The sequence below is a fragment of the Chryseobacterium sp. 2TAF14 genome (assembly GCF_052115105.1).
Classification (GTDB): domain Bacteria; phylum Bacteroidota; class Bacteroidia; order Flavobacteriales; family Weeksellaceae; genus Chryseobacterium.
The window spans coordinates 1-57,671 of record NZ_JBFRGA010000006.1 but is presented as its reverse complement, the minus strand read 5'-3'; the positions used below and the strand labels follow the sequence as shown (position 1 = coordinate 57,671).

52 protein-coding genes and 2 pseudogenes (1 of these 54 running past the window's edge) are annotated in these 57,671 nt (G+C 33.7%); 29 read left to right on the top strand and 25 right to left on the bottom strand.

What is annotated here, in order from left to right; genetic code table 11:
- Positions 1-25, bottom strand: partial view of a C40 family peptidase gene (locus AB4Y90_RS01650; RefSeq protein WP_441555494.1) — the 5' end (the start) only. Its footprint begins 665 nt before the window's first position; 25 of the gene's 690 nt are visible here — the first part of the coding sequence; it begins with the start codon at positions 23-25; its stop codon lies beyond the left edge, outside the window.
- Positions 26-365: 340 nt separating this feature from the next.
- A complete protein-coding gene (locus AB4Y90_RS01645) occupies positions 366-2,561 on the bottom strand; it encodes a glutamine synthetase III family protein (protein WP_441555493.1) in 2,196 nt (731 codons plus the stop codon).
- 417 nt (positions 2,562-2,978) lie between these two features.
- Between AB4Y90_RS01645 and AB4Y90_RS01640 the strand changes: the two genes are divergently transcribed.
- The 10 genes from AB4Y90_RS01640 (at position 2,979) to AB4Y90_RS01595 (ending at position 13,772) form a co-directional block, all read left to right on the top strand.
- Positions 2,979-4,670, top strand: coding sequence for a DUF6909 family protein (locus tag AB4Y90_RS01640; RefSeq protein WP_441555492.1), 1,692 nt, complete (start codon positions 2,979-2,981; stop codon positions 4,668-4,670).
- 243 nt (positions 4,671-4,913) lie between these two features.
- The gene (locus tag AB4Y90_RS01635) at positions 4,914-5,378 is read left to right on the top strand and encodes a DUF1572 domain-containing protein (protein ID WP_441555491.1); all 465 of its coding nucleotides are present in this window, start codon (positions 4,914-4,916) and stop codon (positions 5,376-5,378) included.
- A gap of 232 nt (positions 5,379-5,610) precedes the next feature.
- Positions 5,611-7,452 carry a M1 family metallopeptidase gene (locus AB4Y90_RS01630; RefSeq protein ID WP_441555490.1) on the top strand — a complete coding sequence of 614 codons (1,842 nt, stop codon included), beginning with the start codon at positions 5,611-5,613 and terminating at the stop codon, positions 7,450-7,452.
- 499 nt (positions 7,453-7,951) lie between these two features.
- Positions 7,952-8,500, top strand: coding sequence for a hypothetical protein (locus tag AB4Y90_RS01625; protein WP_441555488.1), 549 nt, complete (start codon positions 7,952-7,954; stop codon positions 8,498-8,500).
- 9 nt (positions 8,501-8,509) lie between these two features.
- Positions 8,510-8,935, top strand: a complete 426-nt coding sequence (locus tag AB4Y90_RS01620; RefSeq protein WP_441555487.1) for a hypothetical protein — start codon at positions 8,510-8,512, stop codon at positions 8,933-8,935.
- An 86-nt stretch (positions 8,936-9,021) separates the two neighbouring features.
- Positions 9,022-10,485 (top strand): DUF5687 family protein, encoded by a 1,464-nt coding sequence (locus tag AB4Y90_RS01615; RefSeq protein WP_441555486.1) that lies wholly within the window; start codon positions 9,022-9,024, stop codon positions 10,483-10,485.
- Between the two features lie 89 nt (positions 10,486-10,574).
- Positions 10,575-11,318: an ABC transporter ATP-binding protein gene (locus tag AB4Y90_RS01610; protein WP_441555485.1), complete on the top strand. Its 744-nt coding sequence runs from the start codon at positions 10,575-10,577 to the stop codon at positions 11,316-11,318.
- Positions 11,319-11,543: 225 nt separating this feature from the next.
- Positions 11,544-12,104: an RNA polymerase sigma factor gene (locus tag AB4Y90_RS01605; RefSeq protein WP_441555483.1), complete on the top strand. Its 561-nt coding sequence runs from the start codon at positions 11,544-11,546 to the stop codon at positions 12,102-12,104.
- Positions 12,091-12,705 carry a hypothetical protein gene (locus tag AB4Y90_RS01600; protein WP_441555482.1) on the top strand — a complete coding sequence of 205 codons (615 nt, stop codon included), beginning with the start codon at positions 12,091-12,093 and terminating at the stop codon, positions 12,703-12,705. The genes AB4Y90_RS01605 and AB4Y90_RS01600 overlap by 14 nt, the downstream gene beginning before the upstream one ends.
- Before the next feature lie 29 nt (positions 12,706-12,734).
- Complete coding sequence (locus AB4Y90_RS01595) at positions 12,735-13,772, top strand: outer membrane beta-barrel protein (RefSeq protein ID WP_441555481.1); 1,038 nt, start codon at positions 12,735-12,737, stop codon at positions 13,770-13,772.
- 157 nt (positions 13,773-13,929) lie between these two features.
- On the opposite strand, the gene fumC is transcribed toward AB4Y90_RS01595, so the two are convergent.
- Complete coding sequence (fumC, locus tag AB4Y90_RS01590) at positions 13,930-15,324, bottom strand: class II fumarate hydratase (RefSeq protein ID WP_441555480.1); 1,395 nt, start codon at positions 15,322-15,324, stop codon at positions 13,930-13,932.
- A gap of 205 nt (positions 15,325-15,529) precedes the next feature.
- Here fumC and AB4Y90_RS01585 point away from each other — a divergent pair.
- Together AB4Y90_RS01585 and AB4Y90_RS01580 are read left to right on the top strand one after the other, a co-directional pair.
- Positions 15,530-16,858 (top strand): annotated as a pseudogene (locus AB4Y90_RS01585) (fumarate hydratase); the annotation flags it as partial.
- Between the two features lie 114 nt (positions 16,859-16,972).
- Positions 16,973-17,263 (top strand): hypothetical protein, encoded by a 291-nt coding sequence (locus AB4Y90_RS01580; protein ID WP_441555478.1) that lies wholly within the window; start codon positions 16,973-16,975, stop codon positions 17,261-17,263.
- 98 nt (positions 17,264-17,361) lie between these two features.
- On the opposite strand, the gene AB4Y90_RS01575 is transcribed toward AB4Y90_RS01580, so the two are convergent.
- Complete coding sequence (locus tag AB4Y90_RS01575) at positions 17,362-18,231, bottom strand: helix-turn-helix domain-containing protein (protein WP_441555477.1); 870 nt, start codon at positions 18,229-18,231, stop codon at positions 17,362-17,364.
- Positions 18,232-18,734: 503 nt separating this feature from the next.
- Between AB4Y90_RS01575 and AB4Y90_RS01570 the strand changes: the two genes are divergently transcribed.
- Complete coding sequence (locus AB4Y90_RS01570; RefSeq protein ID WP_441555476.1) at positions 18,735-20,813, top strand: T9SS type A sorting domain-containing protein; 2,079 nt, start codon at positions 18,735-18,737, stop codon at positions 20,811-20,813.
- A gap of 99 nt (positions 20,814-20,912) precedes the next feature.
- On the opposite strand, the gene AB4Y90_RS01565 is transcribed toward AB4Y90_RS01570, so the two are convergent.
- The 4 genes from AB4Y90_RS01565 to AB4Y90_RS01550 all read right to left on the bottom strand — a co-directional run bounded on the left by AB4Y90_RS01565 (position 20,913) and on the right by AB4Y90_RS01550 (position 23,762).
- A complete protein-coding gene (locus tag AB4Y90_RS01565; RefSeq protein ID WP_441555475.1) occupies positions 20,913-21,212 on the bottom strand; it encodes a thioredoxin family protein in 300 nt (99 codons plus the stop codon).
- A gap of 27 nt (positions 21,213-21,239) precedes the next feature.
- Positions 21,240-21,605, bottom strand: coding sequence for a rhodanese-like domain-containing protein (locus AB4Y90_RS01560; protein ID WP_441555474.1), 366 nt, complete (start codon positions 21,603-21,605; stop codon positions 21,240-21,242).
- Positions 21,606-23,015, bottom strand: a complete 1,410-nt coding sequence (locus AB4Y90_RS01555) for an MBL fold metallo-hydrolase (protein ID WP_441555473.1) — start codon at positions 23,013-23,015, stop codon at positions 21,606-21,608. It abuts the gene before it with no gap.
- Positions 23,016-23,255: 240 nt separating this feature from the next.
- Complete coding sequence (locus tag AB4Y90_RS01550; protein ID WP_441555472.1) at positions 23,256-23,762, bottom strand: hypothetical protein; 507 nt, start codon at positions 23,760-23,762, stop codon at positions 23,256-23,258.
- Positions 23,763-23,997: 235 nt separating this feature from the next.
- Here AB4Y90_RS01550 and AB4Y90_RS01545 point away from each other — a divergent pair, with 235 nt between their 5' ends.
- The 15 genes from AB4Y90_RS01545 (at position 23,998) to AB4Y90_RS01475 (ending at position 40,127) form a co-directional block, all read left to right on the top strand.
- Positions 23,998-25,524, top strand: coding sequence for a helicase HerA-like domain-containing protein (locus tag AB4Y90_RS01545; RefSeq protein ID WP_441555471.1), 1,527 nt, complete (start codon positions 23,998-24,000; stop codon positions 25,522-25,524).
- A 126-nt stretch (positions 25,525-25,650) separates the two neighbouring features.
- Complete coding sequence (locus AB4Y90_RS01540) at positions 25,651-26,874, top strand: 3'-5' exonuclease (protein ID WP_441555470.1); 1,224 nt, start codon at positions 25,651-25,653, stop codon at positions 26,872-26,874.
- 234 nt (positions 26,875-27,108) lie between these two features.
- Entirely contained in the window at positions 27,109-28,308 is a 1,200-nt protein-coding gene (gene lysA, locus AB4Y90_RS01535; RefSeq protein WP_441555469.1) for a diaminopimelate decarboxylase, read from the top strand.
- Between the two features lie 150 nt (positions 28,309-28,458).
- On the top strand, positions 28,459-28,941 hold the full coding sequence (locus tag AB4Y90_RS01530; RefSeq protein ID WP_441555468.1) for a hypothetical protein: 483 nt from the start codon (positions 28,459-28,461) through the stop codon (positions 28,939-28,941).
- Between the two features lie 3 nt (positions 28,942-28,944).
- Complete coding sequence (locus tag AB4Y90_RS01525; protein ID WP_441555466.1) at positions 28,945-29,352, top strand: hypothetical protein; 408 nt, start codon at positions 28,945-28,947, stop codon at positions 29,350-29,352.
- A 33-nt stretch (positions 29,353-29,385) separates the two neighbouring features.
- A complete protein-coding gene (locus AB4Y90_RS01520; protein ID WP_441555465.1) occupies positions 29,386-30,132 on the top strand; it encodes an energy transducer TonB in 747 nt (248 codons plus the stop codon).
- 249 nt (positions 30,133-30,381) lie between these two features.
- A complete protein-coding gene (gene miaB, locus AB4Y90_RS01515) occupies positions 30,382-31,821 on the top strand; it encodes a tRNA (N6-isopentenyl adenosine(37)-C2)-methylthiotransferase MiaB (RefSeq protein WP_441555463.1) in 1,440 nt (479 codons plus the stop codon).
- Positions 31,822-31,881: 60 nt separating this feature from the next.
- Positions 31,882-32,313, top strand: a complete 432-nt coding sequence (locus AB4Y90_RS01510) for a hypothetical protein (protein ID WP_441555461.1) — start codon at positions 31,882-31,884, stop codon at positions 32,311-32,313.
- A gap of 82 nt (positions 32,314-32,395) precedes the next feature.
- A complete protein-coding gene (locus AB4Y90_RS01505; RefSeq protein ID WP_441555459.1) occupies positions 32,396-33,688 on the top strand; it encodes a sigma-54 interaction domain-containing protein in 1,293 nt (430 codons plus the stop codon).
- Between the two features lie 14 nt (positions 33,689-33,702).
- Positions 33,703-34,410, top strand: coding sequence for a hypothetical protein (locus tag AB4Y90_RS01500; RefSeq protein ID WP_441555457.1), 708 nt, complete (start codon positions 33,703-33,705; stop codon positions 34,408-34,410).
- Positions 34,411-34,423: 13 nt separating this feature from the next.
- The gene (locus AB4Y90_RS01495) at positions 34,424-34,948 is read left to right on the top strand and encodes an LptE family protein (RefSeq protein WP_441555455.1); all 525 of its coding nucleotides are present in this window, start codon (positions 34,424-34,426) and stop codon (positions 34,946-34,948) included.
- Position 34,949: 1 nt separating this feature from the next.
- Entirely contained in the window at positions 34,950-37,310 is a 2,361-nt protein-coding gene (locus tag AB4Y90_RS01490; RefSeq protein WP_441555453.1) for a hypothetical protein, read from the top strand.
- Between the two features lie 117 nt (positions 37,311-37,427).
- Entirely contained in the window at positions 37,428-38,513 is a 1,086-nt protein-coding gene (gene prfA / locus AB4Y90_RS01485) for a peptide chain release factor 1 (RefSeq protein WP_441555452.1), read from the top strand.
- A gap of 97 nt (positions 38,514-38,610) precedes the next feature.
- Positions 38,611-39,168: an STM3941 family protein gene (locus tag AB4Y90_RS01480; RefSeq protein ID WP_441555450.1), complete on the top strand. Its 558-nt coding sequence runs from the start codon at positions 38,611-38,613 to the stop codon at positions 39,166-39,168.
- 200 nt (positions 39,169-39,368) lie between these two features.
- A complete protein-coding gene (locus tag AB4Y90_RS01475) occupies positions 39,369-40,127 on the top strand; it encodes a type III pantothenate kinase (RefSeq protein ID WP_441555448.1) in 759 nt (252 codons plus the stop codon).
- 207 nt (positions 40,128-40,334) lie between these two features.
- On the opposite strand, the gene AB4Y90_RS01470 is transcribed toward AB4Y90_RS01475, so the two are convergent.
- From AB4Y90_RS01470 to AB4Y90_RS01395, 16 genes are all read right to left on the bottom strand, one after another.
- A complete protein-coding gene (locus AB4Y90_RS01470) occupies positions 40,335-40,952 on the bottom strand; it encodes a DUF2306 domain-containing protein (RefSeq protein ID WP_441555591.1) in 618 nt (205 codons plus the stop codon).
- 70 nt (positions 40,953-41,022) lie between these two features.
- On the bottom strand, positions 41,023-41,454 hold the full coding sequence (locus AB4Y90_RS01465; protein WP_441555446.1) for a nucleoside deaminase: 432 nt from the start codon (positions 41,452-41,454) through the stop codon (positions 41,023-41,025).
- A gap of 55 nt (positions 41,455-41,509) precedes the next feature.
- A complete protein-coding gene (locus AB4Y90_RS01460; RefSeq protein WP_441555444.1) occupies positions 41,510-42,061 on the bottom strand; it encodes a DUF3575 domain-containing protein in 552 nt (183 codons plus the stop codon).
- A gap of 57 nt (positions 42,062-42,118) precedes the next feature.
- Positions 42,119-42,736 (bottom strand): energy transducer TonB, encoded by a 618-nt coding sequence (locus AB4Y90_RS01455; protein ID WP_441555442.1) that lies wholly within the window; start codon positions 42,734-42,736, stop codon positions 42,119-42,121.
- A gap of 43 nt (positions 42,737-42,779) precedes the next feature.
- Complete coding sequence (locus tag AB4Y90_RS01450) at positions 42,780-43,700, bottom strand: helix-turn-helix transcriptional regulator (RefSeq protein ID WP_441555440.1); 921 nt, start codon at positions 43,698-43,700, stop codon at positions 42,780-42,782.
- Positions 43,701-43,757: 57 nt separating this feature from the next.
- Complete coding sequence (locus tag AB4Y90_RS01445) at positions 43,758-44,129, bottom strand: helix-turn-helix domain-containing protein (RefSeq protein WP_441555438.1); 372 nt, start codon at positions 44,127-44,129, stop codon at positions 43,758-43,760.
- 676 nt (positions 44,130-44,805) lie between these two features.
- On the bottom strand, positions 44,806-44,958 hold the full coding sequence (locus AB4Y90_RS01440) for a hypothetical protein (RefSeq protein ID WP_441555436.1): 153 nt from the start codon (positions 44,956-44,958) through the stop codon (positions 44,806-44,808).
- A gap of 130 nt (positions 44,959-45,088) precedes the next feature.
- The gene (locus tag AB4Y90_RS01435) at positions 45,089-45,547 is read right to left on the bottom strand and encodes a hypothetical protein (protein WP_441555434.1); all 459 of its coding nucleotides are present in this window, start codon (positions 45,545-45,547) and stop codon (positions 45,089-45,091) included.
- A gap of 2 nt (positions 45,548-45,549) precedes the next feature.
- Complete coding sequence (locus tag AB4Y90_RS01430) at positions 45,550-45,732, bottom strand: hypothetical protein (RefSeq protein WP_441555433.1); 183 nt, start codon at positions 45,730-45,732, stop codon at positions 45,550-45,552.
- Positions 45,733-45,905: 173 nt separating this feature from the next.
- Positions 45,906-46,151, bottom strand: a complete 246-nt coding sequence (locus AB4Y90_RS01425) for a hypothetical protein (RefSeq protein WP_441555431.1) — start codon at positions 46,149-46,151, stop codon at positions 45,906-45,908.
- Between the two features lie 70 nt (positions 46,152-46,221).
- Complete coding sequence (locus AB4Y90_RS01420; protein WP_441555429.1) at positions 46,222-46,548, bottom strand: hypothetical protein; 327 nt, start codon at positions 46,546-46,548, stop codon at positions 46,222-46,224.
- 71 nt (positions 46,549-46,619) lie between these two features.
- Positions 46,620-46,946, bottom strand: coding sequence for a hypothetical protein (locus AB4Y90_RS01415; protein WP_441555427.1), 327 nt, complete (start codon positions 46,944-46,946; stop codon positions 46,620-46,622).
- A gap of 2 nt (positions 46,947-46,948) precedes the next feature.
- Positions 46,949-49,654 (bottom strand): hypothetical protein, encoded by a 2,706-nt coding sequence (locus AB4Y90_RS01410; RefSeq protein WP_441555425.1) that lies wholly within the window; start codon positions 49,652-49,654, stop codon positions 46,949-46,951.
- Positions 49,655-49,776: 122 nt separating this feature from the next.
- Positions 49,777-50,883: a hypothetical protein gene (locus tag AB4Y90_RS01405; protein ID WP_441555423.1), complete on the bottom strand. Its 1,107-nt coding sequence runs from the start codon at positions 50,881-50,883 to the stop codon at positions 49,777-49,779.
- Between the two features lie 241 nt (positions 50,884-51,124).
- Entirely contained in the window at positions 51,125-53,755 is a 2,631-nt protein-coding gene (locus AB4Y90_RS01400; protein ID WP_441555421.1) for a hypothetical protein, read from the bottom strand.
- A gap of 209 nt (positions 53,756-53,964) precedes the next feature.
- Positions 53,965-56,544, bottom strand: a complete 2,580-nt coding sequence (locus AB4Y90_RS01395) for a hypothetical protein (RefSeq protein WP_441555419.1) — start codon at positions 56,542-56,544, stop codon at positions 53,965-53,967.
- 291 nt (positions 56,545-56,835) lie between these two features.
- Here AB4Y90_RS01395 and AB4Y90_RS01390 point away from each other — a divergent pair, with 291 nt between their 5' ends.
- Positions 56,836-57,000 carry a hypothetical protein gene (locus AB4Y90_RS01390; protein ID WP_441555418.1) on the top strand — a complete coding sequence of 55 codons (165 nt, stop codon included), beginning with the start codon at positions 56,836-56,838 and terminating at the stop codon, positions 56,998-57,000.
- Positions 57,001-57,218: 218 nt separating this feature from the next.
- Here the strand turns inward: AB4Y90_RS01390 and AB4Y90_RS01385 are convergent.
- Positions 57,219-57,671 (bottom strand): annotated as a pseudogene (locus tag AB4Y90_RS01385) (patatin-like phospholipase family protein); the annotation flags it as partial.

Sequence of the window (57,671 nt, the reverse complement as noted above, 5' to 3'; positions counted from 1 at the left end):
AATAAAACAAAACTCTTTTCTTCATATAAATTTGATTATCCGTGTTAAAAAGGTATATTTATTTTTCTAAAGCAATACAAAAGTAGATATTCCTTATAAAAGGAGCCTGATATGATAATTGTCAGCTTCTTGATTTAACACATTTTAACATAATGCTTTGTTATGTTAAAGAAAAACAAACCGCTATCTCCCTTTTTTCGTGGAGTAGCGGTTTTTTTTATTAAGATTTTTTAACAAAATTGATCAACTTTCCTTTATTCATCGGATTTTATACATTTTAAAAACTCTTAAAAGGCTATTAACAAATTATAAAAAAAGTTCCCCGGAAACCAGGGAACCTTCACTAATATGGAACTTTACAGATGTTATCTAGTAAATAACATTTCTCTATATTTCGTCATTGGCCAAAGCTCATCATCCACCATCATTTCAAGATCGTCAGAAGCATCTCTGATTACGTCAAATAAAGGCTTTACTTTGTTGCAGTAGTCTTCTGCCTGCGTCTGACTTTCGGTTACAGCTTTTGCCGCTTCTCTTGCTGCGATAAGGTCTTCAACCCCAACTTTAATTGCTGAAACATTTTCAGAAATGCTTGCAATTAAGCTCATTTGCTCTTTCGCCAGTGTTTTAAATTCTTTATCTCCGAAGATTTCTTTAAGACCTTTTACGTTCTCAATTAATCTGTTCTGATATTTTAAAGCTGAAGGAATAATGTGGTTTCTTGCGATGTCACTCAAAACTCTTGCTTCGATATCAATAACCGTAGAGTATTTTTCTAATTTGATTTCGTTTCTCGCCTCAACTTCTCTGTGTGTGAAAACTCCGATTTCTTCGTAAAGATCCAAGAATTTCTGATCCATTTCTTGCTTAAGCGCTTCCGGAGTGGTTTTTAAATTATTTAAACCTCTCTTTTCAGCTTCTAAAGCCCAGTCTTCAGAATATCCGTCACCTTCAAACATGATGTTTTTACACTGCTTGATGTATTCTCTCAATACATTAAAGATGGCTTCGTCTTTTTTAAGACCTTTTTCAATTAAAGCATCAACTTCTTTTTTGAAATCGTTTAATTGTTTTGCAGCGATTGTATTCATTACTGTCATAGATTCAGCACAGTTTGCTGCAGAACCTACTGCTCTGATCTCGAATTTGTTTCCTGTAAATGCAAACGGAGAAGTTCTGTTTCTGTCGGTGTTATCCAACAAGATTTCAGGGATTTTTCCAACTACATTTAATTTAAGATCTGTTTTTTCGTCCGGTGAAAGTTTACCTTCCGTTACTTTTTCAAGCTCTTCCAAAACTCTGAATAACTGGCTTCCGATAAATACAGAAATAATTGCAGGTGGAGCTTCGTTTGCGCCTAATCTGTGGTCGTTACTTGCAGATGCGATACTTGCTCTTAAAAGATCTGCATATTCGTGAACTGCTTTAATGGTATTAACGAAGAATGTTAAGAACTGTAAGTTTTTCTTAGGATTTTTTCCCGGGCTTAGCAAGTTTTCACCTGTGTCAGTCGCTAAAGACCAGTTGTTGTGCTTTCCGCTCCCGTTTACTCCTGCGAATGGTTTTTCGTGGAATAAAATATGGAAATGGTGTCTGTGTGCAATTCTCGCCATTACGTCCATCAACAAAGAGTTGTGGTCAACAGCAACGTTTACTTCTTCAAACATCGGAGCAAGTTCAAATTGGTTTGGAGCTACTTCGTTGTGTCTTGTTGTTACAGGAATTCCCAGTTTCATACATTCAACTTCCAATTCTTTCATGAAGTTCATTACTCTTGTAGGAATTGAACCAAAATAATGGTCATCCAATTGCTGTCCTTTTGCAGGAGAGTGTCCTAATAAAGTTTTACCAGTTAAAACTAAATCCGGACGAGATTGATACAATGCTGAATCAACCAGGAAATATTCTTGCTCCCAACCTAAAGTAGGAGTTACTTTTGTTACATTTTTATCAAAATACTGCATTACGTTGGTTGCAGCTTCGTCTACAGCATTCAAAGCTCTTAATAAAGGAGCTTTGTAATCTAAAGTTTCTCCCGTGTAAGAAATAAAGATTGATGGAATACATAAAGTAGTTCCCATAATAAACGCCGGAGATGTAGGATCCCAAGCTGTGTAACCTCTCGCTTCGAAAGTATTTCTGATTCCTCCGTTCGGGAAAGAAGACGCATCCGGCTCCTGCTGAATCAATAAGTTTCCGCTGAATCTTTCGATGGCTCTTCCTCCTTCGATTGGAGTGAAGAAAGAATCGTGTTTTTCTGCAGTACTTCCTGTTAATGGCTGAAACCAGTGAGTATAGTGCGTTACACCTTTGCTCATTGCCCAGTCTTTCATCGCTACAGCTACCTGATCTGCAATGTGTCTTTGGATTTTAGTTCCTTTTTTCATCGCATCCAAAATGGATTGGAATGCCWCTTTCGTCAAATATTCTCTCATGGTTTCTTCAGAGAAAACATTTTGACAGAATAGTTCAGACAATTTCACAGGAACTTCGATAGAATTATCTTTTCTAAAGTCCTTAAATGGTAAAGTTTCTAACGCTTTGAATCTTAAAGTTGACATATTGGGTTTGATTTTACTCTGCAAATCTACAAAAAATATAGTTTAAAAATAAAATACCCCCTAATTTTTTATGATGGTATTTTGTAAAATTAATCTAATTTAAGATAATTGCTGTTTTTTTTTAGGGGGAGCTATCTTTTTTATGAATTTTTATTTGTCGCAGATCATTGTGTTTGAAAAAGTGTCAGGAAGTAGGAAAACGATATATCGAAAACGGTTACTTTATATGTTTATTTTAATATGAATAAAAATTATTCTTGATTTCTTTCTCTTTATCCCGATAAATAGTATTTTTAAAAAGCCTTGATCGGCTAACTAAATATTAAGGCGAAATATGTAAGTTTCTGAAAATAAATTAATTAAAAAATTAAAAATATTTTTCGTAACTTGCGAGACTTTTTATAAAAATTTTAATATATGACAAATTCTAGAGCAAGAGAAACCACCGAGGCAATTGAAAGACTATACATATCTATGAGACACCTGTTTTATAGAGGTTTTTTCAAGCCAAGCGGAGTTTCGGGAGAAAGCATTAGAAGTTTGTTGAAGACGATCAATCCGGAAATTTACGGTACCATGAGCATTCCAAGCAAATTGGAATTGGATGGTTTGATGTATGTTTTAGACAGGCTTCCAGAAGGTATTGAAGAATGTGCTTTCATTCATCTTACATCAGATGAAGGTTTTGATAAAGGAAGTTTTGAGCCGATCGTTCCTAAAAAGAGAAGAAGAAACTGTTACCGAATCGATGAACATCAAATGAATATTGAAGTTCTTTTGGGCCGTTCAGAAATCTATGATATTCTTACGCATTTAACGTTCTTATTTATAGAAGCTGATAAAATCAGAAACCTTGCATTTATCCAGGATGAAAACTGGAAGCCGACAAGAGCTTTCAAAATCATCGAAGAAGTTGTAAAAGGCGAGAAAAAATTCAGCAGAAGAGAAAAAGAAGTGGCTTTGATTCATCTTTCTTCTTTAATCGGAAGAACTTTTGATGAAACGTTAAACGCTTACAACACTTTTGGCGATGACGAAAATCCGGACAGATTATTTAAGATCATTTATCATTTAGGTAAAGTAAGTCTTGAAGATGCAAAGCAAAGCCGTGAAAGAGAAATTTATTTCTCTGCAATTCTTAAAGAAAGAGTAGGGCATCACTATTTTGGTGAAAAATGGGCAAACAAAGTGAAAGAAGTTTTATTTGAAAACGATCTTCACATGAGACCGCTTCATATTATTTCTGCCAATATGCATTCTGTAAAAAACATGCTTTTTGGAAATGATGCTTTAAAGAAAAAACAATCTAAAGAAGTAGATTATAAGCTTTACGAAGAGATCTCAAACAAAAAAGATCTTCGTGAAAAAGTCTTAAAATACTCACTGGAGCAAGGTTTAATTTATATCGACGATAAAAGCGGAAGTAATATTGATGTTCAGATTATCGATTTAAGTAAAATTGATTTAAAAAATACACCATTCAGCAATGCTAAATTTAATGGTGATGATGTTGTTTTGGTTTTCGATTACGCTTTCGGTGAGCAGGCTTTTGAAGTAATGGATGAACTTTTAAGACCATTCGAACAAAAAGGTGAGGTATATATGATGAAGGTAAAATCAGTTTCTATCATGGGTAAAGCCGGAATTCTTGAAGGCGGAAAAGGTGATATTATGATTCCTACGTCTCATATTTTTGAAGGAACTGCCGATAATTATCCGTTTGAAAATGCTTTGAAAAAAGAAGATTTCGTAGATGACGAATTGCAGGCTTTCGAAGGACCGATGATTACCGTTTTGGGAACATCACTTCAGAACCGAGATATTCTTCAGTATTTTATGAACACTTCATGGAAGGCAATCGGACTTGAAATGGAAGGAGCACATTACCAGAAAGCAATTCAGGTAGCTTCTAAAATCAGACATCATATTTCCCCGGATTTATTTGTAATGTACGCCTATTACGCTTCAGATAATCCTTTGGAAACAGGTTCTACACTTTCTTCAGGAGGTTTAGGATTAACCGGAGTAAAGCCAACCTATCTGATTACTTTAAAAATCTTAGAGAAAATTTTACAAAGCGGAGCGAAAGAAACTTCTGCTAAGAAATAATCGTATGATTTCAAATATATGAACCTCAATGTTTTTCATTTGAGGTTTTTTATTTTTAACCACAAATAGCACAAATATTTTTCACGAATAACACAAAGTAATAGTGCCTATTTGTGCTTTTTTATTTGTGAAATTTGTGTTTAAATATGCTCAATATTACAAAAATTCTATGCTCAATCATCTGCGAAAATCTGTGAACTCTGCGGGAAACCAAAAATAATTATCTTTAGAAAAAACAAAACAATGAGCACAACATCACAATTAGCCAAAAGATTCAGGGAAGTTTTGCTGGATGGAAAATGGATTGCCAATACCAATTTTAAAGACCAGCTTGCAGATGTGACTTGGGAACAGGCAACAACGAAGATCGGTTCTTTGAACACGATTGCTATGCTCACTTTTCATATTGATTATTATATTGCAGGATTGGTCAATGTTTTTGAAGGTGGTGATCTGGAAATCAGAGATCAGTTCAGCTTTGATCTTCCTCCGGTTGAATCTCAGCAGCAATGGGAACAATTAGTAAATAAACTTTGGAATGATGCCGAAAAATTCGCCTCTTTATTAGAACAAATGCCCGATTCTAAAATGAATGAAGTTTTTGTTGATGAAAAATACGGAACTTATTTAAGAAATATTGACGGAATGATTGAGCATTCTTATTATCATTTAGGACAAATTACTTTGATTAAAAAACTGTTGAATTAAACACAAATGACACAAATATTTTTTCACGAATGACACAAAATAATAGTGCTTATTTGCGCCTTTCATTAGTGAAATTTGTGTTTAAATATATACGCAATCATCCGCGAAAATCCGTGAAATCTGTGGGAACTTATTTAACCATCACATGAAAGCCATATCTAAACCTCAACAAAACTCCTTCTTTGAAGCTTTTTCAAAAATTACTTACCTTTAGACAAATAAAAAATTACCAATGAAAAAATCGTTAATCATCCTTTTTGCGTTTGTTATTTCGCAGTTTCAGGCTCAGCAAAAAGCCTATTATCAGCAGGCTGCACAATATAAAATGGATATCGACGTCAATGCAGAAGAATTTACTTACAAAGGAACTCAGACCTTAAAATACCAAAACAATTCACCCGATGAACTCGATGTGGTGTATTTCCATTTATATTGGAATGCTTTTAAACCAAATTCGATGATGGATCAAAGAGTGGCAAGTCAGGGGAAAAACGGGGATTCCAGATTACAGAAAGACGGAGTTTCAAGGCTGGCTTCCATTCCTAAAAATCAGGAAGGCGCACAGAATATTCACTGGATTAAGCAGGATGGAAAGAATCTTAAATTCGAAATTCAGGAAACCATCATGAAAGTATATCTTGATAAGCCCATCAAAGCCAATTCGGAAACAACTTTCACCATGGAATGGGATGCTGTAATTCCGCAACAAATCAGAAGATCCGGAAGAAACAACCGCGAAGGAGTAGATATGACAATGACACAGTGGTATCCTAAGATTGCAGAATACGATTACGACGGATGGGCAACTTTCGATTATGTAGGAAGAGAATTTCACGCACCGTTTGCAGATTTTGAGGTTAATATTAAAATTAATAAAGATTATATAGTAGGAGCAGGAGGAACGCTTTTAAATCCTTCTGATGTAAAAGGGTATGATGCTTCTGCAAAAATTAAGGCTGATAAAAATAAAGCCACCTGGAAATGGACTGCCAAAAACATGCTCGATTTTGCCTGGGCTGCAGATAGAGATTATTCGGTAGAAAGTTTTGATGTTCCACAAGGTCCGAAAGTATATTTTGTGTATCAGAAAAATGATAAAACAAAAGCTTGGGGCGAAGCAAAACCTTATGTCACTAAATATTTCCAGATCATGAATTCTAAATTCGGGAAATATGCTTATCCTTCTTACGCCTTCATTCAGGGCGGTGATGGCGGAATGGAATACGGAATGTGTACGATGATTTTGGGTGAAGCAAAAAACATTGAAGATTTGATGGGATTGATGGCTCATGAAGGTTCTCATTCATGGTATCAGCAGATGTTGGCAACCAACGAACCTTTAAGACCATGGATGGATGAAGGGTTTACAAGCTACGCCGAAAGTTTGGTAATGCATCAGTTATTCCCGCCGAAAGACAATAGACCGAATGCTTTCGTTGAAAAAATTGATGCCTACAGAAATATTGTAAAAAGAGGAATTGAAGAGCCTGCAGTCTGGCTGGGTGATCATCACGATAACGGAACAGCATATAGTTTTGCAAGCTATGTGAAAGGTGAATTGTATCTGGTACAGTTAGGATACATTGTAGGAGAAGAAAATCTGGCTAAGATCATGACCGAATATTTCAAAGAATGGAGCATGAAACATCCTTCTGACAGAGACTTCCTGCATATTGCACAAAAAGTTTCGGGGATGGATCTGAAATGGTTCCATCATTACTGGATCAATACGATAAAAACCATCGATTACGGAATAAAAGACGTGCAATACGGCGATAAATCTACAACGATAACTTTAGTTAACAACAGCCAGGTTCCGATGCCTATTGATTTCAGCATACTTACAAATGATAACAAAATAGTAAATTATCACATTCCGTTAAATATGACTCATACCTGGAAAACCAAAGATACATTCGGTGAGTTTACTACTTTAAAATACTGGCCTTGGACGCAGAAAGAATATACTTTAACTGTTCCATACAATAAATCTCAGCTAAAAGTTTTAGGAATAGATTTCAGCGAAAGAATGGCAGATGTAAATCCTGAAGATAATTTTGTTGAAGTGAAGTAAATTGATAATATTGAAACATCGTCACTTCGAGTAGATTTTTGCAAAAAATCGTATTGAGAAGTTATTCCTAAAAGGTTTCAATATATTTTTCTTCATTTCATTATGAAAAACATTCAAGCTGATACAAGGATATCAAATATTAGCTGTAGAATAAACAAAATCCCCAAAGAATTTTTATTTGGGGATTTTGTTTTAATGATAATTAATTGTTGTTATAATTATCAATTTAGTATATTTTTGAGTTGTTTTAATGCGAAATTATTGTTGTTTTGTTCCAAACAAATTGCGGGGAACAAAACGCAAATTACTTTTGTCTCCAACAGTTTGTTTGGAACCTCCGTTAACTGTGTTTTGTTGCAAACGGCTTGTTTGAAACAAAAGTAAAAGTTGTTTAGTTATAAACATTTTGTTGGTAACTTCCGGCAAAGTTGTTTGCTTACAAACATATATTTTGATGTTCAAAATTTTCTTTCATATTAGTATATTTAAAAAAATTAACATGATGAAAAATTTAATGTTATTGGGCTTAGTGTTTTTCTCAGTTCAAGTCTTCTCGCAGAAAATCGTTAAAGAAGATTGTGAAAGATATTTAAAACAAACCGGGTTAAAATATCTGGAATGTGTTCATATTTTTGAAAAAACAGATCCTAAAGATAAAATCTATCAATTCTATAAATGGTCTGCATTTGGAAAAATAATTTTTACCAATGTTGAAAAAAGAAAATCAGGATATTTTTTGATTTCTCATGAGATTGCTCAACCGATTTATAATGAAAAAACTAACGAATTAGATTATCCGATTACCGTATGTGTGAATAGAAGACTTACGGAAAAAGAATTTAATGATTTCGAGAATGTTTTAAATAAAAATAAGTTTTGGGAGAAAAAAACGTATGATTTAAAAGTATTATGCACAGACGGATTCGGAATTGTTTTTCAGGCGCTTCATAATGGGGATTACAGAAATTATTCTAATGGTAATTGCCCACCGGAAAATGAATACCTGAATGTTCTTTACACTGAAATTAAGAAGATTTTAAAACTATAAATTACAATCATGAATACTTTTACTTATTCTATTTGCCATCCGGATAAAGAAGAAATCGAATACAAAAAAGAAATAATCTCGCCGAAGAATGTTTTAGAAATAGCAAAAAATTATCCTTGGATAGAGCAGTTGAAATTTTCAGACAGCTTAGGTCAAGAGTCGATATATTACAATCCTTCGCTAGATTTTACATGCGTTCAAAATCAGAGATCTTTTTGCTTAACAGCCGATTATAATAAAGAAAAAGTGTTGGAATTTTCTTTATGGTATAACAGACCTAAAAATGTGAAAATCTTTTTCGGGCTTTTGGGAAGAAAACAAAAAGTGGTTCTTGATGAAATTTGGTCAATCGACTTTCAGATGTCATTAGAATATCTTCAGTATTTTGTAGATGGAGAATATGAAAAAATTGAAAATCTTTTCATTAAAAAATAATTAGAATTTGCTATTTATCCCCACATTCAGTGATAAATTCTGTAACATTTTAAGCATTATCTTTACTAATGAATAAAAAGTAAACTATGTTTAAAAGATTTTTGAAGCTGGAGTGGAAAAGTTTTTTTCGGGGATCTTCACTGGGTTTAAACCTTGCGATGAAGATTTTCAGAACCATCGGGGTTTGTTTCTTTATTTTGTGGCTTGCCATGATGTCTTTCATTGCCTATTATTATGTGCAGGAAGAAATGGAGCAGGATCCTCTGAAAGTTATTTCACGTTTTATGATCATCGGCTGGGTGATCGATCTTGTTTTTAAATATCTGATCCAGCAGATTCCGACGCAGAATATCAAGCCTTTTCTTACGCTTAATATTCCTAAAAAAGTGGTTGTCAATTATACGTTGATTAAAACATTCCTCACTCCGCTGAGTTGGTTTAATTCTATATTTATTGTAACCTTCTGCGGAATTTTAGCTTTTAATGGTTACGGTTTTCTCGGAATTTTTACATGGTTTATAGGCGTTTCTTCACTGTTTTATCTTAATAATTTCATCAATCTTTTATTTAATGATAAAGAAAATGTGGCAATCGGTGTAGGAATTGTTATCGCTGCTTTTTCTGCCTTAAATTATTACGAAATTGTTCCCGTTTTATCTTATTCGGAAACGTTTTTTTATAATCTTTACGAGCGACCCTATTTTGCGGTAGTTCCTGTCATGCTTTTTTCAAGTCTTTGGAAAATTACATTTAATTATATTCAAAAAGGGTTTTATCTCGATGAAGGTCTGGAAGCCAAAAAAGAGATCGGGAAAACGGAAAATATTGCCTTCTTAAACAAATACGGAGCAATCGGAAGCTTTATCAATAATGATATCAAAATGATGAAGCGTAATAAAGTTACCAAAGGTGTTCTTATCGGAAGTTTCATGTTCGTATTTTATGGTTTGTTGATGTTCACTAATGATATTTACAGAACGCCGACCATGATGATGTTTATGGGGCTTTTCGTAACGGGAGGCTTTCAGTTTATGTTCGGGCAGAGAGTTCCGGCTTTCGACAGCGCTTATTATCCGTTGATGATGACCCTGAATGTACCATACAAAGAATATCTGAAAGCAAAATGGTGGCTGATGAATATTGTTACTGCAATTTCTATCTTTATCGCCCTGTTTTACGCCTATTTTGGCTGGAATGTTTACTTCGCTTTTTTTGCTGCAGGATTGTATAATATCGGTGTAAATTCTCAGTTTACACTTTGGTCGGGAGCGTACAATAAAAATATGATCGATCTTAACTCAAGAGAAAAAAGAGTAGGGCAAAAAAATTCATTAAGCTTAAAAGCATTTATCCTGATGATCCCAAAAATGCTTTTACCAATGCTTGTTTATGGTGTTGTAGAGCATTTCTTCGGAATTTCTGTTGCCGTAATTTCTGTCGGAATTTTAGGTCTTCTCGGATTTATTTTCCGTGAAAAAATATTCGATATTATTATTAAAAAATATAAAACTGAAAAGTACAGTACGATTGAAGCTTTTAAGAAAGATTAATTTTTAAGAGCCAAGGCAAAAGTAAAAAGTAAAAGTGAATTGGCATGTCAAAATAAACATCCATCACCCAACATCAAACACCCAACAACATGATAACAATACAAAATTTAAAGAAAACTTACGGTAATGCAACCGTTCTTAATATAGAAAATTTAGAAATTACAAAAGGTGAAACCTTCGGTTTGGTAGGGAACAATGGAGCCGGGAAAACCACACTTTTCAGTTTAATACTCGATCTCATTCAGCCTACGACAGGTTTTGTAAGCGTTGAAGGAATTAAAGTAAACGAATCTGAAGCATGGAAAAACAAAGTTTCAGCATTTATCGACGAAACATTTTTGATAGGTTATCTTACTCCTGAAGAATATTTCTACTTCATCGGCGAACTGAGAGGTCAGAATAAAGCTTCTGTAGATGAATTTTTAAAGCAGTTTCACGATCTTTTTAATGGGGAGATTGTCAATTCCGGGAAGTACGTTCGCGACCTTTCAAAAGGAAACCAGAAAAAAGTAGGAATTGTGGGGGCATTGATCGGTAAACCCGATATTATCATTCTCGATGAGCCATTCGCAAACCTTGATCCTTCCACGCAGATTAAACTAAAAAATATGATCCGTGATTTTGCTAAAGAAAACGGCGTAACATTTTTAATTTCAAGTCACGATCTTTCACATACAACGGAAGTCTGCAACAGAATTGTCGTGGTAAACAAAGGCGTGGTTGTGCAGGATATTCAAACAACGCCTGAAACGTTACGTCAGCTTGAAAAATACTTTGAAGATCAGGTAAACTCAGGAAAAAAAGAAATCATTTCTGAAGAAACATCTTTATAAAGAAATTATTAAGCCTAAAATGAGGTACAAAGTGGCGACATAATAAAGTATCGGGTATAACCGATGTTATCGTTAAATAATATAAATTATAAAAAAATATAACATTCATTTTCAGTGTGTTATGGTAATTTGAACAAAAAAAAGAAAAATTTCTGTAACCATTTTAAACTTTCACTGTCTTTACTATAGAAATCGAAGATTCGACGAAGTCAAACAGAATAAACCATGAAGCTTTTGTTTAAAAATAAAAAAGAAGATTTGCTGAGCCGGCTGAAAAAGCAGGATCCGGCTGCGCAGAAAATCTTTTATGATCAGAGTGTGAAAAAATTTCTGAGTGTGGCAAAAAGCTACGTCAGCGATTTGTATCAGGCGGAAGATTGCGTGATTAAAGCATTTTGTAAAATTTTTAAACATATCGAAAGCTTTCGTGGCGAAGGAAACTTCGAAGGTTGGGCAAGAAAAATTGTGGTCAACGAATGTCTCAATTTTATTAAAAGCCGAAAGACGGTTTTCTACCTCGACGATGTTCACGCTTCTGTTTTAGAAGATTTACATGAAGAAGCAGTAGATTTTGATTTTAATGCACAGGAACTTCTCGATCAGCTTCCGGATGCGTACAGAATGGTTTTCAACCTTTATGTGATTGAAGAATATTCGCATCAGGAAATTGCAGATACGCTGAATATTTCTTTGGCAGTAAGCAAAACCCAACTCTTCAGAGCAAAAGAAAAATTGAGAAAGATCTACTTTCAACAACAAAAAAAACTGAAAAATGAACACGTTTAAAAATAATTTAGAATACCAGATCAAAAAGCAGATCGAAGAAAGAGAAGTAACTCCTTCCAGAGATTTGTGGTCGGAAATTCAGGCTCAAACCGAAAATTCTAGTTCAAAAAAATCAAATCTTAACTGGGTTTTATTGGCTGCTTGTTTTGTTTTGATATTTGGTTTGGGAGCAGTTTTATTTATTAATAATGATAATGAACCGAAAGTGCAAATCGCTGAAACAGAAAAAACACCTTCTTTTAGAGAAGAAAATGCAGTGGTACAGCCGGAAAAAACAAATTCACAGGAAATTATTGTAAAAAAGCAGCAGGAAAGATTTACACAAACTAAAAACTCGCCAGTTGAGTTGAAAATAGAGAAAGAAATTCCCCTTAAAAATGAACTTCCGTTAATAAAAGAAAATCCTTCCGTAATTGCTTCTCAGATTATTATTCAGAATCAGCCTGCGAAAATTATGGCAAAATCAGATTCTGCCAAAGTTCAGAAGAAAAAAAGATATGTTGATCCTTCAACCCTGCTTTTTTCGGTGGAGCATAAAGATGTCATCGAAAAATCTAAAGATGGAAGCAATGTTGCAACCATCGATCTGAACACAAAATAATTCATTTAAACTAAAAAAATAATAATACTATGATCAAGAAATTTATCATCACAGGAATGTTGTGTCTTGTTGCGACCTCAATGAATGCACAAAGAAAAGGATTAAGCTTAAATCTTCAGCCAAAAGAAGATACGACGGTAAGCCCGATTGTAAAGGAAAAAGTGGAAGAATATGCTGCGAAAATCAACGGTATTATTCAGGAAGAAAAAAATCTCATGGAAAGCGAGTTGAAAGTTCTTCAGGAAAAGAATTTAGATAAGGCTGAATTTGATAAGCAAAAAGCACAAATTGCAGATAATTATTCTCAAAAGATAGATACAAGAATTGAAGCTTTGGGATTTGATTTGGATCAGGTTATTCAGAAACAGGTAAGGTATTCGCTTTTAAATTCTGATGTCACTTCAAACGAAGAATTAAAAGAAAAACTCCTGAAAAAATTTCAGCCTAAAAAAAGTTTTGACGGATATTTTTCTTACGGAATTATGACATTGACGAATGATAAACCTGATAACGATTTAGACAGAAACTTAGGCTATGCCAATAATCTTGAATTTGGTTTAAAATTTAATTATCAGTTCGGCAGAACCAGTCCATGGGGATTGATTTCCGGTGTTGGTTTCTCATGGAGAACCGTTCGTCCCGATAATAATATGGTTTTTGCAAAACAAAACGGCGATGTTTTCCTGACGAAATATGAAGGAAGTCTTGATAAAGCAAAGCTGAGAACAGGTTACATCATGGTTCCGCTTGGTTTCCAGTATAATTTTTCTAAGCTGAAGAATGCAGGAATGGATGTTCAGTACAGACCTTATTCAGACGGTTTCAGGGTAGGAGCCAATGTTTATGGCGGAATTAAAATGTCAACGAATAATATTGTTAAAAGCGACAGTCAAAATTTCAGAGACCGTTCAAATTATCAGGTAAATCCTTTTGTTTACGGAGCGCAGGTTACGCTTTCTTATGACAATATTTCTCTTTTCGTGAAAAAAGATTTCAGCAATTTTTTTAAAGATTCTTACTTTGAAAACGATAAAGCGTTGGTTTTGGGAGTGGCTTTAGGATGGTAAAATTTAATTGAATAAATAATTGATAAAAAACATGACAAACTAACAGATATTTCAATTTGGTATAAGAATTGAATAATAAAAATCAACATTCACATTAACAAAACAAGAGACTCCGTAGAAAAATTCTGCGGAGTCTCTTGTTTTATAGAGTTGATTATTATTTCAAGCTTCCCACCATATCTTCCGGTTTTACCCATTCATCGAATTGTTCGGCAGTTAAAAGTCCAAGATTTACAGCTTCTTCTTTCAAGGTTGTTCCGTTTTTATGAGCGGTTTTTGCAATTTTTGCTGCATTTTCGTAACCGATGTGCGTGTTTAAAGCGGTTACCAACATCAAAGATTTATCAACTAATTCTTTAATTCTCTCATGATTCGGCTCGATTCCAACTGCGCAATGATCATTAAATGAAATACAGGCATCCGCAATTAATTGGGCAGACTGTAAGAAATTATACGCCATTACAGGTTTGAAAACATTCAGCTCGTAATTTCCCTGAGTTCCAGCAAAAGAAATAGTCGTATCATTTCCTAAAACCTGAGCGCAAACCATCGTCATCGCCTCGTTCTGTGTAGGATTTACTTTTCCCGGCATAATGGAAGATCCCGGCTCATTTTCTGGAATATGAATTTCCCCGATTCCGGAACGAGGCCCTGAAGCTAATAATCTTATATCCTGAGCAATTTTATATAAAGAAACCGCCAGTTGTTTCAAAGCTCCGTGAGATTCTACAATCGCATCGTGCGCTGCCAAAGCTTCAAATTTATTTTCTGCCGTTACAAACGGAAGATTGGTAAATTTTGCAATATATTCTGCAACTTTTACATCATACCCTTTTGGAGTGTTCAGTCCTGTTCCTACCGCAGTTCCTCCCAATGCCAATTCTGAAAGATGAGGTAACGTATTTTTTAATGCTTTAATTCCATAATTCAATTGTGCAACATATCCTGAAAATTCCTGTCCTAAAGTTAAAGGAGTTGCATCCATTAAATGCGTTCTTCCGATTTTTACAATGTCTTTAAAAGCAACTGCTTTTTCGTTCAACGTATTTTTTAGTTTCTCAACGGCAGGAATGGTTGTTTCCACCACTTTTTTATAAGCAGCGATGTGCATTGCTGTCGGATACGTATCGTTGGATGACTGAGATTTGTTTACATCATCATTCGGATGAACTTCCGTTTTGTCGCCTAAAGTTCCGCCTGCATTGAAGTGAGAACGGTTTGCAATAACCTCATTCACATTCATGTTCGATTGCGTTCCGGAACCTGTTTGCCAGATTACCAAAGGAAACTGGTCGTTTAATTTTCCTTCTAAAATCTCATCACAAACTTTTCCGATCATGTCTCTTTTTTCGGCAACAAGAACTCCTAAGTCGGTGTTGGTAAATGCAGCAGCTTTTTTTAAATAAGCAAAAGCTTCGATGATTTCGTGAGGCATAGAACCTTCCGGACCGATTTTGAAATTGTTTCTCGAACGCTCGGTTTGCGCTCCCCAAAATTTGTCTGCAGGAACCTGCACTTCACCCATGGTGTCTTTTTCTATTCTGTAATTCATTGTAAAATTGTTTTATTAAGGTTTTAGGCTAAGACTGAGGTTGGGTTTAAGATAAGTTTCAACCTTAATCTTAACCTCAAATGATAAAGTTAAACATTGCTTTAAAACCCTGCAATTTATAATCATTATAAATACGATGATAAGGCACTGATTTTATTCATGTTTTTTTTCGTAAGCCGTATTTTTGCACCGAAATAGAAAGTAAATGGATTTTAAATATCAAGATCCGTATCCGATTTTGAAAGATGATACGGTATATAAGAAGCTGACTTCAGAATATGTAAAAGTTGAAAAACTGGGAGATAGGGAGATTTTAACAGTAGATCCGAAAGGATTGGAATTGCTGGCTGAAGAGGCAATGGCAGACGTTTCTTTCATGCTTCGTTCTTCACATTTAGAAAGTTTAAGAAGAATTATTGATGATCCTGAAGCGACTGATAACGACAGATTCGTTGCTTATAATTTACTACAAAATGCTGCAGTTGCTGCAGAAGGAGCTTTACCTTCTTGCCAAGATACAGGAACGGCGATTGTGATGGGTAAAAAAGGAGAAAATGTTTACACAGGCGTTGATGACGGCGAATATTTAAGCAAAGGAATTTACAATACTTACCAAAAAAGAAACTTACGTTATTCTCAGGTGGTTCCTTTAACGATGTTTGATGAAAAAAATTCGGGATCAAATCTTCCGGCACAGATCGATATTTATGCTAAAAAAGGAGATTATTACGAGTTTTTATTCTTAACAAAAGGAGGAGGTTCTGCCAACAAAACTTTCCTGTATCAAAAGACAAAATCTTTGCTAAACGAAAAATCTTTAGAAGCTTTTGTAAAAGAGAGAATTTCAGATTTGGGAACAGCGGCTTGTCCGCCTTATCATTTGGCTTTGGTTATCGGTGGAACTTCTGCTGAAGCGAATTTGGCAGCGGTAAAGAAAGCATCAGCAAAATATTACGACAATCTTCCGACTGAAGGGAATGAAGCAGGACAGGCTTTCAGAGATCTGGAATGGGAAGCAAAAGTTCAGAAAATCTGTCAGGAAAGTGCAATCGGAGCTCAGTTTGGCGGAAAATATTTGACGCACGATGTAAGAGTAATCAGATTACCTCGTCACGCAGCTTCTTGTCCTGTCGGAATGGGAGTTTCCTGCTCTGCAGACAGAAATATCAAAGGGAAAATTACGAAAGACGGTATTTTCCTGGAGCAATTGGAACAGGATCCGAAAAGATTTTTACCGGATACTCCGCCACATTTGGAAGAAGCGGTTGAGATTGATTTGAATAAACCGATGCCTGAAATTTTGGCTGAACTTTCAAAATATCCAATCAAAACAAGACTAAAATTAAACGGCACTTTGATCGTTGCAAGAGATATTGCTCACGCAAAAATCAAAGAATTGTTGGATGCAGGTCAACCAATGCCTGAATATTTTAAAAATCACCCGATTTATTATGCAGGACCTGCGAAAACTCCGGAAGGAATGGCTTCAGGTAGTTTTGGTCCTACAACGGCGGGAAGAATGGATGTGTATGTAGTCTAATATCTGATTATTTAGTTTAAATTTAAAATAAATAGCAAAAATCAGCTTTTATCTTTTGTCTAAAAAAGAAAAATGTATTATTTTTGCCCTAATCTTTAAGAAAAAAAAATGATTTTATCAGCATTTTGGCCGTTTTACCAGTTCCTTTGGACAATCTATTTCGTTGTAATGTTCCTTGTAGGATTCTGGTGTATCTTTATGTTTTTTGGATTGGTAATTCCAATGTGGTTAACTGAAGGTTTAAAAGAGTATTTTGGTAAAGTAAAACCTTTTGACCCTGACCAAATCAAAAGTAAGCTTTTAACAGAGCAGGAAGGTGTTGAGGTTATTTACAGCGCTCCAAAAGGCCACGGTCCTTTCATTCACGATAGCCACGGTCACGATCACGGACATCATTAATTGATTGTCATTGCTTTCCCACATGAATTCCGGGAAAGTAATATCAAAGCAAAACAACATATATTAAGCCACTGAAATTTATTTTAGTGGCTTTTCTTTTATCCTAACCTCAGCTTTTCAGGCGAAACACCAAATTTTTTCTTGAATGCGCGGGTGAAATTCTGCACATATTCGTAACCGCATTCTATTGCAATTTCTTTAATCATAATACGATTATTATTAACAATCATTTTTTTAGCTTTAAGCATTCTCAGCTCCGAAACGTAATCTACAATGGTGGTCTGATAATGCTCTTTAAACTCTCTTCTGAGTTTATTCTGATTGATACCTATTATCTTAGAAATTTCTTCAATTTTTAAATTCTTATGATAGTTTTCATCTAAGAATTTCTTTATGGTTTCAGGTGTTTTAGATAAATCTTCTTCAATATCTTTTTCATTAAACTGTTCGAAAATCAGAATTAAAAGCTTAATTATTTTGGCTTCAATAAACAGTTTCTGCATCACTCCTTTTTTAGAATATCCCAAAATTTCTTTTAAGATCATATGCATTTCTACGGTCATATTTGGCGGGGTCTGCTTGTGTAGAAAAATAAAATTGTTATTCTTCATGTTTTCCAGAATTTCTGCGCTTTCTAAAGTAGAATGAGGATCAATTAAATCAAAAATATACTGATAATTGACTTCTATCTGAATGTATTTTAAAGTTTCCTGATTCTCTGTCCACAATTCTGCCCTGTTTTCAGAAGATGAATAATGAAGGATGTACTGGTTTTTTTTGAATTTAAATTGGGTTCCGCAATCTGAAGCCTGCAAATTGATGTTCGGGCTCAGCAAAAACAAAAGGTTAAAGCTAGATTCACCTTCAATAAAATGGGATTGTAAGTAATTTTCATTCGTTGCATCTTCATTAAAAATCACCTTAATATCCTCAGATTTAAACAGCAATCCTCTTTTCGTCTGTTTCATTTTACGAAGCGTTTTAGTTTCCATATACTCAAGTAAAGATCTGCATCCGATAAATAAAAGTTTGGAAATGATAACCAGAGATTAAAGTTGCAGATTACTTTTGCAAAATTAAATTAAATTTAGAATAAATAAAAAACAATATTTATTATGTTTAAAAATTTAGATCTTTGGTAGCAAAATTTTGCATAAGTGTTTTTGTTTCATCGATTGCAGAAAAATAATTTCGTAAAAGACAACGACAGAATCTATTAGAATAGTATTGAAACGACAAAAGTTTCTAAAAAGTAATTAAAAATTTACATTCATTTTAATATTTGACTTGCTTTAGACGGCAGTTTCTTTTTTTGAAATTGCCGTCTAATGCTTTTATATTCAGATTAATGATATTCATCATGATGGATATGATAACTAAAAGATGGGAAATGATAATGTGTTTCTTGTTTTCAGGATTAATTTTGCCGAAAATTTTAAAATAATTTAGAATAAATAAAAATAACTTATTTATGTTTAAAAATTTACAATCAAAAGTTAAACAAATTGGAGCAGGAATTGGCATCCTTTCGATAGCAATAAGCTCAGTAAATGCTCAGCAATGGGTAGATGTGGGCTCTACAGGAAGTATTTCTGCAGGCTTAAGCAGCTATAACAATCTTGCCATTGATGCACAGGGAAATTATTATGTATCTTACTATGATCTATCAGTTCAAAAAGCTTCGGTACAAAAGTTTAACGGTTCAGCTTGGTCTTATTTAGGGGGAACCCCGGGAATAACGCCTGGCTCGGCTACATTCAGTTCATTATGTCTGGACGTAGATGGAAATGTGTATTATACATCTCATGTACCTTATCCCGGAAATGGAATGGAAGTGCGAAAATTTGCCGGAAGCTGGTCACAATTACCAAATGTAATGTCAACTGCCGTAAGTTATCAGGCATCTGCTGTTTCTGACTCGAATATTCTTTTTACGTATGGAAATTATTATTCCGGAGTAGTGAAACGTTTTGTAAACGGAACATGGCAACAGGTAGGCGATGCAGGTTTTACAGGTTCGGCAAATTTTGCAGAAATGGTGTTGGGAAGCAACAATAAAATCTATGTGTCGTGCAATAACACAAGCGGTCTTAAAGTTTATGAAAACAGTACCACAGCAACGACTACAGATAATTGGACTTTGGTTGGCGGTAATGCGGTTGATGCTGCATCATCTACGGAGCAGTATACTTCAGATCTTGCAATTGATGCAAATAATAATTTATATGTAGCATATGTTTCCACTTCTTCAAATGGACAAAAATTGAATGTAAAAAAGTTTGACGGAACTTCTTGGAATCAAATAGGAACAGCTAATTTTTCAAGCGGGCGGGTGCAGCATGTTGCTATTGCCGTTACTCCTTCAGGAGAGCCTTATGTAGCTGCAAGCCGTTGGGAAAACGATAATATGCTTAGAAACACGGTTTACAGATTCAATACTACAGCACAATCATGGGAAACTTTTGGCGGAACTTTTATTTCTGATAACAGTGCAACTTACAATGATGTTGCAATAGATAAAGTAAACAATAATTTAGTACTAACTTACAGTGATAATGGTATAAGGGTAAAGAAAATTCAGTTGCCTAATACAACTCCTGCCTGTAATAATGCTGATCCCGGAACGAATCCGGGAGATACAGGTTGTGTAACCTTCACTTACAAAGGTCAACAGGTAACATACACAACGGTAAGAGGAGCAGATGGTAAAGTCTGGCTTCAGCAAAATTTAGGAAGTACACAAGTAGCAACCTCAATGGTAGATGCAGATTCTTACGGAGATCTTTTCCAGTGGGGAAGATGGGATGATGGCCATCAAAACAGAAATTCTGCAATTGCAAATATTCCATCTAATAATTCTCCAAACGGGCTTAATGGAACAGCTTCCTTTATCGTAGGATCACTTCCGAATGCATGGTGGAGTTCTAATGACTTAACAGATCAATGGTCTGCCTCTGATGTGTCTGCGGTTACATCTACAAAAGGCGCAGATCCTTGTAAAGTAATCGGTCAGCAATGGAAAATGCCATCTCAAGCAGAATGGGCGGCTGCAGTAAATGCTGAAGCAATCTCAAATCCTGCAACCGCATACAACAGCAAATTAAAATTACCGGCGGGAGGAAACAGGTCTTTCACAGATGGAGCATTTGTTTTTGTAGGACAAAGAGGGTACTTCTGGAGTTCTGATGCTTCAAGCTCGGGAGGTAAGTTTCTTTATGTAGGATCCACTATTGCAAATCCTTCATCGGGAGCTTCCAGAGGTCAGGGATCATCAGTGAGATGTATAAAAGATGTTACCACAGGTTTAGGAACTTCAGATATTAAAAGAAGTAGTATTGGAATTTATCCAAACCCGACCAACGGAATTTTAAATATTAAAACAGATTCTGATATCGATAAAGTAAACGTTACCAATGTTGTGGGACAAAAAATGAATGTACAGTTTTCAAATAATACAGTCAATATGCAGCAGCTTCAGAAAGGAGTTTATATTGTTGAATTACAATTGAAAAACGGACAAAAAATTTCGAAGAAAGTGATTAAAAATTAATGCTTTTTTGGATTTACATCGTTTCAAAGAGAAGGCTTAGATTATAAAAATCTAAGCCTTTTTTTAGCCAATATTCAGCCTTAATATTTTATTGAAATTTTACATAAACTGTTCCAAAAGTTGCGTTAAACGATTGACGTCGTGCACACCGCTTTCTTTATATAATAATTCTCCTTTTTTGAAAACCGCCAATGTAGGAACTCCTCTTACATTATATTGTGACGCAATTGCAGGATATTGGTCGACATCAATTTTTATAATTCTTGCCTTTTCACCCACGTTTTCTTTCACAGTATTCAGAACCGACGATTGCACTTTGCAAGGTTGACACCAAGTTGCAAAAAAATCGATAAGCACCGGTCTTTCAGAATATATTATTTCTTGGAATTTTTGAGACATCGTATTTGTTTTATTCTAAATTTACTTTTATTTTTCTTGCTGAATGGCTTTGACATTTTTCAGGGTCGTACCGTCATAAACCTCAACTCCGTTTTTCTGCAATATTTCTATAGCCTCATCGGCTTGTATGCCTTTGTTGCAAAACACCACCACTTTTTTTCCTTTCAGCGTATCAATATTATTTTGCAGCTCAGCCAACGGAATATTAACGGCGCCTTTTGCTGTTTCTTCAGCATATTGTTCCGGAATTCTTACATCTACCAGAATCGTTTCCGGGCTTTTTACAACCTCTCTGATATTGGTTTTAATCGTGTTCTCTGATGTCGATTTTGTTTTACAGCTATTTAATGCAAATAATGAAATCAAAACCAGTGTACCAATTTTTAATTTCATTTACAACGTTTTAGATTGGCAAACAAAATCTGAAACAGGAAATTTTTCCGTTTTTTTAATGCCGTTAAAGCCACCTTCAATTTCTGTAAAGTTCCTGATTCCGTGTGAGTTGAGAATGCTTGCTGCGATCATGCTTCTGTAGCCTCCTGCGCAATGCAGAAAGAAATGTTCAGAATCATCAATCGTAGAAACCCAGTCGCTGATCGTATCTAAAGGTCTGCTGTAAGCATTATCGATATGTTCGGCAGAATATTCTCCGATCTTTCTTACATCGATCACTTTTGAATTTTCATTAAATACTTCCGCAAATTCAGCAGGCGAAATTCTTTTTACTTCATCAATTTCTTTATTGGAGTTTTTCCATGCTTCAAATCCACCTTTTAAATATCCTAAAACATTGTCAAAACCCACTCTGCTTAATCTGGTAATCACTTCTTCTTCAGTTCCTTCGTCAGAAACAAGAAGCAACGGATGCTTAACATCTACAATAAGACTTCCTACCCAAGGCGCAAAATCGCCTTTTAAACCGATATTGATTGCATTCGGAATGTATCCTTTATGAAAATCTGCAGGTCCTCTTGTATCTAAAATTAAAGCTCCGGTTTCTTCGGCAAAATTTTCAAAATCTTCAACCGAAATTGGGTTTAAACCTCTGTCCATCACCGTATCTAAACTGTCGTAACCGCCTTTGTTCATGGCAACATTCATCCCGAAATATTTGGGTGGAGCAGTCAGTCCGTCTAAAACTTCTCTGATAAATGATTCTTTATCGGGCTGATTAAGAGCGTAATTCGTTCTTTTTTGATTTCCTAAAATATCTACAGTTTCTTTCTGCATATTTTTTCCGCAGGCAGAACCCGCTCCGTGAGCCGGATAAACCGTGATGCTGTCATCTAAAGGAAGAATTTTACTGTGTAAACTTTCGTATAAAATACCGGCTAAATCTTCCTGTGTAACGCTTCCTGCTTTCTGGGCAAGGTCAGGTCGTCCTACATCACCTAAAAACAAAGTATCTCCTGTGAAAATGGCAGTTTCTGTACCGTTTTCATCAATCAAAAGATAGGTTGTGCTTTCCATCGTGTGACCCGGAGTGTGAAGTACTTTTATTTTGATCTTCCCGATTTCAAAAATCTGGTTATCCTCAGCAATGATTGCTTCAAATTCCGGTTGTGCAGTTGGCCCGTAAACGATAGGAGCGTTGGTTTTTTTGCTTAAATCTAAATGTCCCGAGACAAAATCTGCATGAAAATGAGTTTCAAAAATATATTTTAGTGTTACATTGTCTTTTTCAAGACGGTCAAGATAAGGTTTTACTTCTCTTAACGGGTCTATGATTGCTGCTTCATTTTCTGATACGATGTAATAGGCACCTTGTGCTAAACAGCCTGTATATATTTGCTCAATTTTCATTGTTGGTTTGAGAATTTCTTGTTCTTTAATCTACAAAAATCGTGTTTTATTTTTAAAATAAGGTAAAATTAAAATATCTGTTCTAATAGAATAAATCTATAAAGTTTTATTTAGTCTAAATTGTAAAATAATTTGAAGTGAATTATTAAGTTTTTAGAGGTTTGATATAAATATTTTCCCAATTAGAAATACAATAAAAATCGTATACATATTTTCTCGGGATAGTCATTGTTAGTTGATTTAAAGCTTTACTTGTCTTTCCAAAATAATTTTTTGTTCTTTATTGTTTAAAATAATCCTATTTCCCTCAATTATTCCAGATGTTATATTTTTAATATACCAACTTTTTGAGTCAAGGGATTTAATAAATCGTTCCAGCTCAATTTTGTTTCCGTTTATTCTATATTTTCCGCCATAATAAATAGATTTTTTATTTCTATGAATAGAAAATTTTCCGAAATATAAAAATGACTCACTTTTAAAGAATCCATCATTATGAAAAATTATTATTCTAGGATTTTTTTTTTCAGTGCTATTATTATAACCATCTTCGAAAACCTGTTTATAGAAAGCGGTTGTATCAATTTTTTTTAAATCATCATTATTTAAAGTATACGTAAAAGAATACTGAGCTTTCTCGTTTAATAAAGGTTCTCCGTATTTATCTTTTTTAATTTTATAAAGCTTCTGTCCAAATATACTTATGAAGCTCATGAGAAAAAATGTTGAATATATATATTTTACCATGGCGGAAACATATTTAGTTTGATATTGAATAGATGCAATTAACTTTAAGTTTATCATTAGTAAGCTCTCCAAAAGAAGATTTCAAATGTACATAAACATCAGAATTTTATTTTTACACAGTAATCTGCGCTACCTGCTAAGTTAAATTTATTTTATGAAAAATGAATGTGATAAGTAACAGAGATTGTGCAAACTTTTTACAAAAAACTTTATCTTTAAATCATAAAAAAATCAAATGGCAGACAAAACAAAATTTATCGACGAACTTTCTACAAGATATACTCCAAAAGGAGAACATATAATTTTAGGAAAAGGAATGCTGAATGGTGAAGTGGTCACAGAAGTAAACGTTACGATTCCTCTAAAAACCATCAACCGTCATGGTCTGATTGCCGGAGCAACAGGAACCGGGAAAACAAAAACACTTCAGGTTTTCGCAGAGCAGCTTTCTCACGCCGGAATTCCGTCTTTGGTTTTAGATATTAAAGGTGATTTTTCGGGAATTGCTGAAGCCGGACAAATGAATTCCATCATTGAGGATCGATATGCAAAAACCCAGCTTCCGTACAATCCGCAGGCTTTTCCTGTAGAATTAATGAGCATTTCCGGCGGAAAAGGAGTAAAGTTGCGGGCAACAGTTACAGAATTTGGGCCTGTTTTGTTGAGCAAGATTTTAGAGCTTAATGATACGCAGCAAAGCATCATGTCGATTGTTTTTAAATATTGTGATGACAAAGGTTTGCCGTTAATTGATTTAAACGATTTAAAGAAAGTTCTGCAATATGTAACGGATAATCCGCAAGGGAAAGCAGAGTTGTCTGCCAATTACGGCTCTATCGCATCTGCATCTTTGGGAGCGATTTTGAGATCGATTGTTGCTTTGGAACAGCAAGGAGCAGCAGATTTTTTTGGTGAACTGAGTTTTGATGTTCACGACTTGCTTGAAACCCGCGATGGAAAAGGAGTTGTCAATATTTTAAGAGTTGCCGATATTCAAAATAAGCCGCAATTGTTTTCTACGTTTATGCTTTCGCTTTTTGCTGAAATTTATATGACTTTTCCTGAAGAAGGCGACAGTGGAAAACCGAAATTGGTTTTGTTTATCGATGAAGCGCATTTGATTTTTGATGAATCTTCAAAAGCTTTGGTTTCACAGATCGAAACGATGGTAAAACTGATCCGTTCCAAAGGTGTCGGAATTTATTTTATTACCCAAATTCCCGGAGATGTGCCTGAGAATGTGCTTTCGCAATTGGGTTTAAAAATCCAGCATGCATTGAGAGGTTTTACCGCAAAAGATAAAAAAGAGATTTCTAAAGCGGTAGAAAATTATCCGACGACAGAGTTTTACAATGCTTCTGAGCTTATTCAGAATTTAGGAATCGGTGAAGCTTTTATCACGGCTTTAGATGAAAAAGGAATTCCGACTCCGCTTGTTCACACCTATCTGATTTCACCAGAATCAAGAATGGATGTGCTGAACGATGCCGAAGTTTCAGAATTAACATCAAAGTCTGCCTTGGTTTCAAAATACGAAAAACTGGTTGACAGTGAGTCTGCCTACGAAATTTTAGTAAGAAGAATGGAGCAGGCTGTTGAAAATTCGGCTCCAACCCAAAAAACAAAACCTGTAAAAGAAGAACCCGGCATGTTTGAAAAGGTTTTAAATAGCAGACAGGGAAGAACTTTTACTAATACTTTATTGCGTGAAGGTGCAAAAGCAATTTTAGGAATGCTTGGTTTGGGAGGAAGAAAAAGATAGTGTTTTTTGAGTTGCAGGTTTTTGGATTTCTCAAAGTAATTTTATTATTTTAGCAGAATTGCCTTTTAGTAAGATCAAAATTTCAAAAGGTTTGATTTTTGATTATAGAAGATTAAGTAGATTATAATGTATTCAATTATAGATATAGAAAGCAATGGTGCAGGTTTTAGAAAAGAATGCATTATCGATATCGCCATTTTTAAGTACGACGGTCATAAAATTGTAGACCAGTTTATTTCGCTTGTGAATCCTGAAAGCGATATTACACCTTTCGTGCAAAAACTGACCAATATAAGTCCGAAAATGGTGAAAACAGCTCCAAAATTTCACGAACTGGCTAAAAGAGTGGTTGAAATTACGGAAGGAACAACCTTGGTAGGTCATAATATTGATTTTGATTACAGAATGCTCCGTCAATCGTTTCAAAGATTGGGTTACGATTTTAAAATCAACACTTTAGATACAATTCCTTTAGCGAAAAAGCTTATTCCGGATGAGGTAAGCTATTCTCTTGGAAAACTGGTCAAATCATTGGGAATTCCTTTAATAAATGCGCATCGTGCAGAAGGTGATGCAAGAGCTACTTTAGAATTGTTTAAATTATTACTTTCAAAAGATACGAGTAACGAGATTATTCAAGAGCAGCATGAGGAAACTAATGCTAAGACTTACATTAATAAAATCAAGCTGTTAACTCAGGATTTGCCAAGCGAAAAAGGTTTTGTTTATTTCCAGAATGAAGCTGGGAAAATTATTTTTTCGGAATTTGTACAGGATATTAATAAGTTTTCGAAGAAGCTTTTTAATTCTAAATCAAAAAAATGGGAAAATATTCAGAAAGATGTTGAGCAGATCAATTTTGAACTGACGGGAACTGATATTATCGCTAAACTTATTTTAAATTCAAAAGGAATAAAAAAGAAAGAAACGCTGCCTTTCGGACTGTATTTCAGGAATGATAAATATTTGGTCGAAAAAAATACGTTGAACAAGACCGAAAAGCCGATCCTTAAATTTAAAGCTTTTACACAAGGCTCAAAAGCGGTGCAGTTTATCAGTAAGATCGACGAATTTAAAGACATCAATGCTTTCAAAAAGAAAATCGATTTCAGAAAAAGAAACGAGCTTTGGTTAGGAAGCGGCAGAAAGTTGGGCGAAAAACTTTTTCTTATTATTGAAAACGGAAAAATTACGTCTTATGGTTTTTACGAATTGTTTACGCAGATCCAGACCATGAGCAAAATTGCAAAGCTTAAAATAGACCTGCCTTTGCCGGCAAACGACCTCATCAATGACCTGCAATTGGCGCTGCTTCGCGGCGATTTTGAAACCCTTCCGTTACCAAAGTAAGAGTGTGTTTTACAGCCAAATGTGTTTTTATCATCTCGTATTCTCAAAATAAATAGTATTTTTGCAAAAGAATAAACAAGCAATGCAAAATTTTAAACAAAATAAAACCGGTAAAAAGGGAGCTGTAAAGTTCTCTAAGGTTTGGAATATTTAAGGAGTTGCCTTGCATAAAAAATAATTATTGCGGCAGACTCTTTTCGAAGAATCTGCCTTTTTTTATGTAAAATTGAAATTATGAATTCAAAAGAATTATTAAAGATCGCCAATGAATTTGGCACACCGGTGTACGTTTACGATGCAGAATCGATCAAAATTCAATATGAAAAACTTACATCTTCTTTTTTAAAACACACCAAGTTCTTTTATGCTGCAAAAGCATTAACCAACATTAATATTTTAAAATATGTAAAGAACCTGGGTGCTTCTTTGGATTGTGTTTCAATAAATGAAGTGAAATTAGGCTTGAAAGCTGGTTTCCCGAAAGAGAAAATCTTGTTCACACCCAACTGTGTTGACTTGGCTGAAATTGAAGAAGCAATGACTTTCGGCGTTCACATCAATATCGACAACATCTCTATTCTTGAGCAGTTTGGGAACAAATACGGAAATACATATCCTATTTTAGTAAGAATCAATCCTCACATTTTTGCCGGAGGAAATTATAAAATTTCTACAGGTCATATCGATTCCAAATTCGGAATTTCCATTCACCAGGTTCGTCATATCGAAAGAGTGATGAAATCTACAAACCTGAATGTAGAGGGGCTTCACATGCATACCGGAAGCGAAATTAAAGATCCGGATGTTTTCCTTCAGGCTTTAGAAATTATGTTGGAATTGTCTGAGCATTTCCCGAATCTGAAATATCTCGATATGGGAAGCGGTTTCAAAATTCCGTATCAAGACAGTGAAGAAGAAACCGATGTAAAAACTTTAGGTAAAAAAGTAGAAAAAGTAATCGCAGAATTTTCAAAATCTACAGGAAAAAAATTCGAGCTTTGGTTTGAGCCCGGAAAATTCTTGGTTGGAAAAAGCGGTTATTTATTGGTAAAAGCTAATGTTATCAAGCAGACTACGGCAACAGTTTTTGTTGGGGTAAATTCTGGATTCAACCATTTAATCCGACCGATGTTTTACGATTCTTATCATCAGATTGAAAATTTATCTAACCCGAAAGGTGCAGAAAGAATTTATACCGTTGTAGGAAATATTTGCGAAACCGATACTTTTGCCTGGGACAGAAAGCTGAACGAAGTAAGAGAAGGCGATATTTTGGCATTCCACAATGCGGGAGCTTACGGTTTTGAGATGAGCTCAAATTTTAATTCGAGGTTAAAACCTGCAGAAGTTCTTTTCTTAGACGGAAAAGCGCATTTAATAAGAAAAAGAGACGAGTTTGAAGATCTTTTGAGAAATCAGATCGAAATAATTTAAATAACATTGCTCCACAAGAAATTGTGGAGTTTTTTTGTCTTTTAAATTCAATATTTACGGTGAAAATATTTTAGATAAACTTCGTGATATTGCAAGGTTTCTTCTTTTTTTTGGCATAATTTTGTGTATTATTTTTTGTAAAATAAATTTATGAAAACACTGCTATTATTTATAGGTATTTTTGCTGCAAACTTTGCTTTTGCACAAGATCTTGAAGACAGAGATGAATCTTTCATTGTAGAAAACAATAAAAACCTTTTAAAGATAGATATTAAAGAACCTTTTATGCAGGTTGCCGTGAAAGGATGTGATGATTTTCAGGCTGCAAGCTTTGAAGGTGGCGCAGCAGCTTACAAAGAGATTCTCAGAAAATATATGTACACATATCTTAACTCAGATTTTTATACTTTAACAGGTGATTTTACCTTTACGCTTACCATCGATGCAATGGGAAGAGTAATTGATGTAGCCGGAGATCCGAAAGTATTAAACAGTGAAGTTTTCTTTGATGATATGCAGTACGTGGTAAGAAGAATTAAAAGAGACTGGAAGCCTGCAATGTGTAATGGCCAACCCGTAAAATCTGAAATGAAACTGAAGATGAATTTCTCATCGTTATCTGCAGATATGTAAATTATGAAAAAAATTTTTTTTGTACTTATTCTATTAATAGGATTTAAAAGCTTTGCGCAAGAATCAAAAGTTGAAACTGACAAGCTTACCGTAACTGAACAAGCCGAATTTCCGGGAGGTGACGGGGCTTTTTCTCAGGAGCTTCATAAAATGATTCATGCATATATAGATTTGAATCAATATGGAGTAAATGGTGTGTTCACATTTATTTTTGATATTGATAAAAATGGAAAAGCAGGAAATCTTAAGGTTTTACCAAAAGTTAAAAACAGCGAAATGTTTATCGACGATATGAAATTTGCTTTAAAAAAAGTAAACAAAAAATGGAAACCTGCAATGAAAAATGGAGTTCCAATCATTTCTCAAAAAATTATTAAAATAAATTTTGTTACAGATTTTACTGATGGATAATAAAAACCATAAATTTTTATAAATATTTTGATGATGGCAAAAAAGTTTTATTTACTTGTATTTTTATTTTTTATTTCTCAATTTCGAAGTCAAATACTTGATGAATATCCTAAAAATCAAGATTTCTATGAAGGTGGTTTAGCTAGTTTTTACAAAGAAGCACACGATTATCTTGCGAAATCTAATGCAAAAGAATGTGATAAAAATGAAATTTATCAACCGAGAATAATCGTTACCAAAGAAAAAAGCATCAAGCTCATTCAAGATAGCGACCCGGAAAATATTTCAAAAAATAAATGCGCTTATGATCTGGCGAAAGAGCTCATTAAAAATCTTGAAAAGTGGAAGCCTGCAGAAGTAAAAGGATCACAATTTGGAGCTATTACAGAGTTCATCATCTATCCTCCCGATCTTATGGCAGATTATAAACCAGGATATAATGCATTAAACTTTGTAAAATATGCAAAATATCCTTCCGGTTTTAAAGAATTTCAGAAAGAGTTTAATCTTAATTTCAGAACGCTTTTTCGTGATTATCAGATTCAGGGTGTCATCAATTTAGAATTTTATATCAATCAAAAAGGGCAGATTTCAGATATAAGGATTTATCCGCCTGTCGATAATAAAGCTTTTAATGTAGATGTTTCAAGAACAATTAAAAGATTGAGTAAAACATGGATACCTGCAATGTATTCTAATATCCCCATTAAACAGCGTGTTGCTTTTCCTGTACGATTTACCACGACCTTTACAGAAACTCCTACCGGAGATGAAAACTAATACAGTCAAAAAATATAAGTATTTAATATATAAACCTTCAAAATATTGATTTGGTTTTATAATTTCTTTTGATATGATTAAAAAAAATTATAAAAATTAAATTTTATTAAAAATCAAGCTCTGACATTCTGTCACAATATTTTGTATCTTTGCAAATTCAATTGATTTGAAATTTAAAATTTGAAGTTTGAAATTGCACTGCAGTTTTAATTCCAAATCTCGAATTTCGAATCTCAAATTTTACAGACCGTGCAGGAAAAATATATAGACGAAACAAAACAGGGAGAAGCTTTTGCAATTGCAGAAAAAGACGGGAATTCTAAGAAGTTATTCCTTGAAAGCTATGGTTGCCAGATGAATTTCTCTGATTCTGAAATCGTTGCATCCATTCTTAACGAACAAGGCTATAACACCACATTAAAAGTAGAAGAAGCAGATTTAATTCTTCTTAATACCTGTTCGATTCGTGAAAAAGCTGAGCAAACTGTGAGAATGCGTCTTTCTCAATTTAAAAATCTTAAAAAAGAGCGCCCAAATATGACGGTTGGTGTTCTGGGTTGTATGGCTGAACGTTTGAAAACCAAATTTTTGGAAGAAGAACAATTGGTTGACCTCGTTGTAGGTCCCGATGCATACAGAGATTTACCAAACCTTCTAAAAGAAACAGAAGACGGAAGAGATGCCATCAACGTAATTCTTTCAAAAGAAGAAACGTATGCAGATATCAATCCTGTTCGTTTAGGTGGAAATGGCGTTACTGCTTTCGTCACCATTACAAGAGGTTGCGATAATATGTGTACCTTCTGCGTGGTTCCGTTCACGAGAGGTCGTGAAAGAAGCCGTGATCCGCATTCTATTTTAGATGAATGTAAAAGTCTTTGGGAAAGTGGTTACAAAGAAATTACTTTGCTTGGTCAAAACGTAGACTCTTACCTTTGGTACGGAGGCGGTCCGAAAAAAGATTTTGCAAAAGCTTCAGAAATGCAGAAAGCTACGGCTGTTAATTTTGCTCAATTGCTTGATTTAGTGGCTAAAGCTATTCCTCAAATGAGGATCAGGTTCTCCACTTCAAATCCGCAGGATATGAGTCTTGAAGTATTCAAAATGATGGCGAAGCACGATAACATCTGCAAATATGTTCATTTACCGGTTCAAAGCGGTAGCAATAATATGCTGGAAGCAATGAACAGACAACATACCCGTGAAGAATATTTAGATTTAATTAAAAAAGCGAAAGAAATAGTTCCTGAAGTTGCATTTTCTCAGGATATGATCGTTGGTTTCTGCAACGAATCTGAAGAAGATCATCAAGATACATTAAGCTTGATGAGAGAAGTTGAGTATGATTACGGTTATATGTTTGCTTACTCAGAAAGACCGGGAACTCCGGCTCACAAGAAGATGGAAGACAATATTCCGGCTGATGTAAAGCAAAGACGTCTTGCTGAAGTGATCGCTTTACAAGGCGAGCTTTCAAGAAACCGTATGAAATCTTACGTTGGGAAAACCCATGAAATTTTAATCGAAGGTATTTCCAAAAAGAATAAAAACCAATGGAAAGGCAGAAATTCTCAAAATGCAGTCTGTGTTTTTGATATGCTGGAAGGACAAAAAATTGGTGACATTGTGAACGTTTTTGTTTTTGACAATACGCAAGGCACACTTTTAGGGGAAACTGTGAAGAACTAAAAATTCAATTTTATCTTCTATAACTTAATAAGAATTATCAATAATAAATAAACTCAGACAATGGAAAAATTTCATAAATATTGCCTAAGTGTATTGTTGGTAATTATCTGCAGTAATATTTCGGCACAAATAAGCAGCGGTGATCTTCGAAGTGAAGATTGTAAACAGCTGTATGAAATTTACAATCAGTTTTTAAATTCTAAAGAAAATAATGCGCTGGAAAACATTTTTTTAAATGAAAGATCCAAGCGTAAATTTGCAATAAATGACAGACAAAATGCAGCAGATGTTTTAGGGAAAATTTTTTCTAAAAAAAATCTAAGCCATTCTTACGATAAAACTGGTATTGCTTGTTCTGAAAAAGATAAGCACGGTCAGATTTTAATTAATTACTTAAAAAAAGGTAAAGAAGATCTCTTTACAGAGATTTCATATTTTAAAACTAAAGTTTCGAAGATCAGAAACAAAGATTATTTAGGTTGGGTTGTTTAATTTAAATCAAATTATTTCAACCAATTAAAAGTCTGCAAAGATAAAGTAGACAAAAATTTTATCAACAATCTAAATTTTACTTATGAGTAACGAGCTTCAAAATATAAAAAACCGCTTCGGTATTATCGGGAATTTTCCTGCTTTAAACCGTGCTTTAGAAAAATCTATTCAGGTAGCGCCTACCGATATTTCCGTTTTGGTAGTCGGGGAAAGTGGTGTTGGGAAAGAATTTATCCCGAAAATTATTCATTCAGAATCTAAAAGAAAACATCAGCCTTACATTGTTGTAAACTGTGGTGCGATTCCGGAAGGAACCATCGATTCCGAACTTTTCGGGCACGAAAAAGGAGCTTTTACAGGAGCAACAACAACAAGGAAAGGGTATTTCGAGGTTGCTGATGGCGGAACTATTTTTCTGGATGAGGTTGGTGAACTACCTTTGCAGACACAGGTGCGTCTTCTGAGAGTTTTGGAAAGCGGAGAATTTATGAAAGTAGGTTCTTCACAGGTACAAAAAACCAACGTAAGAATTGTTGCTGCAACAAATGTCAACATGATGAAAGCAATTCAGGACGGAAGATTCCGTGAAGATTTGTTTTATCGTTTAAATACAGTGCAGATTGATATGCCTGCTTTGAGGGAAAGAAAAGGTGATATTCATTTGCTTTTCAGAAAATTTGCCATCGATTTTGCCGAAAAATACAGAATGCCTGAACTGGAACTCGATCCAAGCGCTGTTCATTATATCGAAAATTATACTTTTCCGGGAAATGTGCGCCAGCTAAGAAATTTAGTTGAGCAAATGACTGTTGTAGAACGAGAGCGAAATATTTCTGTGGCAAAGCTTACAGAATATATTCCGATGGATGCTCATTTGCCGATGGTTGTGAACCAGCCAAACAGTCAGAAGCAAAGCGATTTTGGCAACGAAAGAGAAATTATGTACAAAATTCTCTTCGATATGCGAAACGATATAAATGATTTAAAATCCTTAACTTCGGAACTCATTAAGAATCGGGGAACGGCAGATCTCAGCAATCAGGAAAAGAATTTAATAAGCAGAATTTATACGCCTGAACCTCAGCAGAATGCAAGCTCCAATTCGTTGTTATATTTTGAAAATAACAACAACGGGAATCAGAATATTCAAAATCCGACCATTATCTCTAATTCTGATGATACTTATGAAGACATTGAAGATATTGAGGTGGAAGAAAACAGACCCGAATCTCTGTCTCTTCAGAATAATGAGAAAGACCTGATTGTGAAGGCTTTAGAAAAACACAACGGAAGAAGAAACAGAGCCGCAGATGAATTGGGAATATCACAAAGAACTTTATACAGGAAAATAAAACAATATAACTTAGAAGAATAAACAACACTTAAATCATGAACGTAAATCTATCACCCAAACCGATCAATTTTAAATTTGGCGAGTACATCAACAAAGGCTTTGAACTTTTAAAGAAAGACTTCGGAGGCGTTTTTGTAGGCTTTTTGGTAACTTTCTTAATGTCTATTATCCCGTTTTGCGGGCTTTTAGCAATGGGAAATTTTTATAAATACATTAAAAAGTTGAATAAGAATCAATCGGCAAGTGCAGGCGAAATTTTTGATTTTAAAGACTTTATGTCTTATTTTACTTTACAATTAATTATTATTGGAGGAGTAATCGTTTTGTATATTCCGTTTATCTTTTTCGGAGGTATCGCCGGAGCAACTGCAGATGCAAATGGAGAGATAAGCCCAATTTTTCCGATTTTGATGTTCCCGTATATGTTCATCATGCTATTTGCCATTTATTATTTCTTATTAAAGGGATTTTATATTTTGCCGTTAATTAGCTTTAAAGGAATTACAGATATTAAAACTGCTTGGAATATTTCTAAAGTGATGACAAAAGGAAATCTTTTAAACATTTTCTTATTCTCATTAGTGATAAGTATTTTATCACAAATTGGGATTTTAGCTTGTGGTATTGGGCTTTTCCTTACGATGCCATTTATGTATACCGCAAATTATTTTGCTTACGAAGACGCTATTCAGCAAATTGAATACGACGAAATTACCGAAATCGGGATCACCGAAAAATTTTAAAATTATTTAAAAAATGAATCAGTTGAAAAATCTTTTCCTTTTAATCATATCTGTAGGATTTTTAAACTCTTGCTACTCTTTTTCAGGCTCGTCTCTTACGGATGAAAAAACAGTGCAGATCAATGAGTTTCCTAATAATGCCGCTCTGGTAAACCCTACTTTATCGCAGCAGTTTTCTACAGATATACAAAACAGGTTTTTGCAGCGTACCACTCTGAAAGGAACAAAACAAAATCCTGATATTCTGATTGAAGGCGAAATTATAGATTATTCAATTTCTCCCACTACGATCAGCTCTACAACACAGCAAACCAGCGCAGGAGGAACGATTCAGGAATCTCAGAACAAATTGACGATCACAGTGAAAGTGCGCTACGAAAACAAACTGCATCCTGAACTGAATTTTGAGAGAAATTTTTCTGATGAAGCAGTTTTCAACAGCAGTCTTTCTCAGGATCAGATAGAAACTTCTCAGGTAAAAATTGCAACAGACAGAATTATCAATAAAATATTTAACGACATTGTAGCGAACTGGTAATATGATGAATCCCAGAGTTTTAGAATTATTAAAAAATCCGAAAAACATACAGTCAGAAGATCTGAATCTTTTGAAAGAAGAGATTAGTGCTTTTCCTTACATTCAAAACATCAGAGCGTTGCATTTGTATGGCATTCATCTTTTTGATAAAGAAAATTACCAGAAAGAGCTGTCGACAACTGCGGCTTATACCACCGATAAAAAAATTCTGTATCAGCTGATTAACGGGAAGATTCAGCAGAGAAAAACAGAAGTTGCAGAAAAACAACCGGAAGTTGCTGCAGATAAAACCGAGACCGATAAAACTCAGACCGGCAAAGAACCTTATTGGTGGGTAAATGAGAAAAGAACATTTCCGAAGCATGATTATAAAACAGTTTCTGAAAATCTTGCAAGTCCGAAAGCTGAAATCAAGCATGTTGTTGTAAACGGCGAACGTAACCGGATCTTATTTGAAGGTGAAGAAAACTTTCTGGATGAAAAAAATACAGAAACGATTGATCTGGAATCTACTTTAGAATCTGGCGTAATTGTAACCCAAAAATCTTCTTTTCCGATTAAACGTCCCGCTGAACCGGAAAAAAATCCAAACGATACGTCTTCTTTAGAGTCTTCTAATGAAAATATTAATAATGAAATAACTGATTCTGAAAACCAAACAACAGATTTTGAAACCGCAAAATCTGAAGTAATTATCAATGAAGAAACAATTGATTCTGAAAAAACGATAGAAAAAGTTGTCGATGGATCTGAAGTTAGCTTCCTTGAAATAGAATCTTTGGAAGCTGATGCAGAAATTCAGAAAGAAGAACCTGTTGAAAATAAAAATCAGGCAGAAAATTTTGAAGGCGAGAATGTTGCAAAATCTGAACTAATTATCAATGAAGAAACAATTGATTCTGAAAAAACGACAGAAAAAGTTGTCGATGAATCTGAAGTTAGTTTCCTTGAAATAGAATCTTTGAAACCTGATGTAGAAATTCAGAAAGAAGAATTCGTTGAAAATAAAAATCAGTCAGAAGATTTTGAAGGCGAGAATGCTGCAAAATCAGAAGTAATTATCAATGAAGAAACAATTGATTCTGAAAAAACTACAGAAAAAATTGTCGATAGTTCTGAAGTTAGCTTCCTTGAATTAGAATCTTTTGAACCACAAATTCAGTCAGAAGAATTTATTGAAAATAAAAATTCAACAGAAAATACGGAAGCTGAAAATTCGACAGAAGTTTTAAATACGGAAACGATCATCAATGAAGACGAAATTGATTCTAAAAATGTTGCCGAGAAAATCAACAATGAATCTGAATTGAGCTTTCACGGCACAGATTCTTTCTTGCCGGAAGTTAAAATTGAAGCCCCTGTTTCTGATCAGATCAATCCGGAAAAAACTCCGAAATCCAATATCAATAAGCATGAAGACGAAATGCGACGTCTGATTGAAGAGGTGGAGAAAAAGATGAAAGCCCACAAAAAAGAGGCTGAAGAAAAAACTACAGAAGCTGAGGAAGAAACCGGCGGAGAAATAAGTTTTGCTGAAACCCAGGATTTTGTTGTTTCAAATGAAATTAAAGCTGATGTTTCTCAGGAACTACAGGAAAATTCTTCTACAGAAAAAAATAATGATCCTGTTTTAGAAGAAATAAAACAAGAAAATTCAGGTTGGAGACCGATGAATTTTGAATCTTTTACACCGGATTCGTTCAGCAAAAAAATAGAACTAAAATCTGTACAGGAAGAAAAGCCTGAAGAAGTAAACGAAACTTCTGAAGAAATTACTCCAGAAAATGAAAATCAGGAAACTGCAGCAGAAAATATTCCGGAGGAAAGAGTAAATGAAGTTGAAAGTTCAGAACAAGAAATCACCAATTCTACTGAAAAAATAGAGGCTCCCGTAATGAATTTTTCATTCTTTGGAACAAACATTTCAAGTTTACCAATAAAAAAAGAAGAAGAGGAACCAAAAGAAAAAACTGAGGAATTACCTTTAACGGAGGAAAGACAAAGTCCTTTAGACAGCAATGTTCCCGGTTTTATCAACACGTGGCAAAACTGGCTGAAAATTGACAGAACCGAGGAAATTGAAAAGGTAAAAACAGAGATTAAAAATAAAGCGATTGAATCTTTTATAGAAAATAACCCAAAAATAAGCCAGTTAAAAGACGAGGTAAATTTTGTTGTTAAAGAAAAAACGGACGATATTTCTCACCTGATGACCGAAACTCTGGCTAATCTTTACATTGAGCAGAAATTGTACACCAAAGCTATCAATGCGTTCCAGATATTGGTCAACAAGCATCCTGAAAGAAAAGAATATTTTGAAAATAAAATTCAGGAAATTAAAGACAACAGAGGGAAAAATTAGAATCAGACAGAAAAATACTGTCGATTTAGATCATTAAAATTTAAAAATCAAAGCTCATGAAAATGGGCTTTTGTTCTTCGTTGCCAATTCCGTATCTTTGCCAACTAAATTTTTAATATGTCTAAATCATTAATTCCAAAATTAGAAGCGATAAAGCAGAGATATAATGAGGTTGCCGATCTTATTATTCAACCTGATGTCATTTCAGACCAGAAAAGATATTCTTCTTTAAACAAAGAATATAGTGATTTGGGAAAAATTGTAAGAGTTTACGATCTATATAAAGGGGCTTTAGATACCATCGAAGAATCTGATGAAATCATTGCAGACGGTTCAGATAAAGATTTTGTTGAGCTTGCAAAAATCGAAAAAAACGAGGCTTTAGAAAAGATCCCCGCTCTTGAAGAAGAGCTTAAAGTGCTTTTGATTCCTAAAGATCCTGCAGACGACAAAAACGTCATTGTGGAACTTCGCGCCGGAACCGGAGGAGATGAAGCTGCCATTTTCGTGGAAGATGTTTACAGAATGTATTCTATGTATTTTAAAACAAAAGGCTGGAGACATGAAGTAACCGATTCTAATGAAGCTGCAAAAGGCTACAAAGAATTGATCATGAAAGTAGAAGGAGAGGGTGTTTACGGAATCATGAAGTTCGAATCCGGAGTTCACCGTGTACAGCGTGTTCCTGAAACCGAATCTCAGGGAAGAGTTCATACTTCAGCAATTACAGTAGCGGTTCTTCCGGAAGCTGAAGAAGTAGATTTTGAACTGAATCCTGCAGATATTGAAATGCAGACATCCCGTTCAGGTGGAGCAGGAGGTCAGAACGTAAACAAGGTTGAAACCAAAGTACAGTTGACGCACAAACCTTCAGGAATGGTAGTTGTTTGTCAGCAGGCTCGTTCGCAGTTGGCAAACCGTGAACTGGCAATGGAAATGTTGAGAACCAAGTTGTACGACATTGAATTGCAGAAAGTTCAGGGCGACATTGCTGCACAACGTAAATCGATGGTTTCTACAGGTGACCGTTCTGCAAAGATTAAAACATACAATTATCCGCAAGGAAGAGTTACCGATCACAGAATCAACAAGTCAATGTACAACCTTGATGCGTATATGAATGGTGACATCTCTGAAATGATAGACTCTGTAATCATGGCAGAAAACGCTGAAAAAATGAAAGGCGAAGAAGATAATTACTAATTCTTTTTCTTTTGAAATAATACAAGCTTCTGAGAGATCGGAAGCTTTTTTGTTTAGATTCTTTCGTTATTTTTGCCAAAAATAAACCAATTATAGCATGAATAAAAGCGGACAGATTGAAATTCCATTAAGTAAACTGAAGATGATATTATTGTTTATTGGCGCTTTCTTGTTTGTTGCCCTTGGTTTGTATTTAATAATATTTGTTGAACCTGAATCTATTAATTATTCTTCAAGACATTCTTGGATTATGAGACCTGTCCCTCGTTTTATTGTAGGTCTTGTATGTATTATTTTTTGTGGTTTTATAGGAGTAACAATATTTATAAAACTGTTTGATAGAAAACCAGGAATAGTTATTAATGAAAAAGGGATTTATGATAATTCTAGTGGATTATCTGCAGGTATGATTTCCTGGAGTGATATTATAGCAATTAATACTGTAACAGTTAATAAACAGAAGTTTTTGTTAATAGTAGTCAAAAATCCTAAAGCATACTTGAAAAAAACGGATAATTTTCTAAAATATAGAGCTAAAAAAATGAACTATAAATATTATGGAACTCCAATTTGTATTTCTGCTAATTCTTTGCAGATAAAATTTGATGAGTTCTATAAATTGTTGGTTGAGAAAATGAAGGAATTTAAAAAGTAATATTAAAATCTCTCGAAGTCCCGAAGGGACGATTTATTAAAGGATAGGATGGAATCCTATTTATTTTAAACATTGTTGATTTAAATAATATTGAAATGATATTTTTAAAGAAAAGTATTATTTTTACCTCTGAAAAATTAACATCGGCATTCATCTTTCGTCAATAGATTTTGATGAATTTCCGACTGAAAAATATGTGAATGAATTCTATCGTAATCAATGTTGGAAACAGCAATATCAGGTTTGGTCTTTTTGATAACGACAATTGTGATATTTCCTGGATTATCAATACTAAACCTTACCGTACCGCAGACGAACTGCATGGTCAGATGCTGATCTTATATCAGACTTATAAGATCGATCCGAAAGACATTAAAAAAGTAATTATAGGATCTGTAGTACCACAATTAACGAGAGAAATAACCTCTGCCATCAGGAAAATTCACGGGATTGCTCCTGTAATGGTTGACAGAACCACGCCTTCCGAAGTTGTAGCAAAATCTAAACAGATGGGAACAGATATTTATGCGAATCTCGTTGCAGCACACAATATGTATCCCGGAAGAAAAAAAATCGTTTTAGATTTCGGTACAGCGCTTACTGCAAGCTGTGTTGCAGAAAATGGTGAAACTTTAGGTGTAATCATCGCTCCCGGAATTATCACTTCTTTAAATTCACTCATCAGTCAGACTGCCCAACTTCCGGAAATTGAATTGGTAAAGCCAAAATCTGTTTTAGGATTGGATACAATTACCTGTATGCAAAGCGGAATGGTTTATGGTTTCCTCGGAATGGTGGAAGGTTTTGTCGACAGAATAAATAATGAGGTGAATGACGATTGTTTTGTCATCGCAACCGGCGGAGTTTCCCATGTTTACAAACCTTTAACTGAAAAAATTCATATTACAGATCGTCTTCACACGCTGAAAGGACTCTACTTTCTTGGAAAAGATTTATAGAGTTTGCATTTAAAATTTTGAAAGCAAAAAGTTTTATATATTTATGAGAGACTAATACTAAACTATATGGAGCTTATATTTTTTGTTTTTGTAATCGTTGTTTTGGGAGGAATTGCTTATCTCTCTATGAAGTTTTTTGACAGATTCACTAAAAAGAGTCAGTACCATTTAGTACTTAATGGATTAGTTTTCGTTTTAAGCTTTATTTTATGTGTCGCAATTGCTTTCTTTATTTTTATCAGTACAGTTACTTTTGAGCGATAAATACTGTGATTTTTTTTTCACAATAATATATGCAATACTCATGTTAAGAATTAAGGAAATCCATACATTCAGTGCATAGAAAAGTTGGTAAGAAAATATTGCATCATGATAAAATATATTTTTGATAATTCTAAATGTGATGGCTGTTGTGGTAATCCCATAACTGAAAATCATAAAATTTTTGTGATTCTTTAAGTCTCCCTTTCTAACATAAACTACTGCAAATAGAGTAAAATATCCCCACAAAAAATTTTGTGTTAGAAATCCTATAATTCCAATAATTCCTCCATTCGAAAATAAAGCTAAAATAAAGCAACCGGGGAAATTAATGATAAGAATATTGTAAAAATATATTTTGCCAATAAGTCGGTGAAGCTTTCGGTTTTCATTTAATAACCTCTCCGAAAACTGTGTCAATCCTGCTAATAAACAAAGTATAATTGAAAATATATGAATGTAAAAAAATAAAAGCCAGTACCGATTTTCAATTACATTTCTTTTGAATCTTAAAAAGCCAACATTGGTTTCAAGAGTAGAATATTGACTGATTGTTTTGAGCATTAATATCGAAAAAATAAAAATAACAGAAACTAAGCCTATTTTCAAAATCCTACTTTTAAACATAAAAAATCTATCTCTTAGATTTAAAAAATTCTTTCACAATCGAAGAACATTCGTTTTCCATAATCCCGGAAACGATTTCTGTTTTAGGATGAAGACTTAAATTTTTATTGATAAAACCACGCTGCTCGTCTCTTGCGCCAATTACTACTTTTGAAATTTGCGACCAGGAAAGCGCCCCGGAACACATTACACAAGGTTCTAAAGTTACATACAAAGTACAGTTGATTAAATATTTTCCACCCAGATAATTGGAAGCGGAAGTAATTGCCTGCATTTCGGCATGTGCCGTAACGTCGTTTAAAGTTTCGGTAAGATTATGAGCTCTTGCAATCACACGATTATTGGCAACGACAACGCATCCGATAGGAACCTCATCTTTTTCTAATGCAATCTGGGCTTCCTGGAAAGCCATTTTCATAAAATATTCGTCTGTAAACATAAAACAAAAGCTTAGTGCAAAACTAAGCTTTTCAATATAATATTTTTAGTAAAAATTAAAATCTGTAACCAATACCACCCATAATTTTTCCGGTAACTTCTTCGAAATAATTTTTATCTCTGTCGCCAAATCTTCTGGCAATACCACCGCTTGCTTCAATAACTAATCTGTCTTTAATGACCCATTTTCCTCCAACCCCGAATCCAATTCCGATTGTTGTGAAATTGTTTTTTCTTACAGAAGATGTGTAATAATATCCGCTAATATCATCATAATTGTAGTCGTAATGGTAATTTTCTTCTGTTGTTACGGGTATAAAACCTTCAAAAAAGAATCCTGAAGCATATTTTTTTCCCAAATAATACCTAAAATAAGGTGAAAACTGCATGAATTTATCATCTGAGCTGTCTAAAGTGATCATTGCATTGATACCGATCCCTTTATTCTGTGAAAGTAATCTTTCGTAAGAAACGTTGGCTAAAGGAACAGCAATCAATAAAATAGGATCAGCAAGGATGTCATTTTTTCTCTGTGTTTCTTTGTTTTCCTGAGCTTGCGCCGTAAGAGTTYCGAGAATGAAAGATATTCCCAGTAAAATTTTATTCATGTAGTTTTTTTTGGCAAAGATAAATAATAAAACAACATGTGGTGATAAATTTGTTTGTTATTCAAAATTGAGAACCAAAGGCAATCTGAAACGGTATCTCACGGGATTTCCGTTGTTGAATGCCGGAGAAAATTTTTCAGAAACAGAATATAATGCAATTTCTGCCTGCCGATTGAACGTAAAATTGTCGCCTTCGGCTTTTACATTGCTGATCGTTCCATCTTTTTCAACAATGAAAGCGACGTTGGTTTTTAAATTTCCTGTTTCAGAAAAGACTCCGTCTCCGTAAAAAAGCTGGGCAACTTCCTTCCGTAAAGCGTTTATTCCACCGGGATAATCTGCTGTTTTTTCAATTGAAACCGGAAAGTCTTGTTGTGGCGGCAGAATTGTTTTAGAATGAATTTTTTTTAAGTCTTCAAGATTTTTTACTTTAAGCAAAGCGGCAATGAGCGCTACATTTTCAATACTGTCCATTTTTTTCATAAAAAAAAGAAAGTCATTTTTTACAGCAGCTTTGTGTAAAGGATTGTTTTCGGCATCAAACTTTTTTTTAAACTCGGTATTCAGCATTGTTCTGTGCTGGTTATAATAATTTTTCACCATCCTGAATTCTTCTGTCTGCTGAGAAAAACAAAATGTTGAGATGAGTATAAAAAGAAGGTATAAAGCTTTCAATACATGATTGTTTATGTAAATGTAATCAAAAAGTTGCAGAATTTTACTCTTTCAGATAACTGTTTAATGATTCCTGCAAATGTTTTTTGATGTCTTCAACTAAATTTATAGGTTCTAAAACTTTAACCTCTTTTCCGTACGATAAAATTTCCTGCATAAAATCGTAAGTAGGGTGGAGGAAAAACTCAAAATAAATGTCTTCCGGCGTTTCTTTGGTTTCTTTTTGAGACTGATGCAGAGGAAAACTTCTGATGTATTCTCCTTGATGACGGGTGCATTTTAATACAATTTTCTGAGGATTTTGCTCAGTAAGATTCATTACACCAAAAGCATTTTTAAAATGTTCGCGGAAGTTGTATTTATATTTTTCTTTGAACTTTTGTGGTGAAACATCCAGATAATTGATCCTGTCTAAACCGAAAGATTTCAATGCTTTGTCTTTGGTATCAATGGCAATCAGATACCATCGGTCTTTAGATTCTTTTAAAGCCAAAGGATGAACTTTCCGAGAGGTCATCAATTTATTTTTGTAATTGTAGTGTTCAAACAAAACAATTCTTTTGTTTCTGATGGCAAAAAAAAGATCATAAAAATGCTCAACCCCGGTAGGTTTTCGGCTTTCAAAAAAGATGAAATCGGCAAAATCGGGATGATTGTTTAATGCATTACTTACCTGAAAAGATTCCAGCAACTTTTGGTTGTATTCATCAACTTCCATCATCGGGCGACTTTCAATATAATACCGGTTGTCGCCTTTCTTTTTATTATGAATAGAAAGATTAAAAAGATCTGAAATCTCACGAATATCCCTTTGTAAAGTACGAATTGAGTAGCTCTTAATTCCCGCATCCTGAAATTCGAAAGAGTTTAGAAGGTAATCTTCCATCTGTGAATAGGTGGAAGGGGCGCTCTCTAATTTCTTAATGATTAAGGCATATCTTGTAAGGTAAAAGTCTTTTTTCATCTCGGATCGTTTTCTAAAACAAATATATGCGGTTAATGCGACAAAAGGTGTCGTGTTTTATTTTTGTGGATAAGTTTTGCTATCATTATTCTCTGTAATCTGCTTTGTAATTTCTTTGAGATTCTTGTAAGGGATGTTTGCCAATGATTCTTTTATACTTTTTTGGGGAGCGTCTTCTTGTTTCAAATTATTCAGAGGGTGAGTTTCTGGCAAAATTGTATCGGTATCTGGTGTGTATAGAAGTAAATCGCAGGGTTCACAAATGAGGATTTTGCAAAGCAATTCTATATGATCTAAACGGAAAACCCTTGTTTTGCTATGTAGAATACCGTGAGCAGTCTGTGGTGACAAGCCGGCTTTTACTAAAAATGTATAAGGCTTTTCGATGCTTCTGGCTTTGAAAATTGGAGTAAGATTAAGAGTAAGCATTGTGTTTTTGTTTAAAGATACTAAGTTTTTAATAATATTTGCAAATAATTATTAAAAAGATAAATGTTGTTTGCGATTATTGAAAAGTATGTTTCTATTATTTAAAAATTTGATTTAAGATTACCAAATAATTTTAGTAATAATGAAAAATATTTTTTAAATAATTATAGATTTTTTTTAAAAAGATAAAAGCACGTTTGAAAAAGTTAGAACTTTTATGTTTTAAATTAAAACTATTGTATGAAAAGGAAAAATAAAGGATGGTTATTAATCCACGGTTATAGTATGAATCTTTTTTGTGTTGTAATTAAATGTGATTTTAAAAAGAAAACCACACGAAAGGGTTCGTGAGGCAGTGGAGGTATTTATTAAAACGGAATGTTGTTTTTTACTCTGTGTATACTTTCATTTACTAATTCTGTAAAGGTAAAGCCATTATGTTTGATAAATTCTTCATCCTTAGTAGATTTATAATAAGGAGAGCATAAATATGTTTTAGGATCTTCTGTGTTTTCATCTAAATAAATACAAAATATTCGCAACCAGTTAATTGATCAAATGCAAAAAAGGTCTATCAATATTTACTCCTGTAATGTCCAATTCTTCTCTAGCTAATTCTTGAAGTGTATCTAAGCCTTCGCCTAAATCATCAAAGGCAAAATTATTAAATCCCCTGCTAAAAATAAATATTCTCTAAAGGCTTTTGGAAATTCTTTACCCTTATTATATTTTTTTCTAACTTTTCTATTTTCTCAATTGAAAGAGTTCTATTTTTAAGCACTTCTAAAACTGGATTTTCAATTACTTTTGTTAAATATTGTATTGTCATAACTATTTGATTTTTAAATTTTCTTTTAATCGAGCAGTGCCTTTAATTGCTTCGTTAGAAAACATTACAAATTTAACTTTCTTAGCAATAATTCTATAACAAAAACCGCCTCTTGTGAAGGCGGTTATTATTAAAATGGAATGTTATTCTTTACTCTATGGATATGTTCATTTACTAGAGCAGTAAATTCCCATCCATTGGGCTCAACCAAAGGTATTTTACCTCCTTCTGCTAAAAAAGGACTTACTAAATATACTCTAGGATCTTCTTTTGTTTCATTTAAAAAGATTACACTGTATTGGCTATTATAAACACTAAAAGCAAAAAACGGTTTCTCTACTTTCTGACCAGCCATTTCTAATTCTTCTTTGGCTAATTCTTGAAGTTCTATAATACCATCAATATCATCAAATCCAAAATTATTAAAATCTCCTGCTAAAAAGAGAAATTCTCTAAATGCCTTTTGAAATTTCTTGCCTTTGTTATATTTTGATTCTATTTTTTGGATTTTTTCCTCTGAAAATCCTCTATTAACAAAATTATTAATTTTTGGATTTTCTTTTACTTTTGTCATATATTCTATATTCATAACTATTTGATTTTTAATTTGTCTTTTAATGCTCTTGTTCCTTCTATTGTATCATCAGAAAACACTACAAATTTAACTTTTTTTCCTTGCATTTTTAGATAATCTTCTAACATCACAAACTCTCTTCGGCAGCTTCCACAGGTTTTAAAGATATTTTGGGTTTCTATAATAAACTCATCTCCCATATCAATATATTAATAACATGAGATTGCTTTCCAAAGCCTCTTTGACAAAGTAAAATTCCTCTGTCACCCAGTAAGTTCGCCCGATAAAACAACATTAAAAAACCACCCGAAGGTGGTCTAAGGTTTATTATATGTTTTCCGCTTTAAATTTACCAATAGCATCTTTTGAAATTTTAGCCCCTTTGTAATCTTCCAAAATCAGAAACAGACATTTCATAAGGACTTCCATCTAAATCAAATTTTGTTGTAATAGATCCATGTTGATCAAATTGATTGATATTCGTATCAATGAAACAAATCCAACCATCTTTTTCTTTTCTAATGTCAAAAGGTTTATTTTCTAAAATTTCTTCTTTTAACTTGGGGAAAGTTTCTAACATAACTTCCATTGTTGCTTTTATTTGTTCTTTAGTTATCATAATTACTTTGCTTTAATGCCTATTTTTTCTAATTCTATTTCAAACTATACATAAATAATAGGTTAAAAAATTAATCTAAAGCAACTATATTTCCATTTGAACCTCTTGAAAGTTTATAAGACATTCCTCTACCCATATCATGGACTGATATTTTTTTGGGCTCTCCTTCTTCATCGAAAGTAAATGAAATAAAACCTCTGCTTCCGTTAAGTGTTTCATTAACTGAAGTTATTGAACAAAACCAACCTGGAAGATACTTATCTGTACCATCTATCATTATGGCAGATTTTGTTTTCATAATTTTCCAAGGATAACCATTATCTATTATTTCTTTTAATTTTGGATAGATATTCAAAATCTCTTTTACTGTATTTTCTATCTGTTCTTTTGTTATCATAATTACTTTGCTTTAATGCCTATTTTTTCCTAATTCTATTTCAAACTATACATAAATAATAGGTTAAAAAATTAATCTAAAGCAACTATATTTCCATTTGAATCTCTTGAAAGTTTGTAAGACCAAGGTCTCCCCATATCATAAACGGATATCTCTTTTGGAGTCCCTTCTTCATCAAAAGAAAACGATATAAACCCCCTTTTAAAATTTAGTGTTTCATTGACGGAAGTAATAAAACAATTCCACCCTGGAAGATATTTATCTGTTCCTTCTACCATAATAGCAGAATCTGTTTTCATAATCTTCCAAGGAAAATCATTGTCAATTACTTCTTTTAATTTAGGATATATTTCCAAAATTTCCATAACTGTATTTTCTATTTGCTCTTTTGTGACCATAATTATTGTATTTTAATGCCTATTTTTTCTAATTCTATCTCAAATTTCCAGTTTTTCAAATCATCTAATTCTATTTTTGGTAATCCAGCTTCTGTTTTTCTAATTTTATTAATATTTTCTAAATCAGATACAAGATCTTCTTTTTTCCAATTTTTGGTTTTTAATAATCTATTCAAAACATATTGTTCGTGCATATAAGTAGGAATTTCTTTCCAGTATTTCATATAGTTTGGTGTTTTATTTTTTAAATACATAAACATTTCTACATGGAATAATTCGTGTTGCGCGGTGTATTTAGTGAATGAAACATTTCTAATTCTTCCTAAACCATCTATTACTCTACCAGCAAACATATAAATTTGAGGACCTTCCCCTGATAGACCTTTATAAAGTTTTAATCCAAATTCTCCAGATGTAGGTTTAAAAAAGCCATATCCTCCACCTTTTTGCCACTGTTCAAATAGTTTTTGATATTTTTCGTTGTTTCTATCTACCAAATTAATATCAAAGTTCTTTAAACCTGTACTTTCCCTAACTTGTTTTACAATATTTTTAATGAAAGCTTCAGAAATATCATCTTGACCATGAATAACGAAATCTCCCAATTTCCTCTCAACTTCTGCTAATTCATCCAAATGTTCTAATAGATCATCAACTTCTTTTCTAGTAACTTGCCCTTCTTCTATTAGATTATCTAATTGTTTTTCAAATTGATTCTTAGATTCAGAAGTTCCTACAATCTCTTTAGCACTCTTTCTCAATCCATTGTTGATTGCTACAGTAAGTTCACCTGATAAAGATAATAATTCCAACCAAAATAAATATTCAGATAATGATTTTCCCCAATTGGCATCTTTCGCTCCTGTAAGTTTTAGTAAAGTATTTACAACCCCACTTGTAATTTCTACAACTCCTGCCGTTGCAGCCACTGTTTTTCTAGCTGTTGCTACAGCTCTTCCAGCTTTGGTTACAAACCGAAGACTACTTGCTTTTGCAGCAAACTTTGCTAAATATCTAAACTTTGCAATGTTTCCAACTCCTGAAACTGTAATTAGAATATCTGCTGCATATTCTGCTGTGGTTATTACGTTACTCCAAAACTGTTTATCGCGATTTGCTTTTAACATAAATGCAGGAACAACTGAATCGAGCTTCAGTTCTGTTTCTTGCTTTTCAATATCTTCTAAATAAACAGGGTAAAAGGGATGATACCAATATTGTTCTATAATCTCTACTTTTGTCTTAACTAATTTATCAGTTTTTAGATCAGGTTTTAATTCTTCTGTGTATTTTCCAGTTCCATATAATGTTTTCAACAATCTGCCTTTTTGGTTGTCAGTTTCAAAAGACATACTGATATTACTGAAATAAAATCCAAAAGCTTTTTGAGATGAATAGGGTAGAAACAAAAGCCCATCCGTTGTTGTGAATTCAGTATTCGTTTCTATATCGGGATATATAAATCTGGATTTTTTCCATGCTTTATTAACCAATTTTACAAATTCAATAAAATTATCGCCATTAATTCTATCATATATAAATTCAAACTTGGTAATGGTCTTGTCACCCTCTTTAATGGTCTCCAAAAACCAGCTCATAAGTTTTGCTTCCTGGTTTTCTTTTTGAAGAATAATTCTGATGATTTTCACAAAAATATTTTCTTCAGCTAGATCTTTTGTGTTTTGAAAGTTATCTCTATTAACCATTAATTCTAAAAGAAGCCAGAAAAAACGATCGCTGAATTTTGCAGTAATTTCTTCCGGAAGAAAAAAGAGAGTTTCCATAACACTGTAGTATACTTCTTTACCTCTGCTCAGAAAATCTTCTTCAGTTTTATAAATAATCTGTTCAATAAACTGATTACGGAAGAAATTTCTGACAGGACTTTTATATGCGTCTTGCTCTATTGAAAAGCCTTGGCTAAATAATGTTTCGTTAAGAAATGACAACATTCCGCCCGGACTCAAAAATTTTAAAGTGATAGCAGATTCTCCATCAGGGACAAAAAATTTTTGTTTATGGTTGATATCGTAGTATTTATATTTTAATATATAGTTTCCAAAACCATATTCAAATTGAAGAAAAGGAATCAGGTTTATAATAGCGGGAATTTCAGATTTTGCAACAATTACTTTTTTTACAGCATTTCGAATAAAATTTTTGAAATGAGCAAGAATGAATTCCATAATCTTGCCATAAGTAGTTAATGGATCTTTATAATCATAAGTATATGTTGAGTTAGTTATCTCATTCAAATATTTTGATTTTGGATCATAGTTGATCGTGTCAGGAAATATAATCACACCATTAATTGATTCAAAAGCAACAAATACCCTTTTGAGTTCAGAATTATAAATGTATGATGAAGGATTATCAATAGGGATTTCGATTAATTCGTCAGAAGAAAATATCTCTAAATTGTTATTAATAATATTACGATATTTTCCTAGAGAAGTTTTCACAAAATATTCTACCTCAGACAATGTTTCGTGTACGTATATAAATTTAGCGTCATAATCTTCTAAAACCTGAAAAATACGTTTATATTTTGTATGATCTGTTTCAAAAATTTTTATATCAACATTGTAATCAGTATTGTTTTGAATATCTCTTAAAAGAATATTATTTTCGGGAATCTGTTTTGCTTCAGCTTCATCCGACCTTCTATTGAGTCTAAAAAACTCAACTATATTTTTAAAATCACTCATTTTTCTTTGTTTTTAGTTATTAAATTATTTTTTCAAGCTATGAGAATATAAGGCAGCACAGAGTTTGTGCTGCCTTATATCTGTGGTTTTTAGCCGGATTATAGTTTTGAAAACTTTAAAGTTTAAACTGAAAACTTAGAAAAAGGAGCCTGATTTTCATATTCTTCATCAGAAAGAGTTTGCCCGTTTTTATCTAAAATTCTTGTTCGTCCGAATACTGCTTCAGGAGAAGATATTTTTAGATAAGTGTCTGCATCAGTAGAAAACATAAACTTTTTGTCATCAGAATTTGTACTTACTTCTATAAAATCAAAGCTTTTAATCAGCCTTGCGTTTACTTTAAATGTAATTCCGTTTTCTCCGGTAGGATAGGCTTCTACACCTTCAATTTGTGAAAGTTCTTCAGCGATGCGTTTGTAAAGTTTTATAGAAGGTTCAGATTCAGGGATGTCATCTATTTCAAGTGTATTCCCAAGACATTCAAATGTTTTAGGATAAACTCCTGCATCTTTAAAATCCTGAACTGTTGTATATGAAATATCATCCATTTCATTAAAACTAATCTCCATCCATTTATCTGATGACTGACCGATCTGGTTGTTATTCAACGCAAAATTGCTTAAGCACATTTCGCCTAAATTATCATCAAATTTTACTCCGGGTTCGCAGTTGCAAGGCAAGGCTTTTTCTACTCTTAAGCCGATAGAATCTGCTTGAAGAATTGTCAGTGAAGTAGGGATTTTCTCTCTCCACGGCTCTCCCTGTTTTTTGCCTAATGCAGAACGCATTTCGTCTACAATTGATAAGAATAACGGATCGTCGATTACCGGAACTTCACCGCCGTTCCAGATTTGTCCGGTTGCAAGGAAATGCCTTACTGCTTCTTCAAAGCCTGGTCTTACCGTAACAATTACTCTCGCCATACCTGATTGCATAAATGCTCTGAAGGTAGGATCGTTATCATCAAACTGGTACATACCTGCCCACTTTTCTCTATTACCCCAATAGTATGGATAGAAATAGTAGCTCATAATATCCCATTCGAATGCCTGTTCCATAAACTTCACAAAAGCGGCATACTGATCTAATTTCGCATCAACTTGAATATCAGTGTTTAAGAAAGTTTCTGTACCAGAAGAGTATCCATTGTTGTGATATCTATCTTTACCAAATGTTAATTCTACATTTGTATTCTGATTAATCATATAAGAAATACAGTTTCTTCTCAAAATTGTATTTTCAATCTTTCTGTAGAAACCAGGGTTTGAACCTTTGATCTGTACTCCTAAAGCTTTTGCTTCTGCTAAAGCCTGGTTGTATTTTTCTAATTCTACCTCATAAGCTTCGATGATTTTGTTGAAGGTGGATTGTAGCCAAGCGTTTTTGGCCTGTTTGGTTAATACACAAGTAGCTACAAGCGAACCTGAAATTGTTTCGACATCCCAAGATCTGAATGCAATAGTTATATTTTCACGAATTTCGTTTTAATTGGTAGCCTTCTCTAAGCTTTATTTCTTTAGAATAAGTTCCAGACCATCTTCCGTGTCCATCGCCGTCAGATGTGTGACCAAGCCCTTTTTCAGAAAATGCATAACTTTCAATAATTTGGTCATCCAAAAAATCTACTTCAATATTATATTTACTCAACCAAAACTTTAAAACTGTTTCGCCAGCAATACCATCTAATGACATGAAATTTTCCATTTTGTTAGTGGAAGATTCTCTTGGGTCAACAGGTTTTACTAATTTCTCAGATTCATCAATTGTTTTTACTCCTAAAGTATGAAGCTTAGCTGGTTCAGGAATCATAAACTCAAACATCATACGTTTACCGTAATTGTAGATTTGGTTTTTTACGACTTTGTCTACCCATCTGTAAACTCCTACAACATGGTTGCTTCCTTTGGTATTATCGAAACCATGTTTGTTGTTTTCTTCATATTCTTCTAAAACTTTGTCAATACGCTCTTCTTTTACCTTGGTTACAATTCTGTCTAAAGCCCTTGCTGTAATGTCTTTAGCTTTTGTAACAGCTTGTCGGTTACTTTCTTCTTTAGAATTGTGAGTCGCATAACTTGCTGCTACATCAAAGCCAAGACTTCCATTAGTAAGATTATAATTTGCGTTAAATCCTGTAGAGGCAGCAAAATCTCTGGATTCCTGCATGATTTTAGAAATCTCACTCTGCATTTCGTGTCTTTCGGTAGAAGTAGTATCTGTAAGCTTTTCTTTTTCAGACTCTGTAGACTTTGTGGTTTGAGATTCACTTCTTTTTAATCTTCTTGTAGCACGCTCTTTGTATTCTCGAGCCATGATGTTTTCAATGTGGGCTACATCACCTTCTACATAGCAATAGGTGCTTTGTTCTACTTTTAAATAATCTGCGACACCGATGTTTTTCATTCCAAATCCTGAAGGGATAAAAGATGATGTCTCAATTGGGGGTTGAGCTGGAGTTTCAGGATTGCCAGGATTTGTTGGGTTTTGAGGATTTTCTGTTCCTCTGTCTTTACGAGTCAATGTTCCTGGTCCTTCAAATTTATAAGTAATATTATTAGTCACGTTAAGTGTTGCCTGCATAATATATACAAAACCATCATCAAGAGTAACTTCACCTTCTAAATGAAAAACTTCATATTTCTCTAAAATAGAATATGGTATATTTTCTAATCCTGAAAATAAAGAAGTTACATTCGGAGCTCCGTAGGTATTTGCTGAAGAAGAGCTTGTCAATAGTTGTTGATTTGCATCTTTAAGCTGATAGTTTCCACTTATAATATGCTTTGGCTGATTGATATCAGTTGTTATAAGCATAGAACCAGATCCCATATATAATGGCGCCCATGTTCTGGCGAAAAAAGGAACAACTAGGTTAGTATTATTACTTGTATTATTTACAGGAATAACAACTCCGCCTACGATTGCAGAAACCTGCTGATTTAAAACCGTATTATCCAACACAGTTTGCTGTAAAACCTGATTGCTTTGAGTAATATTCTGCTTTAATTCCTCAAATGAAGTAATCTCTGCTAAAGCATCTGTAATTACAGATGTTCCAAATAATCTGTTTAATGTGTTTTGATCCTGCAATTTTAGGGTTCTGCCCAATTGTACAGCATCAATCTCAGGCGTTTCAAATTCGAAATTAAATTCCGGCATTTCTACGTCAGGAGTGGTAATCTGCATGATTTCATCTTTGATGCGATGAAGTTCCATATCCAGCTCAGTGTTTTCATAGAATTTTTCAGGATTGGCAACGCTAAGCTGGGTGAGATAATTGATCCTGTTTTCCAGAATTGATCTTTTTCTATCTGCTTCAGCCGAATCTTTGCGGACAGAATCAATAAGAGGTTTTATTTTTCCTTCATGTTCTGCATAAGCTGCTTTATATGCTTTATCATAGTTTTTTTTGTACGCTTTTTCTAATTTTAATAAAGAGTTTGTAAGATCTTCATTTTCTTTAAGCATTACAGTGGCTTCTGTAAACTTCATGGCTTTATTATCGAACGCCACTTTCTGTGTAGTTGAAGAACCGGTCGTGTTAAAATCTGCTTGAGTTGCTTTAAAAAGTTCTTTAGGCAAAACAACTTTTGCTTTTTTCATATCTTCGAAAGACTCTTCAGATTGATCGTAGTTTTCAAGAATATGAGCTAAATGCAAATATTGCATAATCATTTCTTTTGCATAAAAATCTTTTTGAGTAACAACCTGATAAGTAAAATTGTCCCACAGAACATGATCAACGGTAAGGCCACCCATAGCTTTACAACGCTGGATCTGCTCGTCAAATTCTTCTTTTGTGGCAGTTGCTTTATTTCTTGCTACCCAGATTGCAAAATCATAAGAATCGGGATAAAGATTTTTTAAAGAATCTTCGGTATGCACCGTAAACCCATTAATTGCTGAAGGGTTTTTAAATAAAGATTGTAAGCTGGTTGTAGAATTAACCAAAGGATCAATTTTACTTGATGCTTTTGCCTGTTTGCTTCTGAAGATAAATCTTCTTTCTTTGTTTTTAGGATCAGATAATTCAGGGTTTCTCATTGCCGCAAATCTGAATAGTGTTTGCGAAGAGTTATTTGTGTTTAAATTTGTTGACATTTTAAAATTTTTTTGGTTTTTAAGATTAAAATTTGGAAGATCTTTTTGGTAGAATTCTTCCTGAGACAGCCTTATTTTTTTAAGTGGTCTGAGGCTACGAAATATCCACTCAGATTCTTAATCATAGATAGGTAGAATATATTTTTGTGAATACAATAGTAGTGTCGGAAGGCGACAAAACTTGACGTAGAATAAAATAAAGCGACTTTTTAAATTAAAATTTCAGCACTTTTGTAAGTACCTTTTTTAATGAGCTTCTTGTCTCTATTGACATAATATTCTGAGGTTTGTTTTTCTTCAATTTTATCGAAAGGTTGCCCTTGGAAATTAAGATCAAGAATTTTTGATCCCGTATTGATTACAGAAATGTGTTGCTCAGGATAAAATCCTTCCCAATTTATTTTTTCTTCTGAGAAATTGTCTGTAATGATAACTGTAATAAATTGGTTTTTAGCATTAATTGGGTGGTCCGGATCTGTAATTTCTAAGCACATTTTATTAATGCTTTCCTCTACAAATGCTGTATTTGCGTAATCTTGAGAGTTTATCCAAGATTGTGTTGTATAATCTGCTGTCGCATGATTTCCCCAACCAAATACGGTATTCCAGTTATTAATATTACTTGATGTTACACCATTAACGATATGGGATGTGCCTATAAAGTTTTGTGAAATATAAGCCATTATATCATTTGTGTTCGAATCAACATAATCAGACATTAAACCTAAATTGACCGCGTGATTTGCATTCGTAGCAAAAGGTATTTCTATATTCTGACTAAAAGTATTGGTGCCTGAGAATGTCTGTATGCCATTTAATTTTGCGTAGTTTCCTAATTGAGTATTTAAAGCTGATTGACTTACATAGCTTGATAATTGTGAGTTAGCCCATTCTCTTGTAGCAACTTCTAACCAATTTGTCGTGCCATTAGAACCGTTTTTTGTTCTAAACCAAAGTCTATGTGCTGTTGTTGAATTATGTCCATTATTATAATAAAAATCAAGATTATTATTGTCTCCTTGATTTGAAAATTTAATATAACCCCCATAACTTGCTCCTGTGGGAGAATCACTACCACCCCAATTTGGGACTCCATATCCATTAATAAAACCGCCAGTAGGTAAATAACTATCTAATGTTGTTACTGCTGTTGAAAGAACATTTAAACCTACTATACTATTTGAATTATAATAACCTGTTGTGGGAATAGATTGAGTATATAAATTACCTGATGCATCTGCAAGTACTGTTCTATTACCTATACCGGCTAAATTTGACAATCTTACAGCTCCTGTACTCCTAATAATTGTCAGTGGAGTAGATATATATGTACCAGTATCAGTATAATTAGTTAAAGTAAAATTACCACCAATATTATCTGTACCAGTTTCACTATCAAGACGAAATGCCCATCTTAAGGAGTTATTTGTTCTAAAGGTAAAAGGATTAGAACTAGTTAAACCGTTTCTATTTAATCTTACATCATTATTAAATGTCCAAGCACCAGAAGTTACTTTATCACCTGTTAAACCTGATTGATTTGTATTGGTCGTAATATGGTTTCCATTAACGGGTAAAATACTATCTCTTACAAAACCATTAGTCGAAGTTGTTGTCTGTACTAACGTATGTGCTGAGTTATCAGGATTAATTGACAAGGTATAAGTCTCAGGATTATGTAATGCATCTCCTGTATTTGCTAAGACATCTGTTATTACAGATTTATGATATGAACCAAAGTTAATTGTAAAATTAACTTTCAAATGTAAATTAGAATCATCCTCTTTATAAAATTCTATCTTAGAAATTTTAGCGCTGTCACCATGCAACCATGTAATTGTAGGCACGTACCAATTATACATGTACTTATACATTGAAACTCTAAACGACAGAGTTTGTCCGGTATAACCAAATATCGTAACAGTAAAAGAACCCATCATGTTTGATGTTCCCGAATTTGTCAATTTTATTCCAAAACTTGTAACAGCCGTATTCCCTATGGATAAAGACTTAACTAGTGCTGAACTAGTGCCATTTCTAAACGCTGTAGCATCAATAGTACCTACATTAGCAATTGGTTTTGCATTAAAGTTTATATTTGCTGTAGCACCAGTGTAAGGAATATATTTAGAATCTGCTTGGATTGTTGTTGGATAAGAAGACCTTAAAACACTGCCTCCTCCTGCCGTAAGAAAAGAATTGTCGTCAAAACCGTCTTTTTTATACCCTTGGGCAAAAACATACCTTGAAACAGTATCATTGGCATTTCTAAATTTAAAATTCCCAACTGCATCAAAATACATGACCGCTGAATCAAATCCATCTTTATAAAAAGTCAATCCAGGATTAGAACCATCACCGGAAAACACCCTTAATGAATGATTGATATATTTACTACCACCTGCTGTTATAAAAGATTTTTTGCCATCTATTCTTTGATCGGTATTGGTGGTCACAACATTTTCATCAGAATTAAGCTGAATATATTCCGAGCCACTCCATCGGAATTGGGTATTGTTATTCGTTATTAAATATATTTTTCCTTTTTCGCCGGAATCGGGTAAACTTTCAAAAGTATTAAACTCAAGGACGTCATCTACGTAACTTGGGAGTTGGGATGAAGGTACTTTCCCGTTAATTAAATCAGCTTTTTTACTCAGAGAAACTTCTGTACTTTCCGGAAACTCCCGGTTATTGTGCCAATAATTTTCCATGTAATTCCAAAACTCTTCAGATATAGGAATGTCTTCTGTATTAAAATCAGAATCAAATTCTTCATTTTCTTCCATTTTTATTATTTTTGTTAAGGTTTTTAAGATTAAAATTTTGAAGTCTCTTTTTATTAGATACACTTCAGGTTTTAGCCTTATTTTTTAAGGTGGTTTCCGGCAAAGGATTTCCACCTTTATTTTTAATTCTGAGATTCATTTTTGTGTTTTTTAATTGTTGATTTTTAAACATATCTCTGGCTGTTCAACATTTTATGAATGCCGAATTCAATATTTTTAGTAAATGATATTTAGGTTGAGATTTAAATTTTTCCTGTCACAGCAGCAAGCGTGATCTATTTAAAAATTAAATTGCCTTTAATTTTCAAATTCTTCCTTGGGAATATCACTTTCAGAGTCTTCTCTGAAGAAGTTTTCAATATCATCGAGGTAATTTTCGTAGTCGATTTCTGCGTTTTCGATATCACTCCAGCTAATGGTGTAGCGATCTCATTAAAAATAATGTCGGAATTGTAATTTGATTTTTCCATGGTTGTGTTTTTACTTAATTTTTTTTTCATATTTGAGGAAAGCCTGCGTTTTAAGGAATTCAAAAAAATAAAACTGTTGTACGTTTTTTAATTATTATAAAAGTAAGAGCGCAAAACGCCAAAACCTGACGTGTTTTTAAATTTTTTAGATTTTTTTAATTATAATAGAATAAGCTTATATTCATCAATTATAATCTTTAAAGCTTATATTTTGTTTCTGATTAATTTCTGTACAATCTGGTTTAAAGTTTCTCTGTTGTCATCAATATAGCTTAATCCTGCCTGTATAAGATTTTCAATATTAGATCTTCTTACATTATCCATTGCTGGCGAAGCATTCTTCAACGAAAGATTTAGTCGATAATAGTTTTTCTGGTTTCTTGATCCCAAAGTCTGGAACATCTGGCAAAGCTGATAATCTACCGTTTCTGCATTGGCAGACATCAAAATGTCAATAATCGGGTTTACCCAACCGAGTTTTCCGGCTTTTTCCATTTTTTTAAACGAATAGCTTTTAGATTCAATTCCGGTTCCTATGGAAACAATAATCATGTCATTCACAGTCGGGTAATTAGCTTTCTGATGATTTTTCAAAACTTCTGCAAAAGGAATTTTTCTTGCTTCTGCATATGCACAGAGTGCCGGATTATTAGCAAA

What these genes read in the sequence shown, in the direction of transcription:
- AB4Y90_RS01640 (WP_441555492.1), top strand. Translation starts at nt 2,979, where the DNA reads ATGACAAATTCTAGAGCAAGAGAAACCACCGAGGCAATTGAAAGACTA.
- AB4Y90_RS01635 (WP_441555491.1), top strand. Translation starts at nt 4,914, where the DNA reads ATGAGCACAACATCACAATTAGCCAAAAGATTCAGGGAAGTTTTGCTG.
- AB4Y90_RS01630 (WP_441555490.1), top strand. Translation starts at nt 5,611, where the DNA reads ATGAAAAAATCGTTAATCATCCTTTTTGCGTTTGTTATTTCGCAGTTT.
- AB4Y90_RS01625 (WP_441555488.1), top strand. Translation starts at nt 7,952, where the DNA reads ATGATGAAAAATTTAATGTTATTGGGCTTAGTGTTTTTCTCAGTTCAA.
- AB4Y90_RS01620 (WP_441555487.1), top strand. Translation starts at nt 8,510, where the DNA reads ATGAATACTTTTACTTATTCTATTTGCCATCCGGATAAAGAAGAAATC.
- AB4Y90_RS01615 (WP_441555486.1), top strand. Translation starts at nt 9,022, where the DNA reads ATGTTTAAAAGATTTTTGAAGCTGGAGTGGAAAAGTTTTTTTCGGGGA.
- AB4Y90_RS01610 (WP_441555485.1), top strand. Translation starts at nt 10,575, where the DNA reads ATGATAACAATACAAAATTTAAAGAAAACTTACGGTAATGCAACCGTT.
- AB4Y90_RS01605 (WP_441555483.1), top strand. Translation starts at nt 11,544, where the DNA reads ATGAAGCTTTTGTTTAAAAATAAAAAAGAAGATTTGCTGAGCCGGCTG.
- AB4Y90_RS01600 (WP_441555482.1), top strand. Translation starts at nt 12,091, where the DNA reads ATGAACACGTTTAAAAATAATTTAGAATACCAGATCAAAAAGCAGATC.
- AB4Y90_RS01595 (WP_441555481.1), top strand. Translation starts at nt 12,735, where the DNA reads ATGATCAAGAAATTTATCATCACAGGAATGTTGTGTCTTGTTGCGACC.
- fumC (WP_441555480.1), bottom strand. Translation starts at nt 15,324, where the DNA reads ATGAATTACAGAATAGAAAAAGACACCATGGGTGAAGTGCAGGTTCCT.
- AB4Y90_RS01580 (WP_441555478.1), top strand. Translation starts at nt 16,973, where the DNA reads ATGATTTTATCAGCATTTTGGCCGTTTTACCAGTTCCTTTGGACAATC.
- AB4Y90_RS01575 (WP_441555477.1), bottom strand. Translation starts at nt 18,231, where the DNA reads ATGAAACAGACGAAAAGAGGATTGCTGTTTAAATCTGAGGATATTAAG.
- AB4Y90_RS01570 (WP_441555476.1), top strand. Translation starts at nt 18,735, where the DNA reads ATGTTTAAAAATTTACAATCAAAAGTTAAACAAATTGGAGCAGGAATT.
- AB4Y90_RS01565 (WP_441555475.1), bottom strand. Translation starts at nt 21,212, where the DNA reads ATGTCTCAAAAATTCCAAGAAATAATATATTCTGAAAGACCGGTGCTT.
- AB4Y90_RS01560 (WP_441555474.1), bottom strand. Translation starts at nt 21,605, where the DNA reads ATGAAATTAAAAATTGGTACACTGGTTTTGATTTCATTATTTGCATTA.
- AB4Y90_RS01555 (WP_441555473.1), bottom strand. Translation starts at nt 23,015, where the DNA reads ATGAAAATTGAGCAAATATATACAGGCTGTTTAGCACAAGGTGCCTAT.
- AB4Y90_RS01550 (WP_441555472.1), bottom strand. Translation starts at nt 23,762, where the DNA reads ATGGTAAAATATATATATTCAACATTTTTTCTCATGAGCTTCATAAGT.
- AB4Y90_RS01545 (WP_441555471.1), top strand. Translation starts at nt 23,998, where the DNA reads ATGGCAGACAAAACAAAATTTATCGACGAACTTTCTACAAGATATACT.
- AB4Y90_RS01540 (WP_441555470.1), top strand. Translation starts at nt 25,651, where the DNA reads ATGTATTCAATTATAGATATAGAAAGCAATGGTGCAGGTTTTAGAAAA.
- lysA (WP_441555469.1), top strand. Translation starts at nt 27,109, where the DNA reads ATGAATTCAAAAGAATTATTAAAGATCGCCAATGAATTTGGCACACCG.
- AB4Y90_RS01530 (WP_441555468.1), top strand. Translation starts at nt 28,459, where the DNA reads ATGAAAACACTGCTATTATTTATAGGTATTTTTGCTGCAAACTTTGCT.
- AB4Y90_RS01525 (WP_441555466.1), top strand. Translation starts at nt 28,945, where the DNA reads ATGAAAAAAATTTTTTTTGTACTTATTCTATTAATAGGATTTAAAAGC.
- AB4Y90_RS01520 (WP_441555465.1), top strand. Translation starts at nt 29,386, where the DNA reads ATGGCAAAAAAGTTTTATTTACTTGTATTTTTATTTTTTATTTCTCAA.
- AB4Y90_RS01510 (WP_441555461.1), top strand. Translation starts at nt 31,882, where the DNA reads ATGGAAAAATTTCATAAATATTGCCTAAGTGTATTGTTGGTAATTATC.
- AB4Y90_RS01505 (WP_441555459.1), top strand. Translation starts at nt 32,396, where the DNA reads ATGAGTAACGAGCTTCAAAATATAAAAAACCGCTTCGGTATTATCGGG.
- AB4Y90_RS01500 (WP_441555457.1), top strand. Translation starts at nt 33,703, where the DNA reads ATGAACGTAAATCTATCACCCAAACCGATCAATTTTAAATTTGGCGAG.
- AB4Y90_RS01495 (WP_441555455.1), top strand. Translation starts at nt 34,424, where the DNA reads ATGAATCAGTTGAAAAATCTTTTCCTTTTAATCATATCTGTAGGATTT.
- AB4Y90_RS01490 (WP_441555453.1), top strand. Translation starts at nt 34,950, where the DNA reads ATGATGAATCCCAGAGTTTTAGAATTATTAAAAAATCCGAAAAACATA.
- prfA (WP_441555452.1), top strand. Translation starts at nt 37,428, where the DNA reads ATGTCTAAATCATTAATTCCAAAATTAGAAGCGATAAAGCAGAGATAT.
- AB4Y90_RS01480 (WP_441555450.1), top strand. Translation starts at nt 38,611, where the DNA reads ATGAATAAAAGCGGACAGATTGAAATTCCATTAAGTAAACTGAAGATG.
- AB4Y90_RS01475 (WP_441555448.1), top strand. Translation starts at nt 39,369, where the DNA reads ATGAATTCTATCGTAATCAATGTTGGAAACAGCAATATCAGGTTTGGT.
- AB4Y90_RS01470 (WP_441555591.1), bottom strand. Translation starts at nt 40,952, where the DNA reads ATGCTCAAAACAATCAGTCAATATTCTACTCTTGAAACCAATGTTGGC.
- AB4Y90_RS01465 (WP_441555446.1), bottom strand. Translation starts at nt 41,454, where the DNA reads ATGTTTACAGACGAATATTTTATGAAAATGGCTTTCCAGGAAGCCCAG.
- AB4Y90_RS01450 (WP_441555440.1), bottom strand. Translation starts at nt 43,700, where the DNA reads ATGAAAAAAGACTTTTACCTTACAAGATATGCCTTAATCATTAAGAAA.
- AB4Y90_RS01445 (WP_441555438.1), bottom strand. Translation starts at nt 44,129, where the DNA reads ATGCTTACTCTTAATCTTACTCCAATTTTCAAAGCCAGAAGCATCGAA.
- AB4Y90_RS01440 (WP_441555436.1), bottom strand. Translation starts at nt 44,958, where the DNA reads ATGACAATACAATATTTAACAAAAGTAATTGAAAATCCAGTTTTAGAA.
- AB4Y90_RS01435 (WP_441555434.1), bottom strand. Translation starts at nt 45,547, where the DNA reads ATGAATATAGAATATATGACAAAAGTAAAAGAAAATCCAAAAATTAAT.
- AB4Y90_RS01430 (WP_441555433.1), bottom strand. Translation starts at nt 45,732, where the DNA reads ATGGGAGATGAGTTTATTATAGAAACCCAAAATATCTTTAAAACCTGT.
- AB4Y90_RS01425 (WP_441555431.1), bottom strand. Translation starts at nt 46,151, where the DNA reads ATGATAACTAAAGAACAAATAAAAGCAACAATGGAAGTTATGTTAGAA.
- AB4Y90_RS01420 (WP_441555429.1), bottom strand. Translation starts at nt 46,548, where the DNA reads ATGATAACAAAAGAACAGATAGAAAATACAGTAAAAGAGATTTTGAAT.
- AB4Y90_RS01415 (WP_441555427.1), bottom strand. Translation starts at nt 46,946, where the DNA reads ATGGTCACAAAAGAGCAAATAGAAAATACAGTTATGGAAATTTTGGAA.
- AB4Y90_RS01410 (WP_441555425.1), bottom strand. Translation starts at nt 49,654, where the DNA reads ATGAGTGATTTTAAAAATATAGTTGAGTTTTTTAGACTCAATAGAAGG.
- AB4Y90_RS01400 (WP_441555421.1), bottom strand. Translation starts at nt 53,755, where the DNA reads ATGTCAACAAATTTAAACACAAATAACTCTTCGCAAACACTATTCAGA.
- AB4Y90_RS01395 (WP_441555419.1), bottom strand. Translation starts at nt 56,544, where the DNA reads ATGGAAGAAAATGAAGAATTTGATTCTGATTTTAATACAGAAGACATT.